This window comes from Pseudomonas sp. FP198 (assembly GCF_030687895.1).
In the GTDB taxonomy this organism is placed as follows: domain Bacteria; phylum Pseudomonadota; class Gammaproteobacteria; order Pseudomonadales; family Pseudomonadaceae; genus Aquipseudomonas.
The window spans coordinates 2,007,568-2,065,238 of record NZ_CP117452.1 but is presented as its reverse complement, the minus strand read 5'-3'; the positions used below and the strand labels follow the sequence as shown (position 1 = coordinate 2,065,238).

49 protein-coding genes (1 of these 49 running past the window's edge) are annotated in these 57,671 nt (G+C 61.0%); 23 read left to right on the top strand and 26 right to left on the bottom strand.

Going from position 1 to position 57,671, the window contains the following annotated elements; genetic code table 11:
• Positions 1-108: 108 nt before the first annotated feature.
• The 4 genes from PSH78_RS09600 to tal all read left to right on the top strand — a co-directional run bounded on the left by PSH78_RS09600 (position 109) and on the right by tal (position 3,037).
• A complete protein-coding gene (locus PSH78_RS09600; protein WP_305500039.1) occupies positions 109-279 on the top strand; it encodes a YhfG family protein in 171 nt (56 codons plus the stop codon).
• Positions 279-878 (top strand): putative adenosine monophosphate-protein transferase Fic, encoded by a 600-nt coding sequence (locus tag PSH78_RS09595; protein WP_305500038.1) that lies wholly within the window; start codon positions 279-281, stop codon positions 876-878. Before PSH78_RS09600 ends, PSH78_RS09595 begins: the two co-directional genes overlap by 1 nt.
• A gap of 67 nt (positions 879-945) precedes the next feature.
• Complete coding sequence (gene dusA, locus PSH78_RS09590; RefSeq protein WP_370871085.1) at positions 946-1,932, top strand: tRNA dihydrouridine(20/20a) synthase DusA; 987 nt, start codon at positions 946-948, stop codon at positions 1,930-1,932.
• Positions 1,933-2,110: 178 nt separating this feature from the next.
• A complete protein-coding gene (gene tal, locus PSH78_RS09585; protein WP_305500037.1) occupies positions 2,111-3,037 on the top strand; it encodes a transaldolase in 927 nt (308 codons plus the stop codon).
• Between the two features lie 200 nt (positions 3,038-3,237).
• Here the strand turns inward: tal and rssC are convergent, their stop codons facing one another.
• From rssC to PSH78_RS09570, 3 genes are all read right to left on the bottom strand, one after another.
• A complete protein-coding gene (gene rssC / locus PSH78_RS09580) occupies positions 3,238-3,720 on the bottom strand; it encodes an anti-sigma factor antagonist RssC (RefSeq protein WP_305500035.1) in 483 nt (160 codons plus the stop codon).
• Entirely contained in the window at positions 3,720-4,901 is a 1,182-nt protein-coding gene (gene rssB, locus PSH78_RS09575; RefSeq protein ID WP_305500033.1) for a two-component system response regulator RssB, read from the bottom strand. The genes rssC and rssB overlap by 1 nt, the downstream gene beginning before the upstream one ends.
• 346 nt (positions 4,902-5,247) lie before the next feature.
• Entirely contained in the window at positions 5,248-5,937 is a 690-nt protein-coding gene (locus tag PSH78_RS09570; RefSeq protein WP_305500032.1) for a VacJ family lipoprotein, read from the bottom strand.
• Between the two features lie 201 nt (positions 5,938-6,138).
• Here PSH78_RS09570 and PSH78_RS09565 point away from each other — a divergent pair, with 201 nt between their 5' ends.
• Complete coding sequence (locus PSH78_RS09565) at positions 6,139-6,759, top strand: HAD family phosphatase (protein ID WP_305500030.1); 621 nt, start codon at positions 6,139-6,141, stop codon at positions 6,757-6,759.
• Positions 6,760-6,868: 109 nt separating this feature from the next.
• Complete coding sequence (locus tag PSH78_RS09560; RefSeq protein ID WP_305500029.1) at positions 6,869-7,132, top strand: DUF4404 family protein; 264 nt, start codon at positions 6,869-6,871, stop codon at positions 7,130-7,132.
• Between the two features lie 215 nt (positions 7,133-7,347).
• Here the strand turns inward: PSH78_RS09560 and queF are convergent, their stop codons facing one another.
• A complete protein-coding gene (gene queF, locus PSH78_RS09555; protein ID WP_305500027.1) occupies positions 7,348-8,178 on the bottom strand; it encodes an NADPH-dependent 7-cyano-7-deazaguanine reductase QueF in 831 nt (276 codons plus the stop codon).
• Positions 8,179-8,346: 168 nt separating this feature from the next.
• Here queF and PSH78_RS09550 point away from each other — a divergent pair, with 168 nt between their 5' ends.
• Both PSH78_RS09550 and PSH78_RS09545 read left to right on the top strand, forming a co-directional pair.
• A complete protein-coding gene (locus PSH78_RS09550) occupies positions 8,347-9,027 on the top strand; it encodes a heavy metal response regulator transcription factor (RefSeq protein WP_305500025.1) in 681 nt (226 codons plus the stop codon).
• The gene (locus PSH78_RS09545) at positions 9,024-10,376 is read left to right on the top strand and encodes a heavy metal sensor histidine kinase (RefSeq protein ID WP_305500023.1); all 1,353 of its coding nucleotides are present in this window, start codon (positions 9,024-9,026) and stop codon (positions 10,374-10,376) included. The genes PSH78_RS09550 and PSH78_RS09545 overlap by 4 nt, the downstream gene beginning before the upstream one ends.
• Before the next feature lie 160 nt (positions 10,377-10,536).
• Here PSH78_RS09545 and PSH78_RS09540 read toward each other — a convergent pair whose 3' ends face one another.
• From PSH78_RS09540 to PSH78_RS09530, 3 genes are all read right to left on the bottom strand, one after another.
• On the bottom strand, positions 10,537-11,781 hold the full coding sequence (locus tag PSH78_RS09540) for a lipoprotein-releasing ABC transporter permease subunit (RefSeq protein ID WP_305500021.1): 1,245 nt from the start codon (positions 11,779-11,781) through the stop codon (positions 10,537-10,539).
• Between the two features lie 63 nt (positions 11,782-11,844).
• On the bottom strand, positions 11,845-12,528 hold the full coding sequence (lolD, locus tag PSH78_RS09535; RefSeq protein ID WP_162843734.1) for a lipoprotein-releasing ABC transporter ATP-binding protein LolD: 684 nt from the start codon (positions 12,526-12,528) through the stop codon (positions 11,845-11,847).
• Positions 12,529-12,535: 7 nt separating this feature from the next.
• Positions 12,536-13,786, bottom strand: a complete 1,251-nt coding sequence (locus tag PSH78_RS09530) for a lipoprotein-releasing ABC transporter permease subunit (RefSeq protein WP_305500020.1) — start codon at positions 13,784-13,786, stop codon at positions 12,536-12,538.
• Between the two features lie 94 nt (positions 13,787-13,880).
• On the opposite strand from PSH78_RS09530, the gene PSH78_RS09525 reads away from it, so the two are divergent.
• Both PSH78_RS09525 and PSH78_RS09520 read left to right on the top strand, forming a co-directional pair.
• Entirely contained in the window at positions 13,881-14,471 is a 591-nt protein-coding gene (locus PSH78_RS09525; protein ID WP_305500019.1) for a PilZ domain-containing protein, read from the top strand.
• Between the two features lie 2 nt (positions 14,472-14,473).
• Positions 14,474-15,196, top strand: a complete 723-nt coding sequence (locus PSH78_RS09520; protein WP_003199672.1) for a glycerophosphodiester phosphodiesterase family protein — start codon at positions 14,474-14,476, stop codon at positions 15,194-15,196.
• A gap of 42 nt (positions 15,197-15,238) precedes the next feature.
• Here PSH78_RS09520 and sthA read toward each other — a convergent pair whose 3' ends face one another.
• Positions 15,239-16,633 (bottom strand): Si-specific NAD(P)(+) transhydrogenase, encoded by a 1,395-nt coding sequence (gene sthA / locus PSH78_RS09515; protein WP_245142796.1) that lies wholly within the window; start codon positions 16,631-16,633, stop codon positions 15,239-15,241.
• A gap of 607 nt (positions 16,634-17,240) precedes the next feature.
• Positions 17,241-18,227, bottom strand: coding sequence for an FAD:protein FMN transferase (locus PSH78_RS09510; RefSeq protein ID WP_305500014.1), 987 nt, complete (start codon positions 18,225-18,227; stop codon positions 17,241-17,243).
• Positions 18,228-18,368: 141 nt separating this feature from the next.
• On the opposite strand from PSH78_RS09510, the gene PSH78_RS09505 reads away from it, so the two are divergent.
• Positions 18,369-19,670, top strand: a complete 1,302-nt coding sequence (locus PSH78_RS09505) for an MFS transporter (RefSeq protein WP_305500013.1) — start codon at positions 18,369-18,371, stop codon at positions 19,668-19,670.
• Between the two features lie 86 nt (positions 19,671-19,756).
• Here the strand turns inward: PSH78_RS09505 and PSH78_RS09500 are convergent, their stop codons facing one another.
• The gene (locus tag PSH78_RS09500) at positions 19,757-21,220 is read right to left on the bottom strand and encodes a glyceraldehyde-3-phosphate dehydrogenase (protein ID WP_305500011.1); all 1,464 of its coding nucleotides are present in this window, start codon (positions 21,218-21,220) and stop codon (positions 19,757-19,759) included.
• Positions 21,221-21,388: 168 nt separating this feature from the next.
• Between PSH78_RS09500 and mfd the strand changes: the two genes are divergently transcribed.
• The 3 genes from mfd to PSH78_RS09485 are packed head-to-tail and all read left to right on the top strand — an operon-like array spanning position 21,389 to position 28,120.
• Positions 21,389-24,838, top strand: coding sequence for a transcription-repair coupling factor (mfd, locus tag PSH78_RS09495; protein WP_305500009.1), 3,450 nt, complete (start codon positions 21,389-21,391; stop codon positions 24,836-24,838).
• 10 nt (positions 24,839-24,848) lie between these two features.
• Positions 24,849-25,415: a CsiV family protein gene (locus PSH78_RS09490; protein ID WP_305500007.1), complete on the top strand. Its 567-nt coding sequence runs from the start codon at positions 24,849-24,851 to the stop codon at positions 25,413-25,415.
• 11 nt (positions 25,416-25,426) lie between these two features.
• Positions 25,427-28,120: a DEAD/DEAH box helicase gene (locus tag PSH78_RS09485; protein ID WP_305500005.1), complete on the top strand. Its 2,694-nt coding sequence runs from the start codon at positions 25,427-25,429 to the stop codon at positions 28,118-28,120.
• 119 nt (positions 28,121-28,239) lie between these two features.
• On the opposite strand, the gene PSH78_RS09480 is transcribed toward PSH78_RS09485, so the two are convergent.
• The 3 genes from PSH78_RS09480 to PSH78_RS09470 all read right to left on the bottom strand — a co-directional run bounded on the left by PSH78_RS09480 (position 28,240) and on the right by PSH78_RS09470 (position 30,881).
• The gene (locus PSH78_RS09480) at positions 28,240-28,980 is read right to left on the bottom strand and encodes an S-methyl-5'-thioinosine phosphorylase (protein ID WP_305500003.1); all 741 of its coding nucleotides are present in this window, start codon (positions 28,978-28,980) and stop codon (positions 28,240-28,242) included.
• Between the two features lie 11 nt (positions 28,981-28,991).
• The gene (nagZ, locus tag PSH78_RS09475) at positions 28,992-30,002 is read right to left on the bottom strand and encodes a beta-N-acetylhexosaminidase (RefSeq protein WP_305500002.1); all 1,011 of its coding nucleotides are present in this window, start codon (positions 30,000-30,002) and stop codon (positions 28,992-28,994) included.
• Between the two features lie 171 nt (positions 30,003-30,173).
• Positions 30,174-30,881: a TetR/AcrR family transcriptional regulator gene (locus PSH78_RS09470; RefSeq protein WP_305500001.1), complete on the bottom strand. Its 708-nt coding sequence runs from the start codon at positions 30,879-30,881 to the stop codon at positions 30,174-30,176.
• Between the two features lie 241 nt (positions 30,882-31,122).
• On the opposite strand from PSH78_RS09470, the gene lexA reads away from it, so the two are divergent.
• Both lexA and sulA read left to right on the top strand, forming a co-directional pair.
• Positions 31,123-31,731 (top strand): transcriptional repressor LexA, encoded by a 609-nt coding sequence (lexA, locus tag PSH78_RS09465; protein ID WP_186609823.1) that lies wholly within the window; start codon positions 31,123-31,125, stop codon positions 31,729-31,731.
• Positions 31,732-31,741: 10 nt separating this feature from the next.
• Positions 31,742-32,215 carry an SOS-induced cell division inhibitor SulA gene (gene sulA, locus PSH78_RS09460; protein ID WP_003199648.1) on the top strand — a complete coding sequence of 158 codons (474 nt, stop codon included), beginning with the start codon at positions 31,742-31,744 and terminating at the stop codon, positions 32,213-32,215.
• Positions 32,216-32,286: 71 nt separating this feature from the next.
• Here sulA and PSH78_RS09455 read toward each other — a convergent pair whose 3' ends face one another.
• The 7 genes from PSH78_RS09455 to PSH78_RS09425 form a co-directional block, all read right to left on the bottom strand.
• A complete protein-coding gene (locus PSH78_RS09455) occupies positions 32,287-32,520 on the bottom strand; it encodes a hypothetical protein (protein ID WP_003183419.1) in 234 nt (77 codons plus the stop codon).
• A gap of 105 nt (positions 32,521-32,625) precedes the next feature.
• Positions 32,626-33,150, bottom strand: a complete 525-nt coding sequence (locus PSH78_RS09450; RefSeq protein ID WP_305499996.1) for a DUF6586 family protein — start codon at positions 33,148-33,150, stop codon at positions 32,626-32,628.
• Positions 33,151-33,358: 208 nt separating this feature from the next.
• Positions 33,359-35,971: a type I DNA topoisomerase gene (topA, locus tag PSH78_RS09445; protein ID WP_305499995.1), complete on the bottom strand. Its 2,613-nt coding sequence runs from the start codon at positions 35,969-35,971 to the stop codon at positions 33,359-33,361.
• Positions 35,972-36,086: 115 nt separating this feature from the next.
• Positions 36,087-36,323 carry a DUF1653 domain-containing protein gene (locus PSH78_RS09440; protein ID WP_072389007.1) on the bottom strand — a complete coding sequence of 79 codons (237 nt, stop codon included), beginning with the start codon at positions 36,321-36,323 and terminating at the stop codon, positions 36,087-36,089.
• Between the two features lie 109 nt (positions 36,324-36,432).
• Positions 36,433-37,608, bottom strand: coding sequence for an acetyl-CoA C-acyltransferase FadA (fadA, locus tag PSH78_RS09435; RefSeq protein WP_305499994.1), 1,176 nt, complete (start codon positions 37,606-37,608; stop codon positions 36,433-36,435).
• Positions 37,609-37,638: 30 nt separating this feature from the next.
• The gene (fadB, locus tag PSH78_RS09430) at positions 37,639-39,786 is read right to left on the bottom strand and encodes a fatty acid oxidation complex subunit alpha FadB (protein WP_305499992.1); all 2,148 of its coding nucleotides are present in this window, start codon (positions 39,784-39,786) and stop codon (positions 37,639-37,641) included.
• A 484-nt stretch (positions 39,787-40,270) separates the two neighbouring features.
• Positions 40,271-40,708, bottom strand: coding sequence for a hypothetical protein (locus PSH78_RS09425; protein WP_305499990.1), 438 nt, complete (start codon positions 40,706-40,708; stop codon positions 40,271-40,273).
• 102 nt (positions 40,709-40,810) lie between these two features.
• Here PSH78_RS09425 and PSH78_RS09420 point away from each other — a divergent pair, with 102 nt between their 5' ends.
• Entirely contained in the window at positions 40,811-41,251 is a 441-nt protein-coding gene (locus PSH78_RS09420; RefSeq protein WP_305499988.1) for a universal stress protein, read from the top strand.
• 168 nt (positions 41,252-41,419) lie between these two features.
• On the opposite strand, the gene PSH78_RS09415 is transcribed toward PSH78_RS09420, so the two are convergent.
• Positions 41,420-43,339 carry an ATP-binding cassette domain-containing protein gene (locus PSH78_RS09415; RefSeq protein WP_305499986.1) on the bottom strand — a complete coding sequence of 640 codons (1,920 nt, stop codon included), beginning with the start codon at positions 43,337-43,339 and terminating at the stop codon, positions 41,420-41,422.
• A 213-nt stretch (positions 43,340-43,552) separates the two neighbouring features.
• On the opposite strand from PSH78_RS09415, the gene PSH78_RS09410 reads away from it, so the two are divergent.
• On the top strand, positions 43,553-45,481 hold the full coding sequence (locus PSH78_RS09410; RefSeq protein WP_305499984.1) for a transglycosylase SLT domain-containing protein: 1,929 nt from the start codon (positions 43,553-43,555) through the stop codon (positions 45,479-45,481).
• Between the two features lie 127 nt (positions 45,482-45,608).
• Here PSH78_RS09410 and PSH78_RS09405 read toward each other — a convergent pair whose 3' ends face one another.
• Together PSH78_RS09405 and PSH78_RS09400 are read right to left on the bottom strand one after the other, a co-directional pair.
• Positions 45,609-46,637, bottom strand: a complete 1,029-nt coding sequence (locus PSH78_RS09405) for a Fic family protein (RefSeq protein ID WP_305499982.1) — start codon at positions 46,635-46,637, stop codon at positions 45,609-45,611.
• Positions 46,638-46,699: 62 nt separating this feature from the next.
• A complete protein-coding gene (locus PSH78_RS09400) occupies positions 46,700-48,478 on the bottom strand; it encodes an ABC transporter transmembrane domain-containing protein (protein ID WP_305499980.1) in 1,779 nt (592 codons plus the stop codon).
• 250 nt (positions 48,479-48,728) lie between these two features.
• Here PSH78_RS09400 and PSH78_RS09395 point away from each other — a divergent pair, with 250 nt between their 5' ends.
• Positions 48,729-48,908 carry a PA1571 family protein gene (locus PSH78_RS09395; RefSeq protein WP_123341965.1) on the top strand — a complete coding sequence of 60 codons (180 nt, stop codon included), beginning with the start codon at positions 48,729-48,731 and terminating at the stop codon, positions 48,906-48,908.
• 112 nt (positions 48,909-49,020) lie between these two features.
• On the opposite strand, the gene pdxB is transcribed toward PSH78_RS09395, so the two are convergent.
• Positions 49,021-50,163: a 4-phosphoerythronate dehydrogenase PdxB gene (gene pdxB, locus PSH78_RS09390; RefSeq protein ID WP_305499975.1), complete on the bottom strand. Its 1,143-nt coding sequence runs from the start codon at positions 50,161-50,163 to the stop codon at positions 49,021-49,023.
• Positions 50,164-50,461: 298 nt separating this feature from the next.
• On the opposite strand from pdxB, the gene PSH78_RS09385 reads away from it, so the two are divergent.
• Complete coding sequence (locus PSH78_RS09385; RefSeq protein WP_305499974.1) at positions 50,462-51,865, top strand: MATE family efflux transporter; 1,404 nt, start codon at positions 50,462-50,464, stop codon at positions 51,863-51,865.
• On the opposite strand, the gene tusA is transcribed toward PSH78_RS09385, so the two are convergent.
• Positions 51,862-52,113: a sulfurtransferase TusA gene (gene tusA, locus PSH78_RS09380; RefSeq protein ID WP_305499973.1), complete on the bottom strand. Its 252-nt coding sequence runs from the start codon at positions 52,111-52,113 to the stop codon at positions 51,862-51,864. The two genes, PSH78_RS09385 and tusA, sit on opposite strands and share 4 nt — an antisense overlap.
• Positions 52,114-52,300: 187 nt before the next feature.
• Complete coding sequence (gene rlmM / locus PSH78_RS09375) at positions 52,301-53,374, bottom strand: 23S rRNA (cytidine(2498)-2'-O)-methyltransferase RlmM (protein ID WP_305499972.1); 1,074 nt, start codon at positions 53,372-53,374, stop codon at positions 52,301-52,303.
• A gap of 172 nt (positions 53,375-53,546) precedes the next feature.
• On the opposite strand from rlmM, the gene acnA reads away from it, so the two are divergent.
• The 3 genes from acnA to PSH78_RS09360 form a co-directional block, all read left to right on the top strand.
• Positions 53,547-56,288, top strand: a complete 2,742-nt coding sequence (acnA, locus tag PSH78_RS09370; protein ID WP_305499970.1) for an aconitate hydratase AcnA — start codon at positions 53,547-53,549, stop codon at positions 56,286-56,288.
• A gap of 115 nt (positions 56,289-56,403) precedes the next feature.
• Positions 56,404-57,192: a CPBP family intramembrane glutamic endopeptidase gene (locus PSH78_RS09365; protein WP_305499968.1), complete on the top strand. Its 789-nt coding sequence runs from the start codon at positions 56,404-56,406 to the stop codon at positions 57,190-57,192.
• 76 nt (positions 57,193-57,268) lie between these two features.
• Positions 57,269-57,671, top strand: partial view of a methyl-accepting chemotaxis protein gene (locus PSH78_RS09360; RefSeq protein ID WP_305499967.1) — the beginning only. 1,163 nt of this gene lie beyond the right edge of the window; the window shows 403 of its 1,566 coding nt (coding positions 1-403); the start codon lies at positions 57,269-57,271; its stop codon lies off the right edge, out of view.

The window sequence follows — 57,671 nt, the reverse complement described above, 5'->3', positions numbered from 1 at the left end:
CGTTGGTCAATCCGTTTGCCGTTGGATGACTGATCCCGACCGCGGCATAGGCCTCGCCGAGGCGATGGGCTATAATTCGCCAACCAACGCGATTCGAGGTCCACCCCGATGGGCACTGTCAGCCTGGAAACAAAAAAGGCCTACGCGGCCAGGACGCGCCGGTCCAACTACGCGGCCAGCCTGCGCCTGGAAGGGTTCAAGGTGTCTGCGCAAGACAGCGAAGACAAGCTGCCTTCCCGTGAGGAAGTCCTGAAGACTTTCATCAAGACCCGAGCCTGATGCCTGACAAATACGGCGTCGGCGAAGACGCCTATTGTTACCCGGGCTCCACGGTCCTGCGCAATAAACTCGATATCCGCGATGAACAGACCCTGAGCGAAGCCGAACAACAGCTCTCGGCCATCGCTGCGAGCCATGTCGAATTCAACCCTCCGCCTTACAGCCTGCCTTATTTGCAGAATATTCATCGAGCGCTGTTCTCGGACCTGTTCGAATGGGCCGGAGAGCTGCGGACCGTTGGCATGGCCAAGCAAGCCACGCGTTTCTGCCAACCTGAATACATGGAAAAGGAAGCCAACAAGATATTCGGCAACCTGGCGGCGTCGAACTGGTTCGAGGGACTGAGCAGAACTGAACTGATCATCGCCGTGGCGGATGCCTATTCCGATATCAACATCAACCACCCATTCCGCGAAGGCAACGGCCGCGCCCAGCGCATCCTGTTCGAACACCTCATCATGAATGCCGGATTCGAGATCAGTTGGTGGGGGATCGATAAAGAGGAATGGATCGACGCCAATATCGCGGCTTATAACTGTGTGCTGGGCCCCATGGAGGCGGTTTTTGAGAAGTGCATTGGGGAAATGATTCAGACCTGAGCCGCGAACACTTGCACTTCATCCCTGATAAACTGCGCCCATCCGCCCTTCTGATTCAAATTCCCCAATGTCTTTACACGCCGCTCCGCTGTCTCGCCGCTTTTCCGTTGCCCCCATGATGGATTGGACTGACCCCCATTGCCGGTACTTCCTGCGCATCCTCTCCAAACATGCCCTGCTCTACACCGAGATGGTCACCACCGGCGCCCTGCTCAACGGTGATCACGAGCGTTTCCTGCGTCATCACGAAGCCGAGCACCCGCTGGCCCTGCAATTGGGCGGCAGTGTTCCCGCCGAATTGGCCGCCTGCGCGCGAATGGCCGAGGAACATGGCTACGATGAGGTCAACCTGAATGTAGGTTGTCCGAGCGACCGGGTGCAGAACAACATGATTGGCGCCTGCCTGATGGGCCATCCCGGGCTGGTGGCCGATTGTGTGAAGGCCATGCGTGATGCGGTGTCGATTCCAGTGACGGTGAAGCACCGGATTGGAATAAATGGTCGAGACAGTTACGAACAATTGTGCGATTTCGTCGGGACAGTGCGTGAGGCCGGGTGCGGCAGTTTTACCGTGCATGCGCGAATCGCGATTCTGGAGGGGTTGTCGCCCAAGGAGAACCGCGACATTCCACCGCTACGTTATGACGTGGTGGCGCAACTGAAAGCTGACTTCCCTGAGCTGGAAATCGTCCTCAACGGCGGGATCAAGACGCTGGAGGCGTGTCATGAACACCTGCGGACGTTCGACGGGGTGATGCTCGGACGCGAGGCATATCACAACCCTTATCTGCTGGCCGAAGTGGACCAGCAATTGTTCGGCAGCACTGCGCCGGTGATCAGCCGCGCCGAGGCCTTGGCGCAACTGCGGCCCTATATTGCCGCGCACTTGGCGGCTGGCGGCGCCATGCATCACATCACCCGGCATGTGCTGGGGCTGGGCACGGGGTTTCCGGGGGCGCGGCGGTTCCGGCAGTTGTTGTCGGTGGACATTCACAAGACCAAGGATCCGTTGGCGCTGCTGGATCAGGCCGGGCAGTTGCTTGAAGGGCGTTAACCATCACTTGCTTTGAACCTGCGCGCTGTTTCGGCATCGTATCTACCGATAGTTGTCCCGGCCTTTCAAACAGCCGTTTCCGGGTTGTTGCCGCTGGGGCCATCGATACCTCTTCACGCCCTTGAGTGGCTGCCGGCCCTCGGGTAATGTCAACGGACCCATAGGACAGAGCACGCTCATGACTTCCAAGCTGGAACAACTCAAGCAGTTCACTACCGTCGTGGCCGATACCGGCGACTTCGAAGCCATCGCCCGCATCAAACCGGTGGACGCCACCACCAACCCTTCCCTGCTGCTCAAGGCTTCGGCCATTCACGGTTATGCCGAGCTGCTGAACGCCTGCGTGGCGGACTGCAAGGGCGACGTGGGCCTGGCCAGCGACCGTTTTGGTGTAGCGGTCGGACAAGAAATCCTCAAGGTGATTCCGGGGCGCATCTCCACCGAAGTGGATGCACGCCTGTCGTTCGATACCGAGGCCATGTTGAAGCGCGCCCATCGCCTGGTCGACCTGTACGAAAAGGCCGGTGTGGGCCGGGACCGCGTGCTGATCAAGATCGCCTCCACCTGGGAAGGCATCCGCGCCGCCGAGCAACTGGAGCGCGAAGGCATCCAGTGCAACCTGACGCTGCTGTTCTCCTTCGCCCAGGCCGCCGCCTGTGCCGACGCCGGCGTGTTCCTGATCTCGCCATTCGTGGGCCGTATCTATGACTGGTACAAAAAGGCCAATGGCAATGACTACACCGGGGCCGACGATCCCGGCGTGCAGTCGGTGACGCGCATCTACAACTACTACAAGGCCAATGACTACAAGACCGTGGTCATGGGCGCCAGCTTCCGTAATCTCAATCAGATCGAGCAATTGGCCGGCTGCGACCGCCTGACCGTCAGCCCCGAACTGTTGGAAAAACTGGCCGCCGACGAGGGCAAGCTGGAACGCAAGCTGGCGCCTGGCCAGGCCGGGGAAGCGCGTCTGAGCCTCAATGAGGCGCAGTTCCGCTGGTTGTCCAACGAAGACGCCATGGCAACCGAGAAACTGGCTGAAGGCATTCGTCAGTTCGCTCGGGACCAGGAGAAGCTGGAAGCGTTGCTGCAAGCCAAGCTTTGAGCTGAATCGGCGGCATGCAAAAAGGGCGAACCTGAATGGGTTCGCCCTTTTTTATTCTGTTTGGCTCAAGAGATATGGCGGATCGACAAACGCCATCGCGAGCAAGCTCGCTCCCACAGTTTCTGACCGAGTCCAACCTTGATCCCTGTGGGAGCGAGCCTGCTCGCGAAGGCCTCAGCTCGATCTACAACACCCGGGAATCACGGCCGCTCCAACGCACTCACCAAGTCATGAAACGCTTCACGATTGGAGTCGTTCAGCCCCATGAGGATCTTGTGCGCTTCAAGCACCTTGATCCGCACGTCCTCTTCGGACTGGTCCTGATCAGGCAGATCATCCAGGCATTCCGGGCATGGCACCGGATCGCCGACGATGTTGAACACCTGATCAAAGCCCATCGACTGCAGCAAACGGGTAATGTCGTTGTGGGTGGTGACAACGGTCGGCAGCAGGCCGACCTTTTGCCGCGACAGGATCGACAACTTGGCCAGCAGGCCCAGGGTGGTGCTGTCGATGCTGCGGGTTTCGGTCAGGTCGATCACGATGGCGTTGAAGTTCAACGCGGTGAAGATCTTCTCGATTGTCGCATCCAGCGCTGAACACAGGGTCAGGCGCACTTCACCGACAAACTTCAGGACGAAGGTGCCGTCCTGCTCGGCGAACTGGATTCTACCGGTACTCATCAAAGATTCCTGCTCAACACTAACAGGGCGATATCATCCGGCATCTCCCCTAGCGTGGCTAATCCAAACACTTGCCGCAGGCCTTCCAGGCTGCCGCCCGCCGCACTTACCCGTTCAGGCAAGGCCGCTTCTTTCTCTTTGAGTGTAGGTTCCGACAAAAGGTCCAGAATGCCATCAGACATCAGCGTCAAGCTGAACGCCGGGGGCAGTTCCAGCACGTGATCTTCATAGGTGGCCTCGTTGAACAGGCCTACCGGCAAGCCACGCCCTTCCAGGTAACGAACACTGTCAGGTGTGTACAACACGGGCAACGGCAGGTGACCGCCGATGCTATACGTCAACAAACCAGTCTCCTCGTCGATGACTCCACCGACCATCGTGACGTGTTTGCCCAGCTTACAACTGATCAGGCCTCGGTTGATATGCCCAAGGACCTCCGAAGGCTTGAATTCGGGCAACGTACCATTGCGCTTGGATTCGAACAGCAGACGCGTGGTCATGAACTTCAGCAGTACGGTCACGAATGCCGACGAAGCACCGTGTCCGGAAACATCCGCCAGATAGAAAGCCACTCGACGCTCGTCGACCCGGAAATAATCGACAAAATCCCCCGACAGGTACAACGACGGGATGATCTGGTGGGCAAAACGGAAACCGTCGACGGTCCAGGGGCTGACCGGCAGCATGTTCATCTGCACCTGGCGCCCGGCGTTCTGGTCTTCCTGCAACAGGTTCAGGCTGGCTTCCAGCTCACGGTTGGCCGTTTCCAGCTTCTCGCGATAGCGCTGGTTCTCGACCAACAGGCGCGAGCGGTCCAGGGCTCGACGCACCGAATGCTCGAGCACGGCAAGGTCTTCGAGGGGCTTGATCAGGTAATCCGCCGCGCCCAGGCGCAATGCCTCGACCGCGTCGTTCATCACCCCCGCGCCCGACACCACGATCACCGGAGTCTCTGAAGACAGCTCGGTGACCTGGCGAATGAGTTCGAGTCCGCCCATCTGCGGCATGCGCAGGTCGCAGATGACCAGGTCGGGCTTGTCCTGCTCGAATACCTGAAGACCCTGCTGGCCGTTGCTGGCCTGCAGGACGCTGAAACCACTGTCTTCCAAGTAGGCGGCGAGGCTGGCTCGCACCACTTCGTCATCATCGATTATCAGCAGCGTGGCACTGGTTTTTGGCATGTGGGCAAACGGCGCCAGAATTAGGTTGGCGTAGGGGGCTGGGCAACTGGGCCTGGCACGCACTACTGGATTCGCTTTCTAGCCTCTCTGTCGTACAGGTTTCAGGCCTTTGCCCTATACGCATATACATCAGAGGTGCCCTTCTAAGGCGCAGACGGTACTCCCATCCGCGGGGCGTTTCAAGCTCATGCAGATAGCCCGCTCGAGCTCTTTATTTGTCAAAGCACAGAGAGTTATAAGAACCGAGCGAAGCGTAACTCAATGGAAGGTTCGTTCCGGCCCTGGACAGAAGCCAAAGCACGAAAGGCGGCCTTTCGGGCCGCCCTTCGCATTCAACCGGCCGAAATCAGAAATCGTCTTCGACCTGACCATCCTTGACCTTGAACTCACGGTTCTGCAGGAAGGCGTTGCGCAGGAACACATACTTGTCGCCACTGACCATTTTCTCGGCCGACAACAGGCTGGCGCGGGTGTCGACGATGTTCAGGCCCCAAATGGAATTACGCACCGAGACGTTGTCGATGTAGGGGTATGGGGTGGCGTAGCTGTCGACCAGCTTGGCCGGCGCATCACGCAGAGTGCTCGGCCCCAGCAGTGGCAGCATCAGGTAAGGGCCGCTGCCCAGCCCCCAATATCCCAGGGTCTGGCCGAAATCTTCGTCGTTGCGCTGCAGCCCCATCTGGGTCCCAACATCGAAGAAGCCCAGCAGGCCGAACGTCGTGTTGAAGATCAACCGGGCAGTATCGACCCCGGCGGCAGCCGGCTTGGCTTGCAGCACATCGTTGGCCAGGTTGCCGACGTCACCGATGTTGCGAAACATGTTGTGGATGCCGTCCTCGAGGAACTGTGGCGTCACGTACTGGTAACCCTGGGCCAGCGGCTTCAGCGCGTAGGTGTCGATGGTGTCGTTGAAGGTGAATATCGGACGGTTGATGCTTTCCCAAGGATCTTCTTCCGTGGCGGCGTGAGCGGCGAACGGCACCAGCAGAACGCTGGCAGATAGACACAGCTGAGCTAGACGATGGCTCCAGCGCATAGGGAAAAACTCCTTGGATTATTCAGGCAAGGGCGCCGAGCCCAGGCGGTAAGGTGGCTAGTATAAGGCGGAACGCGTGGATAGGCAGCACAGAAAAAGGAAGCTCTCCGTAGGAATTTTCCATATGGGTCGCCTTCATCCCACTGTAACCGGACTGTCATCGTGCCTCGTTAGGCTGCAGGTTATTTCAAGGACGTCCACATGCCCCGCGCCGAAGCCAAGCCCCTCCCCGCCCCCAGCCTGACGGCCGTCCTGTTTGGCCTCAGCGGATGCCTGGTTGATTTCGGCTCACGTGCTCGCCAGCCAGGGATTGTGCCGGCCGAGCACACGCAACTTACGCCCGGGGCTTTGGAAAGCCTGCAACGCCTGCGGCAGCTCGACATCCCCTGCGCCTGGCTTGACGAATTGCCGCCCGCCATCAGCCACGGGTTGGCGGCCTCACTGCCGGCATGGGTGAAATCTCCGCAACTTCCTGCAACAAATAATCCGTGGCCAGCGCCCCACGCCTGTTGGCAAGCCCTTATGGCGCTGGATGTCAGGCAACTGGATGGCTGCGTATTGGTCAGCGGCGAACCGAAGCTGTTGCAGTCGGGGCTAAACGCCGGTCTATGGACCATCGGGCTGGCATCCTGCGGCTCGCTGTGCGGCCTTACGCCCGCCGAATGGCAGGCCTTGAGCCAGCAGGAACGGGAAATCAAACGGGCCAAGGCCACGGTCCAATTGTTCGGCCTGGGCGTGCATTCGGTGATCGATCACCTGGGCGAACTCGATACCTGCCTGGCCGATATCAGCCTGCGTCGCCTCAAAGGCGAGAAGCCGTGACCAGGATCATGCAGGGCGCTTGAGTGTGGATTACTCTTAAGGCAAGCCATGGACTTTTGACGCTGCGTCGCGGTCCATGGCAGTGCCTATCAATAAAGGGAGTACGCCAATGCCTGCCCGCGAATTGCAAGAACAGCTCAACAAACTGCGCGAGCAATTGGAACAGAATCCACCTCTTTCCGAAGTCGAGCGCGACGACCTGCACGCGCTGATGCAACAGATAGAACTTGAGCTTGAGTTGGAAACCCAAACATCGGACGCCAACCTCGCTGACAATGTGAACCTGGCCGTCGAGCGCTTTGAGCTGGAGCATCCAACGATCGCCGGAACACTGCGCAATATTGTGAACACCTTGGGCAGCATGGGGATCTAAGCCCGCCAGACGCAAAAAAAGCCCTGCTATCACCAGCAGGGCTTTTTAATATCTGCGAATTGAAATGCAATCCACTGTGGGAGCGAGCCTGCTCGCGAAAGCGGTGTGAAAGTCAGCACATGTGTTGAATGTACGACCGCCTTCGCGAGCAGGCTCGCTCCCACAGAGTCCTCCCACAAGGGCTCTTTCCACAAGAACTCTTCAGCACGGAAGTTTTATTGCCGAACCAGACGCTGGTTCGGCAGTTGCACATCCTCGGTGCTGCGGTACGGATTGATATCCAACCCACCCCGGCGCACATACCGCGCATATACCGTCAATTTCTCCGGCTTGAGCAAGCGTTGCAGGTCGAGGAAGATCCGCTCGACGCATTGTTCATGGAAGTCCGAATGCTGGCGGAAGCTGACGATGTAAGCCAGCAGGCTGGCGTGGTCCAGCGCCGCGCCGCGATATTCCACCGCCACGCTGCCCCAGTCCGGTTGGCTGGTTACCGGGCAGTTGGACTTGAGCAGATGGCTGTGCAGGCTTTCCTCGACGATACGCGATGCATCGCAACGCAGCAGCTCCGGACGCGGGTGCTCGTAGGAGTCGACAGTGATGTCCAGGTCGTCAACGCAGACACCGGGTAATGCAACGATGCCTTCGCTCTCGACATCCTTGAGGCTGCGAATCCGCACGCCTACCGGCTTGCCCGCCGCGGCCGAAAGGTCCTGGCGCAGCGTGGCTTCCAGGCTCGCGCTGTCGTTGAACGCCGTCTGGTTCAAGGAGTTCAGGTACAGCTTGAAAGATTTGGATTCGATGATATTCGGCGAATCCGCCGGGATTGCGAATTCAGCGATGGCGACAACCGGCTTGCCGGACGGCAGCAGCCATGACAGCTCGAAACAGTTCCAGAAATCCACGCCCTTGTACGGCAGGGTCTCGGCCGTCAGGCCCAGTTCCGCCCATTTCGCGGTGCGCGGGATCGGAAACAGCAGTGACGGCGTGTACGTGGCGATGTATTCGCTGGATTTGCCCAGCGGCGAGTGTTCGGCTGCGGGATGCATGACGGAAACCTGACTGAAGAATCAGCGGATTCTACCAGCCTTTATGGGTTCCTTGAGCGCTTGCTCCGCCAACTGGCTTACAGTTGCATTACAACTTTGTCAGCTTGCCCCATGACACCATGCACCACGGTATAACGCCCACGTTCAAACACAGCCTTGAGCCCGACCATGAAACTGCTGATCGTCGAAGACCAACTGAAAACCGGCCAGTACCTGCGCCAAGGCCTGGGCGAAGCCGGGTTCAACGCCGATCTGGTGGCTGATGGCAGCACCGGCCAGCAACTGGCCGTGAGCGGCGAATACGCGCTGTTGATTCTTGACGTGATGCTACCCGGCCGCGATGGCTGGCAGATTCTGCAAGCGGTGCGCGGCGCCGGGCTGGACACGCCGGTGCTGTTTCTCACCGCGCGGGATGCGGTAGAGGATCGTGTGCATGGCCTGGAACTGGGTGCCGATGATTACCTGGTCAAGCCCTTCGCCTTTTCCGAACTGCTGGCCCGGGTGCGCAGCCTGCTGCGCCGAGGCAGTTCGGCGGCCCAGGAAACCAGCCTGCAACTGGCGGACCTGCGGCTGGACCTGATCCGGCGCCGGGTAGAGCGCGGCGGCAAACGCATCGACCTGACCGCCAAGGAATTTGCCCTGCTGGAGATGCTGCTGCGGCGCCAGGGCGAGGTTTTGCCAAAGTCGTTGATTGCCTCACAAGTCTGGGACATGAATTTCGACAGTGACACCAATGTCATCGAGGTGGCGATCCGGCGCCTGCGGATCAAGATCGACGACGAGTTTCCCGACAAGCTGATCCACACCGTGCGCGGCATGGGCTATGTCCTCGAAGAGCGCAACCTGTGAGCCGCCGATGGTCGCTGAGCAATCGGCTGGCGCTGCTTTTCGCCGCCTGCACCGCCATCGTGTCGTTGTTTGCCGGCGTGCTGTTCAGCCGCGGCAGCGAGGCGCACTTCATCGAACTGGACCAGCAGTTGCTCGAGGCCAAATTGACCGGCGTGCGCCGCGCCCTGCAAGATGGCCCCAATCTCCAGGCGCGCCTGGCGGACGAGTTGAGCCGCCAGCCGGACCTTGCCTTGCGCATCAAGGACCGCGATGGCGTGCGCTGGCATGACAGCTCGATCCGCCTGCCGGCCCAGGTGCCTGAACGGCCCGGCCTGTCGACCCTCAACGACACCGACAATGACTACCGCGTATTAAACGCGCCACTGGATCCCAATCGTGCGGATTCGCCCCAGCTGACACTGCTGCTGGACATCACCCACCACCAGCATTTCCTGCAACGCATGCAGCGCCTGATCTGGCTGACCGTCGGCCTCTCGGCGCTGGCGACCGCCCTGCTTGGCGCCTGGGCCGCCCGGCGCGGCTTGCGCCCCCTGCGCCGCATGGGCGCCATTGCCAGCAGCGTCTCGGCACGTTCGCTCAATGCTCGACTGCCGGAAGAACACATGCCCGCCGAACTGGCGGAACTGGCCCACAGCATCAACGACATGCTTGGACGCCTCGACGATGCCTTCCAGCGCCTCTCCGCCTTCTCCGCCGACATCGCCCATGAGCTGCGTACGCCGTTGTCGAATCTGCTGACCCATACCCAGGTCACGCTCACCCGCGAACGCTCGCTGGACGACTATCGCGAAGCCCTGCACAGCAATCTCGAAGAGCTGCAATGGATGGCACAACTGGTCAACGACATGCTTTACCTGGCCAAGGCCGACCATGGCTTGCTGGCCGTCCAGCGCGAACCGCTGGAGCTGGCGCTGGAAACGGACCTGCTGCTGGAGTTTTTCGCGCCGCTGGCCGAAGACGCCGAGGTAAGGCTGAGCCGCGAAGGGAACGCACATATCGAGGGCGACCGCAGCATGCTGCGCCGCGCGCTGTCCAATCTGCTGGACAACGCCCTGCGCTTCAGCCCCGGTGGTGGCGAGGTGCGGATACGGATTGCCGACGGGCCGCAGACTGTGCGCATCGAAGTGGAAAACAATGGCGGGGAAATTCCGGCGGCGCTGCTGCCGCGCCTGTTCGACCGTTTTTACCGCGCCGACCCGGCTCGCCAGGAAGGCAGCAGCGAACACGCCGGGCTGGGGCTGGCCATTACCCGCTCGATCATCCGCGCCCATGGCGGGGATATCCGCTGCGAATCGGCCGATGGCTGGACGCGGTTCGTGGTCGAGTTGCCCAAGGCCGGTCAGCCCTGACACAAAACCCTGTGGCGAGGGAGCTTGCTCCCGCTGGGCTGCGTAGCGGCCCCAAAATCTCGCTCATCTAAATGAGATGCGGGCGCTTCGATTTTTGGGAGCGCTACGCACTCCAGCGGGAGCAAGCTCCCTCGCCACAAAAGCCTTTCCGGCACATGCCTCAGGAATACCGCAACGCCTGCGCCGGTTCGATCTTCGCCGCGCGCCAGGCCGGGTATACAGTGGCGAGGAAGCTGAGGATGAACCCGGCGGAGCAGATCAGCACCACGTCGCCACGCTGCAGTTCCGACGGCAGGTTGCTGACGAAGTACACGTCGGAACTGAAGATGTGCTGGCCGCTGACTCTTTCCAGCCAACCCACCAGCGCGCTGACATTCAACGCCGCAATCACCCCCAGCACCCCGCCGATCAACGTGCCTACCACGCCGATCACCGTGCCCTGGACCATGAAGATTGCCATGATCTGTCGCGGCGTGGCGCCGATGGTGCGCAGGATCGCGATGTCCGCGCCCTTGTCGTTCACCACCATGATCAGGGTGGCAATGATGTTGAATGCCGCCACCGCAACGATCATCAACAGCAGCAGGCCAATCATGGTTTTTTCCATTTTCATCGCGCTGAACAGACTGCCCTGGGTGTGGGTCCAGTCGTCGGCCTTGTAGGCCGTGCCAAGCCCGCTGGCGATGTCAGCGGAGACTTTCGGCGCTGCGTACAAATCTTTCACCGCCAGACGCACGCTCTGTACCTGGTTCGGTTGCCAATGCTGCATCTGCGCGGCGTCGGCCAGGTGAATCAACGCCATGGAACCATCCAGCTCGGCGCCGACCTTGAACACCCCTACCACATTCAGCCGTTGCATCCGCGGGGTGATGCCCCCCGGCGCGGTGCTGACTTCCGGCACGATCAAGGTGACTTTGTCGCCGACATTCAAGCGAAAGCGCCGCGCGGTGATCTCACCGATCACCACGCCAAACTCGCCGGGCTTCAAGGCGTCGAGACGCCCCTGGACGATGTGCTGGGCGACAATCGACACCTTGCCTTCCTGGGCCGGATCGACGCCGCTGATCTGGATCGGCTGCATCGAGCCTTTATGGCTCAGCATCCCTTCCATCTCGGTGAACGGCACCGCAGCCGTCACTTGAGGATTTTTCAATGCCGCGGCGGCCACCGGTTGCCAATCGTCGATCGGGTTGACGCCGACGATAGTGGCGTGAGGAACCATGCCGAGGATGCGCGAGCTCATCTCGCGCTGGAAGCCGTTCATCACCGACAACACGACGATCATCGCCAACACGCCAAGGGCGAGGCCGATCATCGACGTCATGGAAATGAACGAGACAAAACGATTGCGGCGCTTGGCGCGGGTATAGCGCGTGCCGATGAAAATCGATAACGGTCTGAACATTCGCTGGGCACCGTATGAAAATAAAATACCCGGCGCCGTCATCAGCTACCGGGTTTCGGTCGGTCAGATGGGCGTCAGGCAACCTTCCTGCAAATGCAGGACGCGGTCCATCTGTCGAGCCAGGTTCATGTCGTGGGTCACCACCAGGAACGCCGTGCGCATCGAGGTGCTGAGTTCCAGCATCAAGTCCTGGATGCCCTGGGCGGTGTGGGAGTCGAGGTTGCCGGTCGGCTCGTCGAGCATCACCAGCCCAGGCTTGTTCACCAGGGCCCGGGCAATCGCCACGCGCTGGCGCTCGCCGCCGGACAGTTCAGCGGGCTTGTGCTCCAGACGATGGCCCAGTCCCACCCGCTCCAGCAACGCCGTAGCTCGCTGACGGGCTTCGGGAATTGCGGTGCGACCGATCAACAGCGGCATGCAGACGTTTTCCAGCGCGGTGAACTCGGGCAGCAGGTGGTGAAACTGGTAGACGAAGCCCAGGGAGCGGTTACGCAACAGGCCGCGGGCCTTTTCGTTCAGCGCCGAAAGCTCTTCGCCCGCCAGCCAGACGCTGCCAGCGGTCGGCGTATCGAGGCCACCGAGCAAATTCAACAAGGTACTTTTGCCCGAGCCGGACGTCCCGACGATCGCCACGCGCTCACCGGGATGCAGCTCCAGTTGCAGGCCCGACAACACCACCACCGACTCCGGGCCTTCCTCGTAGGACTTGCCCAGGTTGCGGCAGCTCAAGATTGCTTTTTCACTCATGCCCGACTCACTCATAACGTAACGCCTCCGCCGGCTGGGTGCGCGCGGCACGCCAGGCTGGATACAGGGTGGCGAGGAAACTCAGGATCAACGCGGCGCCGCAGACCATCAACACGTCATCGGCCTGCAACTGCGAGGGCAGGTAGTCGATGAAGTACACGTCGGCGTTGAGAAACTTGTGCCCGATCAGCCCTTCGAGGGCGGCAATCGCGGCGCTGACATTCAGTGCGGCGAACATCCCGACCAAGGCGCCTACAAACGTGCCGATGACGCCGATGACAGTGCCCTGGACCATGAAGATCCGCATGATCTGCCCCGGCGTGGCGCCGAGGGTGCGCAGGATGGCGATGTCGCCTTTCTTGTCGTTCACCACCATCACCAGCGTGGAAATGATGTTGAACGCCGCCACGGCGACGATCAGCAACAGGAGCAGGCCGATCATGGCTTTTTCCATGCGGATCGCCTGGTACAGGTTGCCGTGGGTGCGGGTCCAGTCGCGGGCGTAATAACGGTCTTCGCCGAGCTGCTGGGCGATGTTCCATGCAACGCGCGGCGCCTGGAACAGGTCGTCGAACTTCAACCGCAGGCCCTGGACCTGGTCCGGCTTCCAGCGATGCAGGCGCGCGAGGTCCTGAAGGTTGGTCACCCCCAGGTAACCGTCCAGCTCGCCGGCGCCGACATGGAAGATGCCGACCACGGTGAAGCGCTTCATGCGCGGGAACATGCCACCTGGAGTGACAGTGACTTCCGGCGCGACAAACGTCAGCTTGTCGCCGATGGCTACGCCGAGCTTGGTCGCCGCCTTGTCGCCGATCACGATACCGAAGCTGCCCGGCGCGAGGTCGTCGAGTTTGCCCTGCCGCATGAAGTTGTCGATGATCGACACCTGCCGCTCGAGCCCGGGATCGATGCCATTGAGCAAGACCTTGGAGACCTTGCCGTCGTTGGTCAGCAGCCCCTGCATCTGGGTGAAGGGCGCAACGGCCAGCACCTGCGGGTTCTGCTTGACCTTGGCGGCCAGGCTCGGCCAGTCGCTGATGGCTTCGCCGGTTTCGAGGGTCGCGTGGGGCACCATGCCGAGCACGCGGGTGCGCATTTCATGGTCGAAGCCATTCATGACCGACAGCACGACGATCATCACGACCACGCCGAGGGCAAGGCCGATGATGGACGTCAGGGAAATGAACGATACGAAATGATTGCGACGCTTTGCACGGGTATAACGCGTGCCGATGAATACGAAGAGAGGTCTGAACATGTCGGGGCTTGTTCGGAGGGAAAAGGAACGTCCTTGTGGCGGGGGTCACAAACCAGCTTTACACTCAGACCACCGCCGCTACCATGGGTTCGCCATGTCGACATTAGATGAAGAAGATCGTCGCGAATACTACCGTATCGAGGACACGATCGCACTGGAAATTCGGCCCCTGTCCATTCCTGAAGCAGCCAGCCAGGAAGTGTTGCAGGATGAGTCCCCACTGTTCAACCTGCTCAGCGAGCTGCACCTGAGCGAGTTCGAATCACAACACCTGTTGCGCCAGATCAGCGAGCGCGAGCGCAGCATCGCGGCCTACCTCAAGGCCATGAACAAACGCATCGACCTGCTCAGCCAGGTCATCGCCGTAACGGTGCTCGGCGAAATCGGCGATCCCCAGCCGGTGATCATTTCCGAAGGCGGCATCGATTTCCAATACCCCAGCGCCATTGCCGTCGGCGCCCACCTGTCGGTCAAGCTGGTGCTGATGCCCCAGGCCCTGGGGCTGTTGTTGCGCGCCCGCGTCACCCATTGCGACCCCAAGGGCAACGGTTATGACGTAGGCACCGAGTTTGAGCACCCGACCGACGCCCAGCGCCAATTGCTGGCCCGCTACATCCTGCAGAAGCAGGCGCAGGAACGGCGCCTGGCCCGGGAACTGAACGAATCTGGCATCGATAAGGAATAACCGTGACCCTCATTTATGGCCACCGCGGCGCCAAGGGCGAAGCACCGGAAAATACCCTCACCGGTTTCCAGGAATGCCTCAAGCACGGCGTACGCCGTTGCGAGCTGGACCTGCACCTGTCCATGGACGGCGAGTTGATGGTGATCCACGACCCGACCCTCAAGCGCACCACCGATCGCCGCGGCAAGGTGGTCGAACACACCGCCGCCGAGCTGGTGACCTATGACGCACGCAAGGGCGGCCCGGGCTGGATCAAGCCCTGTCCGATCCCGCGCCTGGAGGAATTGTTCGAGAAGTGCGATTTCGAGCATTGGCAGCTGGAGGTGAAAAGCGCCTCACGCACCCGTGCCGCCGCCACCGTGCTGGGGATCCGGGAAATGGCCCAGCGCTTCGGCCTGCTGGACAAGATCACCATCACTTCCAGCTCCAGGGAAGTGCTCAAGGCCGCGCTGGACCTGACGCCGGACATTTCCCGTGGACTGGTGGCCGAATACGCCTGGCTCGACCCGTTGAAGGTCGCCCAGAGCTATGGCTGCGAGATTCTGGCGCTGAACTGGACCCTGTGCACGCCGGAACGCCTGATCAAGGCGCAGCGCCAGGGGCTGCATGTGTCGGTATGGACCGTCAACGAACCCGCGCTCATGCGCAGGCTCGCCGACTTTGGCGCTGACAGCCTGATTACAGACTTTCCCGGTTTGGCCACCGCCACCCTTGAGAATTGCTGAAATCGGTCTCCCCGGCCGGCTCAGGCCACCGGCCGGAGCCGCTCAAAAAAGCCGGTTGAGCCCGTCGTAGGCTGCTACCCGATAGGCTTCGGCCATGGTCGGGTAGTTGAACGTGGTGTTGACGAAGTACTTCAACGTGTTCAGCTCGCCCGGCTGGTTCATGATCGCCTGGCCGATGTGGACGATTTCCGAGGCCTGGTAGCCGAAGCAGTGCACGCCCAGCACTTCCAGGGTCTCGCGGTGGAACAGGATTTTCAGCATGCCTTGCGGCTCGCCGGCGATCTGCGCCCGCGCCATGCTCTTGAAGAAGGCCTTGCCGACCTCGTAAGGCACCTTGGCCTGGGTCAGCTCCTGCTCGTTCTTGCCGATCGAGCTGATCTCCGGAATCGTGTAAATGCCGGTCGGCACGTCATTGACGAAACGCCAGCTGCCGTTGTCGACAATGCTGCCGGCGGCCGAACGACCCTGGTCGTGAGCGGCACTGGCCAGGCTCGGCCAGCCGATCACGTCGCCGGCGCCGTAGATGTTCGGCACGCAGGTGCGGTAGTTCTCGTCGACTTCGATCTGGCCGCGGCTGTTGACCTTCACGCCGATGTTTTCCAGGCCCAGGGTGTCGGTGTTGCCGGTGCGGCCGTTGCACCAGAGCAAGGCGTCGGCCTTGATCTTCTTACCGGACTTGAGGTGCAGGATCACGCCGTTGTCCACGCCTTCGACGCGTTCGTAATCCTCGTTGTGGCGCACGGTGATGTTGTTGTTGCTGAAGTGGTAGCTCAGAGCCTGGGAAATTTCCGAGTCCAGGAAGCTCAGCAACTGGCCACGGTTGTCCACCAGTTCCACCAGCACGCCCAGGCCGCTGAAGATCGAGGCGTATTCGCAACCGATCACGCCGGCACCGTAGACGATAAGTTTGCGCGGGGTATGCCCCAGGCTCAGGATCGTGTCGCTATCGTAGATACGTGCGTGGTTGAAATCGATGTCCGCCGGGCGATACGGACGCGAGCCAGTGGCGATGATGATGTGCTTGGCCACCAGTTTCTCGACTACGCCATTGCCGCAGACCACTTCGACCGTTTGCTCGTCGGCAAAGCTGCCGGTGCCGAAGAACACGTCCACACGGTTGCGGGCGTAGTAGCCGGTACGCGAGGCCACTTGCTTGGAAATCACCTTCTCGGCGCTCTTGAGCACGTCCGGGAAGGAGAACCAGCGCGGCTCGCCGATCGCCCGGAACATCGGGTTAGTGTTGAACTGCATGATCTGCCGGACCGAGTGACGCAAGGCCTTGGACGGGATGGTACCCAAGTGGGTGCAGTTGCCGCCAACCTGCCGACGGCTGTCGACCATCGCCACCTTGCGCCCTGCCTTGGCGGCGTTCATTGCCGCACCTTCCCCCGCCGGGCCGGAACCCAGTACCACCACGTCGTAGTTGTAGACAGCCATGCGTACTCCTCAGAACAGGCCGCGATGCCACAGTTGGCACCGACGGCTAAATCATGCCGGCCGGCGGCATGAAGGAACAATTTGGGACCGGTTCACGCGCCCGGCCACAGTCTATAGAAGCGTCAACGCCGCGCACATTACCCCTTGGTCGCGTCGTAGGCTAGGGGGCGTTCTCAATTAGTTTCCCCACCTCGTTGTGCCTTAAAGCGGGCCAGGCAAGGCGCAGGCCGCTGGGAATGGTATTCCCTTTCCAAGGCCTGCAACGCAGCATGGCCCGCTTTAAGGCGCAACCCGGAGGGCCGGGCCTGCTGTTGTGCAGGGCTGCGTTGCTCGAAGCTTATTTGGAATGACCAAACCGCGCTTCTCGCGCCTTGCCCTGCACAACAGCAGACCCGGCGCGGTGGGGAAACTAATTGAGAACGCCCCCTCTGCCTGCGCTATTTCGCCACAGGTGGGCTTTCATGACGCTGTCACCGCTCAATCAAGTTCGCCTGCATCATCGTGGCGAGGGAGCTTGCTCCCGCTGGGCTGCGCAGCGGCCCTTTTGTGAGCGCTTCGCACTCAAGCGGGAGCAAGCTCCCTCGCCACGGATTCATTGCTGGACGATCTATTGGGTTTTTCCGCCGACCATCCGTTCAAACCCATCGTTTGTGCGTACGACAAAACGCTCCCCATCGCGCAGCACAAAAAATACTCCGATGCCGTGCTCCTGAGCATAGTCCCAACCCTCTTCGGGACCGAGAATCAGCAACAGCGTCGATAGTCCATCGGCCAACATCGCCGAAGGATGAATTACCGTGACTGACGCCAGGTTGTGTAGGACCGGCGCCCCGGTGCGCGCATCAAAGGTGTGGGAGTAACGCTTGCCGCCCTGCTCGAAATATTTACGATAGTCGCCCGACGTCGAAACCCCGTAGCCGTTGACCTCGATGACACGCTCAGCCATTTGCCGATCGTTCCGAGGCTCTTCCAGGGCGATGCGCCAGGCCGATCCATCCGGCTTGTGCCCGACGGCCTTGAGTTCACCGGTCGCCTCGACCAGGTAGCTGTCGATGCCCAGCGCCTGGAGCCTCGCGGCGATGCGATCGACGGCATAACCGGCCGCGATGCTGTTGAAATCGACTTCCACCGCGGCGTCCTTGCATAACCGCTCGCCTTCGATCCGCAAGTAGCCATGGCCAACCTGTCGTCGCGCCAGGGCCAGGGCCTCGGCGCTGGGCACCGCCTCTCGCCGGGATTGCGGGCCGAAGCCCCACAGGTTCAGCAAAGGCTCCACCGTCAGATCGAACGCGCCATGGCTTTGCGAAGATAACTGCTCACCCACCCGGACAAGTTCAAGCACCGGTCCCGGCATGGCCAGGCAACTGCCGGCAGGCAGGGCATTGAAGCGCTCGATGTCCGAATCGCTGCGATAGGTGGAAAAAAGCCGATCCACTTCAGCGAGAATTTTTCCCACCTCGGTCTGCACCACGTTCGGACCGGGCGTGGCGGCATGCCTGACGTACTGGACGGAATAACGGCTGCCCATGGTCGGGCCATCGAAGCGTTCCAGGGTATCGCCCCGGCCGCAGCCGGACACAACGCCGGCCAGCATCACAAGCCCAATCCATCGTCCAGTTAACAAATCTTCATCTCCCCACAAAACCACGCCGGCCATTATGGGCTACAGCGCATGCAAAAAACCCCTGTGGGATTGCAGCGCTTTCATACAAGATTGCCAGAGTGAGTCCTACACATGCCTTCCAACACGAGCAACGGCAAGGCGATTTTTCGCGTTGTCAGCGGCAACTTCCTGGAGATGTTCGACTTCATGGTCTATGGCTTCTACGCCACAGCCATCGCCAAGACATTCTTCCCGACCGACAGTGCCTTCGCCTCGCTGATGCTGTCCCTGGCGACATTCGGCGCCGGGTTCCTGATGCGTCCGCTGGGCGCGATCTTCCTTGGCGCCTACATCGACCGTCACGGCCGGCGCAAAGGCCTGATCATCACGCTCGCGATGATGGCCGCCGGCACGGTGCTGATCGCCTGTGTACCGGGTTACGCCACGTTGGGCGTGGCGGCACCGCTGCTGGTATTGCTGGGCCGATTGCTGCAGGGCTTTTCCGCAGGCGTAGAACTCGGTGGGGTCTCGGTGTACCTGGCGGAAATCTCTACGCCGGGGCGCAAGGGCTTTTTTGTCAGTTGGCAGTCCGCCAGCCAACAGGCCGCCGTGGTCTTCGCCGGTCTGCTGGGGGTTGGCCTCAATCACTGGCTGAGCCCGCAGGAAATGGGCGAATGGGGCTGGCGGGTGCCGTTCCTGATCGGTTGCCTGATCGTGCCGGTCATTTTTGTAATTCGCCGCTCGCTGGAAGAAACGCCGGAATTCCAGGCGAGAAAACACCGCCCTACCCTGTCGGAAATCGTCCGCTCCATTGGCCAGAACTTCGGCATTGTCCTGGCCGGCATGGCACTGGTGGTGATGACCACGGTGTCGTTCTACCTGATCACGGCCTACACGCCGACATTTGGCAAGGCCGAGCTCAACCTGTCTGACCTGGATGCGCTGCTGGTCACGGTGTGTATCGGCTTGTCGAACTTCTTCTGGCTACCGGTCATGGGCGCGCTTTCCGACAAGATCGGGCGCAAACCCCTGCTGCTGGCTGCGACAATCCTGGCGATCCTGACCGCCTACCCGGCGCTATCCTGGCTGGTGGCGAACCCCAGCTTCAGCCATTTACTGATCGTCGAGCTGTGGTTGTCGTTCCTGTATGGATCGTACAACGGCGCCATGGTGGTCGCCCTGACGGAAATCATGCCGATTGAAGTACGTACTACCGGCTTTTCCCTGGCCTATAGCCTGGCGACGGCAACGTTTGGCGGGTTCACGCCGGCGGCCTGTACCTATCTGATCCATGTGCTGGATAACAAAGCCGCGCCGGGAATCTGGCTCAGTGGCGCGGCGGTGCTGGGGTTGATTGCGACGTTGGTACTGTTCAAGGGTAATCGCCATGAGCTGCGCACGGCGCAGGCCTCAGTCGTCGGCGGCGGCGCCTGAGAGAGGCACTCCCAAACGACATAAACCCAGACAAAAAAACGCCCCGACAAGTCGGGGCGTTTTTTTTACCAGCAGCTAATGCTTACTTAGCGCGGAAACGCAGGCGGATTCACATCAGCCATGTCTTCCATTACGCGAACTACCTGGCAGCTGTAGCCGAACTCGTTGTCATACCAGACGTACAGGACGACACGATTGTCCTGGACGATGGTCGCTTCGGCATCGACAACGCCAGCGTGGCGCGAACCGACGAAGTCAGTGGACACCACTTCCTGCGAGTTGACGAAGTCGATCTGCTTGTGCAGGTCGGAGTGCAGCGCCATGTAGCGCAGGTACTCGTTCATCTCTTCACGAGTGGCGGCTTTCTCAAGGTTCAGGTTGAGAATGGCCATCGACACGTTCGGCGTCGGCACCCGAATGGCGTTGCCGGTCAGTTTGCCAGCGAGCTCAGGCAAGGCCTTGGCAGCAGCAGTGGCGGCACCGGTTTCGGTGATGACCATGTTCAACGCGGCGCTACGGCCACGGCGATCGCCCTTGTGGAAGTTGTCGATCAGGTTCTGGTCGTTGGTGTACGAGTGAACGGTTTCGACGTGACCGTTGATGATGCCGAACTTGTCATTCACGGCTTTGAGCACCGGCACGATGGCGTTGGTGGTGCAGGAAGCGGCGGAGATGATCTTGTCGTCAGCGGTGATTTCGGTGTGGTTGATACCGTGAACGATGTTCTTCAGCTTGCCCTTGCCAGGTGCAGTCAGGACAACGCGGTCGATACCCGGGCAGGCCAGGTGCTGGCCCAGGCCGTCGGCGTCACGCCATACACCGGTGTTATCCACCAGCAGGGCGTCCTTGATGCCGTACTGGGTGTAATCCACCTCGGTCGGGTTCTTCGCGTAGATCACCTGGATCAGGTTACCGTTGGCGGTGATGGTGTTGTTTTCTTCGTCGATGGTGATGGTGCCGTTGAAGGAACCATGCACCGAATCGCGGCGCAGCAGGCTGGCACGCTTGGTCAGGTCGTTCTCGGCGCCCTTGCGCACGACGATGGCGCGCAGGCGCAGGCCGTCGCCACCACCGGTTTTCTCGATCAGGATACGCGCCAGCAGACGGCCGATACGACCGAAGCCGTACAGGACCACGTCGGTACCTTTACGAGCCGAAGCGTTCTGCTGACCAACCACGTCAGCCATTTCTTCGCGCACGAACTGTTCGGCGCTACGGCCATTGGCTTCGTTACGGAATTTGAACGCCAGCTTGCCCAGGTCCACCGAGGCCGCGCCGAGCTTGAGCTCGCTCATCGCCTTGAGCAGGGGGAATGTTTCGTGGACGGAGAGTTCGCTGTCGTCGGAAGAACGGTGGCGAGCAAAGCGGTGGGCCTTGAGGATCGCGATGACAGACTGGTTGATCAGGCTGCGGCCATAGATCGAGCTCACCACGTTGTTATTGCGGTAGAGCTGACCGATGAGAGGGATCATCGCTTCTGCGAGTGCTTCACGATCAATCCATTCACCAAGACACTGGTCGGGCTTCTGAGTCACGGTAACCTTCCACATGTAGGGGCTGAAAAAAGGGGCTACATTATGCCGCCGAGTCATCGGCGGAGCAATGCGCGCCCGTCGCGCCGTGGTTTTGCGTTCCTGCAGCATAGTCCGCGACTGACAGAAGCCCCCTTCCCCCGCTACAATTGTCGACTTTGTCGCAACGCTGGAGCTCAACCTTCCGTGCCCGTTCTGCGTCTTCCGCTTCTCCCTGCCGCGGCAGGTAAACAGCACTGGGGCAACCTGCCCGGTGCCGCCCTGAGCCTGGCTATCGCCGAGGCTGCCAGCGCTGCAAAGCGCTTTACCCTGCTATTGACCGCCGACAGCCAAAGCGCTGAACGGCTGGAACAGGAGTTGGCTTTCTTCGCCCCGGATTTGCCAGTGCTGCATTTCCCGGACTGGGAAACCCTGCCCTACGACCTTTTTTCGCCGCACCAGGACATCATTTCCCAGCGCATCGCCAGCCTTTACCGGCTGCCGGAGCTCAGTCATGGCGTTTTGGTAGTGCCGATTACCACAGCCCTACATCGCCTGGCGCCGACCCAATTCCTGCTGGGCAGCAGCCTGGTGCTGGACATCGGCCAGAAGCTCGACGTCGAGCAAATGCGCACCCGGCTTGAGGCCAGCGGCTATCGCTACGTCGATACCGTGTACGAACACGGCGAGTTCACGGTCCGCGGCGCGTTGATCGACCTGTTCCCGATGGGCAGCAAATTGCCCTATCGCATCGACCTGTTCGATGACGAGATCGAGACCTTGCGCACCTTTGATCCGGAAAACCAGCGCTCCATCGACAAAGTGCAGTCGATCCGCCTGTTGCCGGCCAAGGAATTCCCCCTGCAGAAAGACGCGGTGACGCGTTTCAAGGCGCGGTTTCGCGAACGCTTCGACGTGGACTTCCGACGCTGCCCGATCTTCCAGGACCTGAGCAGCGGCATCACCCCGGCCGGTATCGAGTATTACCTGCCGCTGTTCTTCGAAGAAACCTCCACCCTGTTCGATTACCTGCCCCAGGACACCCAGGTGTTTTCCCTGCCCGGCATCGAGCAAGCGGCGGAAAACTTCTGGAATGACGTGCGCAACCGCTACGAAGAGCGGCGTGTCGACCCGTCCCGTCCTCTATTGCCACCCGCCGAGTTGTTCCTGCCGGTTGAAGACTGCTTCGCCCGCCTCAAGAGCTGGCCGCGCGTGGTGGCGAGCCAACAGGACGTGGAAACCGGCGTCGGTCGCGAACGCTTCCCCGCCAGACCGCTGCCGGACCTGGCAATCGAAGCCAAGGCCACGCAACCGTTGGCGGCCCTGGCCGGTTTCCTCGACCAATTCCCTGGCCGCGTGCTGTTCACCGCCGAGTCCGCCGGCCGTCGCGAAGTATTGCTGGAGCTACTCGAACGCCTGAAGCTGCGACCGAAGACTGTCGACAGCTGGCCGGATTTCGTCGCTGGCAAGGAGCGCCTGGCAATCACCATCGCGCCGCTCAATGACGGGCTGGTCCTGGATGATCCCGCCCTGGCACTGGTCGCCGAGAGCCCGTTGTTCGGCCAGCGGGTGATGCAGCGTCGCCGTCGCGAGAAGCGCGCCGACGCTGCCAACGACGCGGTCATCAAGAACCTCACCGAGCTGCGCGAGGGCGCGCCGGTGGTGCACATCGACCACGGCGTGGGCCGCTACCTGGGCCTGGCGACACTGGAGATCGAAAACCAGGCCGCCGAATTCCTCACTCTGGAATACGCCGAGGGCGCCAAACTCTACGTGCCGGTGGCGAACCTGCACCTGATCGCCCGCTACACCGGCAGCGACGATGCGCTGGCGCCGCTGCATCGCCTGGGCTCGGAAACCTGGCAGAAAGCCAAGCGCAAGGCCGCCGAACAGGTGCGCGACGTGGCCGCCGAATTGCTTGACATCTACGCCCGTCGCGCCGCGCGCGAAGGCTACGCGTTCGCCGATCCGAAAGCCGATTACGAAACCTTCAGCGCTGGCTTCCCGTTCGAGGAAACCGTCGACCAGCAGACCACCATCGAAGCCGTGCGCGCCGACATGCTCGCCCCCAAGCCGATGGACCGGCTGGTGTGCGGCGACGTCGGCTTCGGCAAGACCGAAGTGGCGATGCGCGCCGCGTTCATCGCCGTGCATGGCGGCAAGCAGGTGGCGATCCTGGTGCCGACCACCCTCCTCGCCCAGCAGCACTACAACAGTTTCCGCGACCGCTTCGCCGACTGGCCAGTGACCGTGGAAGTGATGAGCCGCTTCAAGTCGACCAAGGAAGTGAATGCCGCCGTGGCCGACCTGGCCGAAGGCAAGATCGACATCGTCATCGGCACGCACAAATTGCTCCAGGACGACGTGAAATTCAAAAGCCTCGGGCTGGTGATCATCGACGAAGAACACCGTTTCGGCGTGCGCCAGAAAGAACAGCTCAAGGCCCTGCGCAGCGAAGTCGACATCCTGACCCTGACGGCCACGCCAATCCCGCGCACGCTGAACATGGCGGTGTCGGGCATGCGTGACCTGTCGATCATCGCCACGCCGCCGGCCCGCCGCCTGTCGGTGCGTACGTTCGTGATGGAGCAAAACAAGAGCACGGTCAAGGAAGCGCTGCTGCGGGAGTTGCTGCGTGGCGGCCAGGTCTACTACCTGCACAACGACGTGAAGACCATCGAGAAATGTGCCGCCGACCTCGCCGAGCTGGTGCCGGAAGCCCGTATCGGCATCGGCCACGGACAGATGCGCGAGCGCGAACTCGAACAGGTGATGAGCGACTTCTATCACAAGCGTTTCAACGTGCTGATCGCCTCGACTATCATCGAGACCGGCATCGACGTGCCGAGCGCCAACACCATCATCATCGAGCGCGCCGACAAGTTCGGCCTGGCCCAGTTGCACCAGTTGCGCGGCCGGGTCGGCCGTAGCCACCACCAGGCCTATGCCTACCTGCTGACGCCGCCGCGCCAGCAGATCACCCCAGACGCGGAAAAGCGCCTGGAGGCCATCGCCAACACCCAGGACCTCGGCGCCGGCTTCGTGCTGGCCACCAATGACCTGGAAATCCGCGGTGCCGGCGAATTGCTCGGCGACGGCCAGAGCGGCCAGATCCAGGCCGTCGGCTTCACGCTGTACATGGAAATGCTCGAACGCGCGGTCAAGTCGATTCGCAAGGGCGAGCAACCGAACCTCGACCAGCCCCTGGGGGGCGGGCCGGAGATCAACCTGCGGGTGCCGGCGCTGATCCCGGAAGACTATCTGCCGGACGTCCATGCGCGGCTGATCCTCTACAAACGCATCGCCTCGGCCACCGACGAGGAAGGTCTCAAGGACTTGCAGGTGGAGATGATCGACCGCTTCGGGCTGTTGCCGGAGCCGACCAAGAACCTGGTGCGCACCACGCTGCTCAAGCTCAAGGCCGAGCAACTGGGCATCAAAAAAGTCGACGGCGGGCCCAACGGCGGCCGCATCGAATTCGAAGCCCAGACGCCGGTCGATCCGCTGGTGCTGATCAAGCTGATCCAGGGCCAGCCCAAACGCTACAAGTTCGAAGGCGCCACGATGTTCAAGTTCATGGTGCCCATGGAACGCCCGGAAGAGCGTTTTAATACCGTGGAGGCGCTGTTCGAGCGCCTCACTCCGACCACTGCTTGAAGGACGCCCAATGCGCCTGTTTCGCTCCTTGACGTTGTTGCTGACCCTGGTCGCCCCCCTGGCCTTCGCCGACGACCTGTATCAGGTGGAAATGATCCTGGTTCGCCAGAATGCCGAGCCGGCGATTCTCAGTCGCGCCGCGCCGGAAGACTGGGACGCCGGCGCACAACGCCTGCCCACGGACAGCCAGCGCACGCCAGCATTGGGCAATATCGTCGAAAAACTCAACGCCAGCGGCCAATACAGCGTGCTGATGCACAAGGCCTGGCAACAGAACCTGGGCGAACAGGGCAGCAAGGTCGCCGTCAGCGCCGGCGCCGAACAGTTTGGCCAGTTTCCCATCGAGGGCACCCTGGAACTGAAACTGGGCCGCTTTACCGACGTCGACGCCGACTTCTGGGTCAACCAGATCGACGCCAATGGCCTGGTCACCGCCAGCGAACGCCTCAAGCAACAGAGCCACACCAAGAACGGCCAGTTGAATTTCCTCGATAACGGTCACCTCGGCCTGCTGATCAAGATCACCTCGCTGACCGCGCCCGCGCCACGGCAGGCGCCCGAAGCGATTCCGGACTGACCGGCGCGCCTATGCCCTCGCCCCTGAGCAAACCCCTGGCACCCTCCTGGGTCAATCGATTCAAGGAACAAAGCCTGGAGCGCGGACGCCGATACGCGCTGGAAAATCGCGTCAGGATCGTCGAGACCGGAGACAGCACCATCATCGCCAGCTGCGAAGGCTCTGGCGGCAGCGTCTATCGTCAGACCATTCGCCTCAAGGAGTCAGCCAAGGGCACGCTGATCCTGCTCGAAGCGGCCTGCTCCTGCCCGGTGCGCATCAACTGCAAACATTGCGCGGCGGTCTTGTTGCAGGTCCAGGAAACCCTGGCCTACCCAGCCGCCGAGAAAGACGCGCATCTGCTGGAAAAACTCCAGACCGTGCTCGACAACCGCAGCCCCAAGGCCCCGCCGCAGGTGCTCGTGGACAACGTGCAACCGCTGCCGCGCCTGTGGCTGGCGAGTATCGAGTTCAGCGCTTTCGAGCCGCGCAACGGCAAGATGCAGCGCTACATCCAGCACCGCGCGGCCCTGTCCTTCAGCTACCTGGACGAATACGTCAGTGGCCAGCGCAACACCGACGTAATGATTCGCCAGGAAACCCAGACGCTGCGCATAAAACGCCAGACCGATGTGGAACAGTCCTACCGCGAACAACTGCGAATCCTCGGCTTCAAGGTCGCCACCCGGCAAAGCAAGGCGCTGCCGGAAAGCGCCGGCGAGCTTTACGAGATGGTCAACGACAGCGCCTGGCTGACCTTTACCCTCAATGACCTGCCAAAACTGCGCAACCAAGGCTGGGAGTTGCAGATCGACGAAGACTTCGGCTTCGACCTGACGGCCGTGGACGAGTGGTACGCCACCGTCGAGGAAACTCCGGAGCGAGACTGGTTTGATCTGGAACTGGGGATCATCGTCAACGGCGAGCGCTTGAGCCTGCTGCCGATCCTGCTGAACCTGATGCGCTCGCACATCGAGCTGTTCAACCCGGAACGCCTGGCCCGGCGCCGCGATGACGAACTCATCCTGGTCAACCTGCCGCACCGTCCCAATTCGGAATTCGGCCCGCAGCAAGTGGCCCTGCCCTATGGACGCCTGAAGCCGGTGCTGGCGACCCTCGGCGAGTTTTACCTGCAAGAACCCGGCACCATCAAACTGCGCCTGAACAGCGCGGACGCCCTGCGCCTGAACCCGCTGCAAGACATGCCGCTGCGCTGGGAAGGGGGCGAACACATCCGGGGCCTGGCCCAGCGGCTGCGCGACATCAAGGACTACACCGCGGCGGCACCGGAAGGCTTGAACGCAACGCTGCGGCCCTATCAGCTCGAAGGCCTGAGCTGGATGCAATCGCTACGACAACTGGAGGTTGGCGGCATTCTCGCGGATGACATGGGCCTGGGCAAAACCCTACAGACCCTGGCGCACATCCTTAGCGAAAGAAACGCCGGCCGCCTCGACAGGCCGTGCATGGTGGTGATGCCGACGAGCCTGATTCCCAACTGGCTCGATGAAGCCAGCCACTTCACCCCGCAGCTCAAGGTATTGGCCCTGTACGGCGCCGGACGCAAGAAACATTTCGAGCGGTTGGCCGATTACGACCTGATCCTGACCACCTATGCATTGCTGCCCAAGGATGTCGAGCGCCTTAAAGCGCAACCGCTGCACGTATTGATCCTGGATGAAGCCCAGTACATCAAGAACCCCACCAGCAAGGCCGCCCAGGCCGCCCGTGAACTCGATGCCCGGCAGCGGTTGTGCCTGTCCGGGACACCGCTGGAAAACCACCTGGGTGAATTGTGGTCGCTGTTTCATTTCCTGTTGCCGGGCTGGCTCGGCGACATCAAGGAATTCAACCGCGACTACCGCGTGCCGATCGAAAAACGCGGGAGCGCCGCACGATTGCAGCACCTTAACGGTCGGATAAAACCGTTTCTGCTGCGCAGGACCAAGGAACAGGTGGCAACCGAATTACCGCCCAAGACCGAGATCATCCATTGGGTCGAACTCAGCGACGCCCAACGGGATGTCTATGAAACCATGCGCCTGGCGATGGACAAGAAGGTGCGTGACGAGATCACCCGCAAAGGCGTGGCGCGCAGCCAGATCATCATCCTCGAGGCGCTGCTCAAGCTGCGCCAGGTGTGCTGCGACCTGCGCCTGATCAGCGACGCCGCCCTGCCAGCCCGAGGCAGTGCGTCGGGCAAGCTCGACAGCCTGATGGAGATGCTCGAGGAGTTGTTTGAAGAAGGTCGGCGGGTGCTGCTGTTTTCCCAGTTCACGTCCATGCTGGCGCTGATCGAAGACGAACTGAAAAAGCGCGGTGTGGAATACGCCATCCTGACCGGCCAGACCCGGGACCGACGCACTCCGGTGAAGGAATTCCAGAGCGGCAAGCGGCAGATTTTCCTGATCAGCCTGAAGGCCGGCGGCGTGGGTCTGAACCTGACGGAAGCGGACACGGTGATTCACTACGACCCGTGGTGGAACCCGGCCACCGAAAACCAGGCAACCGACCGCGCTTATCGCATCGGCCAGGAGAAGCCGGTATTCGTCTACAAGCTGATAGCCCGGGGAACAGTGGAAGAAAAGATCCAACTGCTGCAGAAGGAAAAGTCCGATCTCGCGGCCGGCGTGCTGGATGGGCGCGTGGCCGGGGACTGGAAACTGCAGAACGAAGACATCGAGGCCTTGTTCGCACCGCTGCCGGATAAGCTGGAGAAGCGCTGAGGTTCGTTTATGCCTGTGGGAGCAGCCCGCTCGCGATGGCTACTGCACAGCCACCCTCGTAACAACGGTTAGCCGCTTCGCGAGCAGGCTCGCTCCCACCCTGCGTCAAGATGACCGGTTCAGCCTGCCGCTAGCACCCGCGCCAAGGTCGACTTCACCTTCCCCATCCCGTCATGCAGCGCCTGCTCGATCTCGGCCATGGTGATCACCGCCGTGGATTTGCCTGCCGCCGGGTTAACCACCAGAGCCAGGCACGCGTAGTCCAGCTCCAGCTCGCGAGCCAATGCTGCTTCCGGCATGCCCGTCATGCCGACGATGTCGCAACCATCACGCTCCAGGCGGGCGATTTCAGCCACCGTTTCCAGGCGCGGCCCCTGCGTGCAGGCATAGACGCCGTGGCTGCTGTAGCCGCAGCCCTCGGCGGCCAGGGCGGCAATCAACTTCTGGCGCAGCGTCTCCGTGTAGGGATAGCTGAAATCGATATGGGTAACCGCTTCCAGGTCATCGGCAAAATACGTGTGCTGGCGGCCACTGGTGTAATCGATCAACTGATGGGGCACGCAGAAATGTCCGGTGCCCATCGCCGCGTGGATCCCGCCCACGGCGTTGACCGCCAGGATGGCCTCGGCACCCGCCTGCTTCAGAGCCCAGAGATTGGCGCGATAGTTGACCTGGTGCGGCGGAAAACGATGAGGATGGCCATGACGGGCCAGGAACAGCACCTCACGCCCGGCATATTCGCCAATCTGCACGTCGGCCGATGGCGCGCCATAGGGCGTTTCCACCGCCAGGGACTGGCGAATGGTCAGGCCTTCCAGCTGGGTCAGGCCAGTGCCGCCGATAATTGCGTAAACGGTCATGACAAACGTCCTTAATCGATCAGTTGGGCAGCTTTTAATGCGCCGATCGCTGTCAGCCAGCGTGGATCCTGGCGATACTCGATACTTGCGAAGGCTTGGCCACGCATGCGGGCGATCCGCGCCGACGGCTTGATCTTCAAGCGCTGGGCGGCGCTCAAAGCCAACTCTGCGGCAGCGCGGTCGTTGCACACCAATCCCATGTCGCAACCGGCGGTCAATGCAGCCTCGATACGACTCGCGGCATCACCCACCACATGGGCACCGGCCATTGACAGGTCATCACTGAAAATCACCCCGTCGAACTGCAACTCGCCCCGCAGGATGTCCTGCAGCCAACGTCGGGAAAACCCGGCCGGGCTGGCATCGACTTGCGGATAGATCACATGGGCAGGCATCACGGCGCCAAGCTGCTTGCTCAGCCTGGCAAACGGCAGCAGATCGTTGGCGCGGATCTGTTCCAGGCTGCGCTCATCATTGGGGATGGCCACATGGGAATCCGCCTCGGCCCAGCCGTGCCCAGGAAAATGCTTGCCCGTGGCGGCCATGCCCGCGGTGTTCATGCCCCGAATGAAGGCACCGGCCAGCAATGCGGCGCGTTCGGGATCGCCCTCGAATGAACGACTGCCAACCACGGCACTGCGCTGATAATCGAGATCCAGCACCGGGGCGAAACTCAGATCGAGGCCGACCGCCAGCACCTCGGTGGCCATGATCCAGCCGCATTGTTCGGCCAGGTATTCGGCATTCGGGTTATCGGCAATGGCCCGCATCGCCGGCAGACGCACGAACCCTTGGCGCAGGCGCTGGACACGCCCCCCTTCCTGATCGACCGCCAGCAACAGGTCGGGACGAATGGCGCGGATCGCCGCACTCAGCTCGCGCACCTGGCGCGGATGCTCGATGTTGCGAGCGAAGATGATCAAGCCGCCCACTTCGGGCTGACGCAACAGATGGCGATCCTCGGCCGTCAGCCAGGTACCGGCGACGTCCACCATCAACGAGCCTTGCAGGCCAGCAGTCATAGCAATTCCTTAATAACGATGGATGCGCACGGCGACGCTTGCACGATGACGCCGCCAGGCTCCAGGCCTGGCAGGTCGCGCATCGGCGATGAAATTTGATACGAACTCAAAGGCAGAATCAGCATGGGCGGCTAGCTTAGCGGATGTAAGCAGCCGCGCCCACCCGTGGCCTTACGCCTTGGCGAGCGCCGGGACGGATTTGCTGCGAGGACGCAACTGCGCTGTCGCCATTGCCTCATCTGTGACGCCGCTTTCGGCACGCATGCCGGCGGCCAGGAATGGCACCATCAGACGCATGACCTGTTCGATGGATGTATTCACGCCGAAATCGGTTTCGGCGATGGCCCGCAGCGCCTTGATCCCGGACATGCTGAACGCAGCGGCGCCAAGCATGAAATGCACGCGCCAGAACAGTTCGATCGGTGGTATGCGTGGCGCCGCTTCATTGACCAGCAGCATGTAGCGACGGAACACTTTGCCGTACATGTCTTCCAGGTAGCGCCGCAGGTGACCCTGGCTTTGACTGAAGGCCAGGCCCAAAAGGCGCATGAAGATGGAAAGATCATTGCCACTGCGTGGCTGGACCACGAGGGCCTGCTCGACCAGGATCTCGAGCAGCTCTTCCAGGGTGGGCTTGACGTCAGGCTTGGCCTGACGACGTTCCAGTTCACGGTCGAGGCTGATACAGAACGGCCCGAGGAAACGTGAGAACACCGCCTGGATCAGCGCCTTCTTGGAACCGAAGTGATAGTTCACCGCAGCCAGGTTCACCCCGGCCTTGCTGGTGATCAGACGCAAAGAGGTTTCGGCAAAACCTTTTTCCGCGAACAACTGCTCGGCAGCATCGAGAATGCGTTCAACGGTTTCCGACTGGGCCATGGCTACTCCGCCTGACAAACACTTGTTTGAAACATACGTTTCAGCCCTGGGCTTGTCAAGCCTGCCGGGACGTTTTGCGAACGCTCGGTCAGCTATTTAACCACACCTTCATCCGGGCTGTAGCCCTGCCCTTCATAGCGGCCGAAACGACCGTCGAGCGGCGCACGAAAAAAGGGGCATTGCCAAGCGGCTCGCACTGTATATAATCCCAGTCACTGTATAAAAAGACAGAGCGATCGATATGCTAAAGCTGACGCCACGCCAAGCAGAGATTCTGGCCTTCATCAAACGTTGCCTCGAAGACAATGGCTACCCGCCAACCCGCGCGGAAATCGCTCAGGAATTGGGTTTCAAGTCGCCCAACGCGGCGGAAGAACACCTCAAGGCACTAGCTCGCAAGGGCGCGATCGAGATGACGCCCGGTGCCTCGAGAGGCATTCGCATCCCCGGTTTCGAAGCCAAGGCTGACGAAACCACGTTGCCGATCATCGGCCGCGTAGCCGCTGGCGCTCCGATCCTAGCCCAGCAGCACGTTGAAGAATCCTGCAACATCAACCCCTCGTTCTTTCACCCAAGGGCTGATTACCTTCTTCGCGTGCACGGTATGAGCATGAAGGATATCGGCATTTTCGACGGCGACCTTCTGGCTGTTCACACCACCCGCGAGGCTCGCAACGGGCAGATCGTGGTGGCGCGCATCGGCGACGAAGTCACCGTCAAGCGGTTCAAGCGCGATGGCAGCAAGGTCTGGCTGATAGCCGAAAATCCCGAGTTCGCCCCCATCGAAGTGGACCTGAAAGATCAGGACCTGGTCATCGAAGGCTTGAGTGTCGGCGTCATTCGCCGCTAAAGGAGGCTTTATGCAATTCCCTCACACACCACAGCACACGCAACTTCCGCTGTTCGAGGCATTCATGGCCCAACCGCTGGTTCCAGTCCTGAAAGAGGTCATCGAATCGCCTTGGGGCGTCGAGCCCGAGGCCTTCAGCGAATTGTCGTTGCGTGGTGCGGCCGGGAATTGCCTGAACCTGCTGGCACCTATTCTGCGGGAGTTGAGCCAGGACCAGGACGCTCGCTGGCTGACGCTGATCGCGCCACCCGCCAGCGTTACCCAGGCCTGGTTGCGGGATGCCGGTCTCAATCGCGAGCGGATCCTGCTATTGCAACCGCGCGGCACACAGAGCGCCCAGCAATTGACGTGCGAAGCGTTGCGCCTGGGTCGCAGTCATACGGTGGTCAGCTGGCTCAATCCCCTGACCGCGACAGCTCGCCAACAGTTGATCAGCGCCGCACGCACCGGGGACGCACAAAGCCTGAATATTCGATTGGGCTAAGACAAACGCAGGGCTTCTCCAGGGCAGAGAAGCCAGAACAGCTACCAGATCTCAAAAGTTACCGAACGGGATCAATGAAGAACCCGTGGCCCCTCTTCCTTGTTGAATTCGCCTTCAACCAGGCGGCCGGCCATTTGGACACCCACGCTCAGCATCGCCTTGGCGACCTCAACGTGTTGACCTTGCAGGAATACCTTGGCGTCCTCAGAGAAGTTCAGGGTAACCAGAGACCCCTCGTCTTCGGCCCGGCGCAGCTCGATGCGGCCATCAGGAAGCTCGACAATTTCTAGAAAGGACGTAGGCATAAAAGTCTGTTCTCCACGAAAGGCGGGGATTATATAGTCATCGGCCAGGCTTCGCTCGGGATCTTGACCAAGCGTCGTTAGCGAACGTTACGGGACGGACTGAACTCAGCACTCGTTCAACCCTTCGCGAAAGCGAATGGCCAGGTTCTTGAGATTCTGCCGCCAGCTCTCCAACTCTTCCCGATTCAGCTCTTGCTCTGGCTCTTCTTCGTCAAGATTGACCGCCACGATCAGCGGCTGGGTCACGTCGCCCTTGGGCTTGCGCGGAGCCCGTGGTGGCTGGAACAGCGCCTGGTGGGCGGCCAGCAATCTGGCCAGCCAGGTTTCGGGGTTCTGCGCCAGCTCGACCATTTCGGCCAGCTCCGGAATTGCGATGGTTTCCAGCACCTCACGAGTCAACACCAGCTCGGCCCGTGACGCATTCGCCTGGGGCAAGCGATAAAAACCGGCGATTTCGTGGCACAGGCCCAACAACGCACCGTACAGATGAAACAACGCTGATTCGCGTCCCGCCTGGATCAGCGCGGGGGAATTCATTGCACGCCCATCCTCCGCCCGCGCAAGCGCTTCAAGCGAAAGGCCGGCGAAATAAATTTTCTGATTGGTGCGGGTATAGAGTTCGTGGGCCATGGCGGCATCTCCCCAACGAAATAAAAGCGTCACGCAGGTGCGACAGTGTCGTGGATCAACCGAGGCCACTGCAAGCCAAAAACAGCAAGGCCGCATGGAAACCTATAGGTTGTCATGCGGCCTTTTTTTGCCTGAAGTGTAGGACGACGACCACGTCGGCGAGCGAGGGCAAGCTCCCTCGCCATCAAAGGCCCTCAGGCCATCCCGATCAGCGCTTGTCTTCGACGGTCCACTTGCCGCCGTCGTAAAACGCCTTCCAGCCGGTAGGCTTGCCGTCAACCTCGGTCTGCACGTATTGCTCCTTGGTCTTGCGGCTGTAGCGAATCACCGCCGGGCGGCCGTCCGGATCTTTCTGCGGTGCGTCGCAAAGGAAGTGATACTTCGGATCGATTTCGTCCTTGTGCGGGACGATCTCCATGACCAACGGCGCACGGGTTTCACGATTTTTCGGGAACTGGCTCGCCGCCAGGAACAGGCCAGAAGCCCCGTCGCGCAAGATGTAGGTGTCATTGACCTTCTCGCACTTGAGCTCGGGCATCTTCACCGGGTCCATTTTTGGCGGTGCCGCATCGCCGCTCTTGAGCAGCTTGCGGGTGTTCTTGCAGGTCGGGTTCGTACAACCGAAGAACTTGCCGAAACGCCCGGTCTTGAGCTGCATCTCGCTGCCGCACTTGTCGCATTCCAGGCTCGGACCTTCATAGCCCTTGATGCGGTAGCTCCCCTCTTCGATCTCGTAACCGGCGCAATCCGGGTTGTTACCGCAGATGTGCAGCTTGCGCTTTTCATCCAGCAGATAGGCGTCCATTGCCGTGCTGCAGATCGGGCAGCGATGCTTGCCGCGCAGCACCAGGGATTCCGATTCACCTTCGTCGTCCGCAGCGATTTCATCACCGGGCACCAGGTTGACCGTTGCCTTGCAGCGTTCCTTTGGCGGCAGGCTGTAGCCCGAGCATCCGAGGAAAACGCCGGTCGAAGCCGTGCGGATCTGCATCGGTCGGCCGCAGGTCAGGCATGGAATATCAGTCATCACCGGCTGGTTGGCGCGCATGCCACTGTCAGGGCTTTCTGCCACTTCGAGCTTCTTCTTGAAGTCGCCGTAGAACTCGTCGAGCACGTTTTTCCAGTCCCGCTCACCCTGGGCCACGTCATCGAGGTTCTCTTCCATGCCGGCGGTGAAGCCGTAGTCCATCAGGTTCGAGAAGCTCTCGGACAGGCGCTCGGTCACGATGTCGCCCATCTTTTCCGAATAGAAACGACGGTTGTGCAGCGCCACGTAGCCGCGATCCTGGATCGTCGAAATGATAGCCGCATAAGTCGAAGGGCGACCGATGCCACGCTTTTCCATTTCCTTGACCAGACTGGCTTCCGAATACCGCGCCGGCGGCTTGGTGAAGTGCTGGGTCGGATCCAGCTTGAGCAGTTTCATCACGTCGCCCTGGGCCATGTCAGGCAGGACATCGTCATCCCCCGGCTTGGTGATCTGCGGCATGACACGGGTGTAGCCGTCGAATTTCAGGATACGGCCCTTGGCACGCAGCTCGAAGTCGCCAGCACCGACGCTGACGGTGGTCGACAGGTATTGGGCCGGCAGCATCTGGCAAGCCAGGAACTGGCGCCAGATCAGCTCGTAGAGACGCTCGGCATCGCGCTCCATGCCAGACAGCTTGCTCGGCGTGGTATTGGCGTCGGATGGACGAATTGCTTCGTGAGCCTCCTGGGCGCCTTCCTTGCTGCTGTAGACGTTTGGCGTTTCCGGCAGGTATTTCTTGCCGAACTCGCTTTCTATATAAGTGCGCGCCATCGCCACGGCATCGACCGAGAGGTTGGTCGAGTCGGTACGCATGTAGGTGATGTAGCCTGCTTCGTACAGACGCTGGGCCATCATCATGGTTTTTTTCACGCCGAAGCCCAGGCGGTTACTCGCGGCCTGCTGCAGCGTGGACGTGATGAACGGCGCCGAAGGCTTGCTGCTGGTGGGCTTGTCTTCACGCTTGACGATGCTGTAGTTCGAAGCCTTGAGCTTCTCCAGCGCGGCCATGGCCTGCGCTTCATTGAGCGGCTTGAAGGCCTCGCCTTTCTCGCGGGCCACTTCGAAGCGCACGGTGGCGCCCTTGGCGGTACCCAGATCAGCGTGGACTTCCCAGTATTCTTCAGGGATGAACGCGCGGATTTCCCGCTCGCGCTCCACTACCAGTTTCACCGCGACCGATTGTACACGTCCGGCGGACAGGCCGCGGGCGATCTTGGCCCATAGCAATGGCGAGACCATGTAGCCCACCACGCGGTCAAGGAAACGTCGCGCCTGTTGGGCGTTGACCCGATCGATATCCAGCTCGCCCGGCTGGGAGAAGGCTTCCTGGATGGCCTTCTTGGTGATTTCGTTGAACACCACACGCTTGTAGCGGCTGTCATCACCACCGATGGCTTCGCGCAGGTGCCAGGCAATGGCTTCCCCTTCGCGGTCCAAGTCCGTCGCGAGATAGATGGTGTCGGCATCCTTGGCGAGCCGGCGCAGCTCTTCGATGACCTTTTCCTTGCCCGGGAGGATCTCGTACTTGGCTTTCCAGCCGTGTTCCGGATCAACCCCCATGCGCGAGACCAGCTGCTTGCGCGCCTTTTCCTTCGGCGACAACGCTGGCGCTTCGCCCGCGGCAGCCTTGCCGCGCTTGGCAGCAGGCTCTTTGCTGGCGCTAGCCGAACCGCTGGTGGGCAGGTCTCGGATATGGCCGATACTCGACTTCACCACGTATTGGTTACCCAGATACTTGTTGATGGTCTTGGCCTTAGCCGGGGATTCCACAATGACCAGCGATTTGCCCATGGATCAGAAAATTCCTGAATTCTAAAAAGTGAAAGGCGGTTGGCGCCTGACGCGGCACCGCTATATATAGTGGCTGCAAGGTGAGGTCAAGGGCAGGCTCGCCCTCATGTCGGCCTCAAGGCCTGGAAAAAATGCTCTCCTCGGCCTGCACCAAAGCAAAGCGTGGCACCTGTTCGCCGTCAACCTCGACGGACTCCTGGAACATGCTCAACGGACGCACCCAGAAACCGTAATCGCCATACAGGGCTTGATAGAAGACCACTTCTTCCTCGGTCTCGGAGTGCCGCGCGATACTGAATACGCGGTACTGCGGACCTTTGTAATGTTGGTAGAGCCCAGGTTGTATCGGCATGCTTTGGCCCTCGCTGAATCTTTCCAAAATAAAAACAAAATTTTTCTTGTTGAAAACCCAGAAAAACAAAAACCGGGGCACTTGGCCCCGGCTTCCATCGACGTGACGCTTAGATGCGCTCGAAGACGGTGGCGATGCCTTGGCCGAGGCCAATGCACATGGTGGACACCCCAAAAGTGCCGCCGTTCTGCTTCATGACGTTGAGCAGCGTGCCGGAGATACGCGCACCGGAGCAGCCAAACGGATGACCCAGGGCGATGGCGCCGCCGTGCAGGTTAACCTTCTCGTTCATCTTGTCGAGTATTTTCAGATCTTTCAGCACTGGCAGGGCCTGTGCGGCGAAAGCTTCGTTGAGCTCGAAGAAGTCGATGTCGGAGATGCTCAGGCCCGCGCGCTTCAAGGCTTTCTGCGTGGCCGGTACTGGACCATAGCCCATGATTGCGGGATCCACACCGGCGACGGCCATCGAACGAATCACCGCCATCGGCTGGATGCCCAGGTCCTGGGCACGCTGGGCCGACATCACGATCATGCACGAGGCACCATCGGTGATCTGCGACGAAGTACCAGCTGTCACGGTGCCGCCCTTTGGATTGAAGGCCGGCTTCAACGTCGCCAGGCTTTCCAGGGTGGTTTCCGGACGAATGGTCTCGTCGTAGTCGAACAGCTTCAGGAAGCCGTTCTCGTCGTAACCCTGCATCGGGATGATTTCATCCTTGAACTTGCCTTCCACCGTCGCCTTGTGGGCGAGCTGGTGGGAGCGCACGCCAAAGGCGTCCTGCTGTTCGCGGGTGATGCCGTGCATCTTGCCGAGCATTTCCGCGGTCAGGCCCATCATGCCCGAAGCTTTTGCCGCGTACAGCGACATGTGCGGATTCGGATCGACGCCGTGCATCATGCTCACGTGGCCCATGTGCTCGACACCGCCGACGACGAATACATCACCGTTGCCGGTCATGATCGCCTGGGCGGCGGTGTGCAGCGCGCTCATGGACGAACCGCACAGGCGGCTGACGGTCTGGCCGGCCGCGGTGTGAGGGATCTGGGTCATCAGCGAAGCCATGCGGGCGATGTTCCAGCCCTGCTCCAGGGTCTGGTTCACACAGCCCCAGATCACGTCCTCGACCTCGTTGGGGTCGACCTTGGCGTTGCGCTCCAGCAGCTTGCTGATCAGGTGCGCCGACATGTCCTCGGCACGGGTGTTTCGGTGCATGCCGCCCTTGGAGCGGCCCATCGGCGTACGACCGAAGTCGACAATCACGACGTCTCTAGGATTCAAGCTCATAAATGTTCTCTCGCTCTAGTCGTTGGGCGCTTAACCGAAGAAACGCTGGCCGTTCTTGGCCATTTCACGCAGCTTCGCGGTCGGGTGGTACAGCGCGCCCAGATCAGCGTACTGGTCAGCCAGGGCAACGAACTCGGCGACACCGATCGAATCGATGTAGCGCAGCGCACCGCCACGGAATGGAGGGAAACCGATACCGTAGACCAGACCCATGTCGGCTTCGGCGGCGGTTTCGACAATGCCGTCTTCCAGGCAACGCACGGTTTCCAGGCACAGCGGGATCATCATCCAGTTGATGATGTCCTCGTCGGTGACTTCGCGCTGCTCGTAGACGATCGGCTTGAGCACTTCCAGCACCGACGAATCGGCGACTTTCTTCTGCTTGCCGCGCTTGTCGGTTTCGTAGGCGTAGAAGCCCTTGCCGTTCTTCTGGCCCAGACGCTTGGCTTCATAGAGCACGTCGACAGCCGAACGGCGATCATCCTTCATACGATCCGGGAAGCCTTCGGCCATGACATCGCGACCATGGTGGCCAGTGTCGATGCCAACCACGTCCATCAGGTACGCCGGGCCCATCGGCCAGCCGAATTTCTCCATGATCTTGTCGATGCGCACGAAGTCCACGCCGGCGCTGACCAGCTTGGCGAAACCGCCAAAGTATGGGAACAGCACGCGGTTGACCAGAAAGCCCGGGCAGTCGTTGACCACGATCGGGTTCTTGCCCATTTTTTTCGCGTAGGCCACCGTGGTGGCGATCGCGTGCTCACTGGACTTCTCGCCACGGATGACTTCCACCAGCGGCATCATGTGCACCGGGTTGAAGAAGTGCATGCCGACGAAGTTTTCCGGACGCTTGAGGGCCTTGGCCAGCAGCGAGATGGAAATGGTCGAGGTGTTCGAGGCAAGGATCGTGTCCTCCTTGACCTTGTCTTCGACTTCAGCCAGTACCGCCTGCTTGACCTTCGGGTTCTCGACAACGGCTTCGACCACCAGGTCGACATGGCCGAAATCGCCATAGGACAGCGTCGGGCGAATGCCGTTGAGCACTTCGGCCATCTTCGCGGCGGTCATGCGACCTTTGTCGACACGGCCGACCAGCAGCTTGGCAGCTTCGGCCAGGCCTTGTTCGATGCCTTGTTCGTTGATGTCTTTCATCAGGATCGGCGTGCCCTTGGACGCCGACTGGTAGGCGATACCACCGCCCATGATGCCAGCACCCAGCACAGCCGCCTGCTTCACGTCGCGAGCGATTTCGTCGTAGGCCTTGGCCTTTTTCTTCAGCTCCTGATCGTTGAGGAACAGGCCGATCAGGCTTTGCGCAGCCGAGGTCTTGGCCAGTTTGACGAAACCGGCGGCCTCGACTTCCAGGGCCTTGTCGCGACCGAAGTTCGCGGCTTTCTGGATGGTCTTGATGGCTTCGACCGGCGCCGGGTAGTTCGGGCCAGCCTGGCCGGCGACGAAACCCTTCGCGGTTTCGAAGGCCATCATTTGTTCAATGGCGTTGAGCTTGAGCTTTTCCAGCTTCGGCTGGCGCTTGGCCTTGTAGTCGAACTCACCACTGATGGCGCGCTTGATCGTCTCAAGGGCCGCTTCCTGGAGCTTGCCAGGTTCGACCACGGCATCCACGGCGCCGACTTTCAGCGCGTCTTCGGCACGGTTTTCCTTGCCCGCGGCAATCCACTCGATGGCGTTATCGGCACCGATCAGGCGCGGCAAGCGCACGGTACCGCCGAAGCCCGGGTAGATGCCCAGCTTGACTTCCGGCAGGCCGATCTTGGCGGAGGTGGACATGACACGGTAATCGGCCGCCAGGCACATTTCCAGGCCGCCACCCAGGGCGATGCCGTTGATGGCCGCAACCGTTGGCACACCAAGGTCTTCGAAATCGCTGAAGATACGGTTCGCTTCGAGGTTGCCTGCGATCAGTTCGGCATCGGGCAGCTTGAAGTTGTCGACGAATTCGGTGATGTCGGCGCCGACGATGAACACGTCCTTGCCGCTGCTGACGATCACACCCTTGATCGAAGCATCTGCCTTGATAGTGTCCACGGCCTGACGCAGTTCGTTCAGGGTTAGACGGTTGAACTTGTTGACGGACTCACCCTTGAGATCGAACTTCAGTTCGACAATGCCACTTTCAAGAGCCTTAACCGTGATGGCTTTACCTTCGTAAATCATCAACTGATCTCCACGATATGGAAGCTGAACAGTACACGTTGAACGCTGACCGCTGGTTCGGCATGGACATTACCGTCGATGCTACGCCAATCCGCCAGGCACACCCGCCAACGCGATCGTCGGGTTCTGTAGGAACGTTCTGAAAATACAAACGCTCAATTCATACGCCCGTTTGATTTGGGTACGTCACCTTCACGGAATTTCCGTCAATTGTCAATCGCCCTAAACAAGCGCTTGAACGCGACTTTATGGTCATTTCCGTACCGTTCGGATCCGCAACACGACGCCGCATGGGCAGCCATTCATAGAATCAATAATTAGAAAAGTCGCCCTAATTCCGAGCGCGCCGTATTCAACCGGCTAAGCTGGTGACAATAGGTTTGAGCCGAATGAAGAAAGGACGTTCGAATGAACGCCCCGAGGAGATGGTTTACCGGCCTGCCTGGCCAACCCGCCCGATGAATCTGTCGGGCTTTTTTACGCCTCAAGCCAATGCGTTGAGCACTGCGGATATATCCTGCAAAACACTCGCTTCCCCCTTTTCGCCCCAGTACAAGGTAATCATCTGCTTGTCGGCTTCGATTTTGTACACGTTGGCGGGCAGCTTGTGGAAATGCGCCAGCAGCGACTCGTCCAGGCAGGGCTCGCGCCACTGATTGACCCACACGCCAGGGGCGCTCTGCCAGTAGCTCCAAAGGGCCGGCTGCTTGCCACGTCGGGGCCGGTGGTACTGAGCGCAAGGGTTGGGCGGCGGCTGACTGAGCCAGTGCGGCCACTCCTGGGAAGCCAGTTGCATGGCCAGGCCGAGGCGTCGCGCCTCCATGCGCAGGGCCATGCGGCCGCTCTGAACACGCGATGGCCGCAACCATGCCAAGGGGCTCAATACCACCAACAGGATTGACACCACTATCCAGACCGTCATATCTGTACTCCCGAATTCTGATGAGCCCGTTGACCCGCATCACCGTCAATGCGCTTGAAACCAGCCATACTTACCGTATCGCCATTCTCTGGAGTGCTTTTCATGTACTACGAACACGTCCTGGTCGCCGTCGACCTTACTGAAGAATGCGATCCTGTCGTCAAGCGAGCCCTCGCTCTCTGCGAAGGCCGGGACAACAAACTGTCGCTGGTGCATATCGTCGAGCCGATGGCCATGGCCTTCGGCGGTGACGTCCCAATGGACCTTTCCCAGTTGCAGCAGCAACAATTTGACCAGGCCAAGGAACGCCTTGATCGACTGATCGTGAAATACCCGGCATTAAAAAAGGAAAACAGCCACCTGACCTACGGCCAGCCGCGCCAGGAAATTCATCACCTGGCCAAGGAGCAGGGCTGCGACCTGATCGTTGTCGGCAGCCATGGCCGCCACGGCCTCGCGCTGCTGCTGGGCTCCACGGCCAACGACGTATTGCATGGCGCGCCATGCGACGTGCTGGCGGTGCATCTGGTCAAGCGCTCGTAAACGGCAAACCGGTGGGAGCGAGCCTGCTCGCGAAAGCGCCATGACAGCCGACGCTCAAGTCGCCTGATACACCGCTTTCGCGAGCAGGCTCGCTCCCACAAGGGCAAGCGTTTCGAACAAAAATCCCGGTACTCATCGCTGAGTGCCGGGATTTTTTACGTCAACGGATCAGGCGTCCAGTTCAGCCCAGCGCTCGACCAGCGCATCCAGCTCGGCCTGCAACTGCTCCAGGTGGGCAATCACCTTGGCGGTTTCGGCCGCTGGTCGCTGGTAGAAACCGGCGTCAGCCATCTCGGCCTCCACCGCCGCAATCTGCTGCTCCTTCGCCTCGATATCGCCAGGCAATGCCTCCAGCTCACGCTGCAGTTTGTAGCTGAGCTTCTTTTTCGCAGGGGCAGGCGCGGCAGTGGCGGCAACCGGAGCCGGCTCAGCCTTGACGACTGCCGAATTCAGGTCGGCCTTGCCGGATTTGCTCTCGGTCACGCCCAGGAGACGTGGCGAGCCACCCTGGCGCAGCCAGTCCTGGTAACCACCTACGTACTCGCGAACCAGCCCTTCGCCTTCGAAAACCAGGGTGCTGGTGACCACGTTGTCGAGGAAGGCCCGGTCGTGGCTGACCATCAGCACGGTGCCGTTAAAGGTCAGCAACACCTCTTCCAGCAGTTCGAGGGTTTCCACGTCCAGGTCGTTGGTCGGTTCGTCGAGCACCAGCAGGTTCGCCGGCTTGCTGAACAGCTTGGCCAGCAACAGACGGGCGCGCTCGCCACCCGACAACGCCTTCACCGGGGTACGGGCGCGCTGCGGGCTGAACAGGAAATCGCCGAGGTAACTCAACACGTGGCGGCTCTGGCCGTCGATATCGATGAAGTCGCGACCCTCGGCCACGTTGTCGATCACGGTTTTTTCCAGATCCAACTGGTGGCGCAACTGGTCGAAATAGGCGACATCGATTTTTGTCCCCTCTTCCACCTTGCCGCTGGTCGGCACCAGGCCGCCAAGCATCAGCTTGAGCAAGGTCGTCTTGCCGGTACCGTTGGCGCCCAGCAGGCCGATCCGATCGCCGCGCTGCAGGACCATGGAGAAGTCCTTGACCAGGAACGGGCCACCCGGGTGGGCGAAGCTGACGTTCTCCAGCACCATGACCTGCTTGCCGGACTTGTCGGCGGTTTCCAGCTGGATGTTCGCCTTGCCGGTGCGCTCGCGTCGCTCGCTACGCTCAACGCGCAAGGCCTTGAGGGCGCGTACGCGACCTTCGTTACGGGTACGCCGGGCCTTGATGCCCTGGCGGATCCAGACTTCTTCCTGGGCCAGGCGCTTGTCGAACAGCGCATTGGCGGTTTCTTCCGCCGCCAGCACTGCTTCCTTGTGCACCAGGAAACTGGCGTAGTCGCCGTTCCAGTCGATCAGGCCGCCGCGATCCAGTTCGAGGATGCGGGTCGCCAGGTTCTGCAGGAAAGAACGGTCGTGAGTGATGAACAGCACCGCGCCCTGGAAATCCTTGAGGGCTTCTTCAAGCCAGGCGATGGCGCCGATGTCGAGGTGGTTGGTCGGCTCGTCGAGCAGCAGCAGGTCGGGTTCGGACACCAGGGCCTGGGCCAGCAGGACGCGGCGACGCCAGCCACCGGACAGCTCGGCCAGGGTCTTGTCGGCCGGCAGTTGCAAGCGGCTCAGCGTGCTGTCGACCAACTGCTGCAGACGCCAGCCGTCACGGGCTTCGAGGTCGTGCTGGACATGCATCAGCTTGTCCAGGTCGGCATCGGTAACGATGTTCTGGCTCAGGTGATGATATTCGGCCAACAGCGCGCCGACACCGTCCAGGCCTTCGGCAACCACGTCGAATACCGTCCGCTCGTCGGCTACCGGCAGTTCCTGGGGCAATTCGCCGATCTTCAGGCCTGGCGCGCGCCAGACCGAGCCGTCGTCGGGCTTCTGGTCGCCCTTGACCAGCTTCATCATGCTGGACTTGCCAGTGCCGTTGCGGCCGATGATGCACACCCGCTCGCCACGGGCGATCTGCCAGGACACCTTGTCCAACAACGGCATCGCGCCGAAAGCAAGGGACACATCGCTGAATTTGAGCAGGGTCATGAGCTTCTCCAAAAACCGGGCGCGCATTCTACCTGAGAAGAGGCTTCAAAGGTCCGCCAATTTCTCCTCCGAAGCACTCTGCACAACAATTGTTGCGAACTTGCGCGAACGGCCCTGCAAAGCTTTCGCCGGTTGCTGGCAAAAGGCTAAGCTACAGGCAGTTACCCCGGGCTCCCCCCCGGGCTTGTCTTGTTTTTTCTGCCCGGACGTATCATGCGCAGTCGCCTTTTCAGTGTCTTATCTTGTTTGTTTGTGTGTGCCACTGCCGTTCAGACCGCCCAGGCGGTGGATATTTCCACCCAGCGCCAGTATTACGATGAGGCCAAGCGCGCCCTGGCCAAAGGTGATTCCGGCCCCTATTTGCGCTACAGCCAGGCCCTGCGCGATTATCCGCTGGAGCCCTACCTGGCCTACGATGAGTTGACCGCTCGCCTGAAAAGCGCGAGCAATGCCGAGATCGAGAAATTCCTCGCCGAACATGGCGACCTGCCCCAGGCCAACTGGATGAAGCTGCGCTGGTTGCGCTGGCTGGCCGAGCGTGGCGACTGGGCGACCTTCGTCAAGTATTACGACCCCAAGCTCAACTTCACCGAGCTCGATTGCCTCAACGCTCAATATCAACTGGGCCATGGCCTCAAGGCCGAAGGCTACGCCAACGCCGAAAAACTCTGGCTTACCGGCAAATCCCAGCCGGCGGCCTGCGATGCGCTGTTCGGCATGTGGGCGGCCCAAGGCCAACTGACTGAGCAGAAACGCTGGGAGCGCGCCAAACTGGCCGCCCAGGCGCGTAACTATCCGCTGGCCAACAGCCTGGTGAGCGGCCTGACCACCCTGGCGCCTCGCGGCAGTCTGTTGATCGACGTGGCGCAGAAGCCCGAACTGCTCAACCAGCCTTCGCGCTTCGCGCCCGCCGATGAACCGATGTCCGATGTCGTGAGCCTCGGCTTGCGACGCCTGGCACGCCAGGACCCGGAAAAAGCGATGGCGTTGCTGGACGGGTATGCCAGCACCATGCATTTCTCTCGAGACGAGAAAGTGGCAATCGCCCGGGAAATCGGTCTGACCCTGGCCAAACGCTTCGACAGCCGCGCCCTCGACGTGATGACCAAATACGACCCGGAGCTGCGCGATGACACTGTCTCGGAATGGCGTCTGCGCCTGCTGTTGCGCCTGGCCCGCTGGGAAGATGCCTATCAGTTGACCCGCCGCCTGCCCGAGTCGCTCGCCACCACCAACCGCTGGCGTTACTGGCAGGCCCGCAGCCTGGAGCTGGCGCAGCCACAGAATCCTCAAGCGGTGACGCTCTACAAGCAGCTGGCACGGGAACGTGACTTCTACGGCTTCCTGGCGGCCGACCGCTCCCAGTCACCCTATTCACTCAACAACAAGCCGCTGGTGATGAGCCAGGCGCTGATCAACAAAGTACGCAACACCCCTGGAGTGCGCCGCGCGCTGGAGTTTCATGCACGCGGACAGATCGTCGACGGACGCCGCGAGTGGTATCACGTCAGCCGCCATTTCAACCGGGACGAAATGGTTGCCCAGGCGAAACTGGCCTATGACCTGAAATGGTACTTCCCGGCCATCCGCACCATCAGCCAGGCCAAATACTGGGACGACCTGGATATCCGCTTCCCGATGGCCCACCGCGACACCCTGGTGCGCGAAGCCAAAATCCGCGGCCTGCATCCAAGCTGGGCGTTCGCCATCACCCGCCAGGAAAGCGCATTCATGGACGACGCCCGCTCCAGCGTCGGTGCCAGCGGCCTGATGCAGTTGATGCCAGGCACCGCCAAGGAAACCGCCCGCAAGTTCAACATTCCCCTGGCATCGCCCCAGCAAGTGTTCAACCCGGACAAGAACATCCAGCTTGGCGCGGCTTACCTGAGCCAGGTGCACAGCCAGTTCAACGGCAACCGGGTCCTCGCCTCCGCCGCGTACAACGCCGGCCCCGGCCGAGTCCGCCAATGGCTGCGTGGCGCGGACCACCTGAGCTTCGACGTCTGGGTCGAAAGCATCCCTTTCGACGAAACCCGCCAATACGTACAGAACGTGCTGTCATACTCGGTGATCTACGGCCAGAAACTCAACTCGCCACAACCGTTGGTGGACTGGCATGAGCGGTATTTTGACGATCAGTAACGACCAAAAATCCTGAAAGAACCTGTGGGAGCGAGTCTGCTCGCGAAAGCGGTGTGACAGTCAACATCAATGTTGGGGGTCTATCGCCTTCGCGAGCAGGCTCGCTCCCACATCGTTTTGCAGGGGTTCAACCAGACCGCATCAGCTTTTGCTTACCCAATGGAGCAAGTCGATACCGTTGCGCCGGGCTCCTGGGTGATCCGGGATCGGTCATTTCGATCAAACCGCAAGCCAACGCCGGCCTGAGGTAGTTGCTGCGAAATGTAGCCTTATGCGCCAGCCCCAACTGCCCCATCAGCTCACTGACCTTGAAGGCCCCACCCCCGCGCAACGCCTGAAGCAACCTGGCTACTTGGTCGGTTACTTGGTCGGTTACTTGGTCGGTTGAAGGTTCGCTATGAATTGCTTCTCCAAGCGCGACATTGAGTGAGCTCAGCATGAACTCAACAAAAGGGGTCGCCTCGGCCAGCCGGTCCGAAGTCGATAGCGCAGCGTAGTAAGCATCCTGCTGATCGCGAATGACCGCTTCGACCGGCAGATAAGCCAACACAGGTCGCCACCGGCTGAGAATCAATGTTTGCCACAAACGCCCCATGCGTCCGTTTCCATCTGCAAAAGGATGAATGAATTCGAATTCGTAATGAAATACGCAGCTGATGATCAATGGATGCCAATCACACGACCCGGCCCATGCCAGCAAATCGTCTATCAAATGTGTCACGCGGCTGGGCGGCGGTGCCATATGGACCAGTTGATCACCGCGATAAATGCCCACGCCCGCACGGCGAAACTGTCCCGCCTCGTCAATCAGCCCGTGCATTAATAATTCATGAGCAGTGAGCAGGTCGGTTCGGCTGTCGGGCTGCCAATTCGACATCGCTTCGTAGGCAGCAAAAGCATTACGCACTTCCTGGATTTCACGAGGCAGACCCAACACCCGTTGCCCAGCCAGAACCGCAGTGACCTGCTCGACAGTCAGGGTATTGTTTTCGATCGCGAGGGACGCTTGAATCGTGCGGATCCGGTTTCCCCGGCGCAGCTGCGGCGTCTGCTGGCTCTCGCCGACAGCTGAAAGCTGGCCGATCTGCTCGCTGATATCTGCGATCAATCCCAGCATTCCAGTCGTCAGGGTCAACGGTGGCGCGTAACGACTCATACCTTATCCAAGCCAGACACACAGTTCGACATAATGCCCCAACACTTCGGTGCGAGCAGCACTCATCGAACATCCTCTTCCTGCTGACTGAACTGCAACGCCGCCAACCGCGCATACAGCGCATTACTCGCCACCAACTCCTGATGAGTGCCCACGGCGACCACCCTGCCCTGGTCCATCACCGCGATCCGGTCGGCATTTTTCACCGTCGCCAGGCGGTGGGCGATGACCAGGGTGGTGCGGTTTTTCATCAGGCTGGGCAGGGCTTGCTGGATGAGGTGTTCGCTTTGCGCATCGAGCGCGCTGGTGGCTTCGTCCAACAGCAGGATCGGCGCGTCGATCAGCAATGCCCGGGCGATGGCCAGGCGTTGGCGCTGGCCACCGGACAAACCCAGGCCGCCATCACCCAGATGGGTCTGGTAGCCATCCGGCATTTTCTCGATGAAGTCATGGGCGTGAGCGATCCGCGCCGCTTCGCGCACCTGTTCGTCGGTGGCTTGCGGATTGCCGTAGCGAATATTTTCTTCCACCGTACCGAAGAACAGTGCCGGGCTCTGCGAGACCAGGGCGAAGTGACGACGCAGGTCCAGCGGATCGAGCAAGGTCAGCGGCACGCCGTCAAGGAATATCTGCCCCTGCACTGGATCGTAGAACCGCAGCAGCAGGTCGTACACGGTGGATTTACCCGCCCCGGACGGACCGACCAGCGCGACGGTTTCGCCAGCGTTGACGCTCAGGTCCAAACCATCGACCGCATAGCTTTCCGGCCGCGACGGGTAGGAAAACCGTACACCTTCAAGGCGCAGGTCGCCCCTGACCCGCTGCGGCAACGTGACAAGGCCCGTCGCCGGCGGCTGGATGATGTTCTGCGAACGCAGCAACTCGGCAATTCGTTCAGCGGCGCCAGCCGCCCGCTGCAGCTCGCCGATCACTTCGCTGAGCGTACCGAAAGCGCTGCCGACAATCAGGCTGTAAAACACGAATGCCGCCAGCTCACCGCCGGAAATGCGCCCGGCGATCACGTCCATGCCACCGACCCAGAGCATTACGCCCACCGCACCCAGTACCAGAACGATCACCAGGGTAATCAACCAGGCGCGCTGGGCGATACGCTTGCGGGCAGTGTCGAAGGCCTGCTCCACGGTAGCAGCGAAACGGTGCTCGTCCTGGACCTGGTGGTTATAGGCCTGCACCGTCTTGATCTGGCCGAGGGTTTCGGAAACGTAACTGCCGACATCGGCGATACGGTCCTGGCTCTCGCGGGACAGGCTGCGCACTCGCCGGCCAAAGACCAGGATCGGCGCCAGCACCAGCGGCAGCGCAATCACCACGATGCTGGTGAGCTTGGGATTGGTGACGAACAGCAGCACGATGCCTCCGACCACCATCAGCGCGTTGCGCAGAAACAGTGATAACGACGAACCGATCACCGATTGCAGCAGCGTGGTGTCGGCGGTCAGGCGTGACTGGATTTCCGAACTGCGGTTGTTTTCGTAGAATCCGGGATGCAGATACACCAGGTGGTTGAAAACCTGTCGGCGGATATCGGCCACCACCCGCTCGCCAATCCACGACACCAGGTAGAAACGGGCAAACGTACCGACCGCCAACCCCGCCACCAGGACCATGAACAACCCGATCGACTGATTGAGCAGATGCGGCGAGCGCGTCATGAAACCCTGGTCCACCAGCAACCGGATACCCTGCCCCATGGACAAGGTAATGCCGGCGGTGACGATCAGGGCCAGCAAAGCGCCAACGACCTGTTTGCGGTAAGGAGCGATGAAGCCACTGGCCAGGCGTATGGCACGGCGTTGTCGGGAAGAAAGCATCGAGGGCATCCGATAATGCAACGGGAAAAGGAGTTGGTCAGGAGCACCGAAACGCAGCGGAACCAATTTGAATCAGGATGAGTCAGGTTAGATATGACCGCCAAGATCAGGCTCTAGATGTTATCGGTCTAAAGTCTGGCTGGAAATGCATCGGCGTTTCTGGTTGAGTGGAGCTGTCGCCGTGAACCTTCAAGGAGTGTCATGGCTCGGTCACCTGGCGACATTACTATAGGCACGCAACCTGATGAGGAGACAGGCCATGTCCTTGCAACACAGCAGCGAAGACAAGATTCAAGTGATCCGCACGCAACCGGACCAGTCCCTGGGCTGCTCGTTCATCGATGCCCAAGGGCGCGAAGTACCGATCACCGAAGACATGATCCAGAAAGCCTGCAGCGAACTGGAAAAACGACTGGTCAAACCTGCCGAACAAAAGTGATACAGCCCCGTCTTCAACTGAACCCGACCTTGATGTCGGGTTTTTTATGCTTTTGATTCGCCGGCTTGCGGGGTGAAGGAGCTTGCTCCCTCGCCACAAAAGCGCTCTACGCTCAAGCAATGGTGGCGCCCAGGGCTGCCACGATATTTTCCAACGTCGGCGATTGCCCTTCGATCCGCACCTTCAAGCTGTCGATTTCCCGGCGTGGCGGATAATGCTTGCGCAAGGCATCAAAAGCGCTACGTTGCTCGCTGTCGGTGCCGATCAGGCTGCGGCGAAAGTCCGCATCGTCACGGCGCGGGTCGTACACGCTCCGGCACAAGGCCGCCAGGGCCCAGGCCGGGTCGGTGGCGGCATCCAGCGTGAGACCGGCGAGCCACGGCCGTGGCAACAGCTCGGCCAGGCTGATTTCCACCGGCCGCTGCAGGAATCCGCACAAGGCTTCATAAATCTGCGCCGTGCCACGCTGGCGACCGTCAAGGCTGTAGCCGGCGATGTGCGGCGTGGCGATCACACAGAGGTCGGCCAGATCGACGTCGACTGTCGGCTCCTGCTCCCAGACATCCAGCACCGCTTGCAGATCTTCACGCTCCAGCAGCACTTCGCGCAGCGCCGCGTTGTCGATGACCGGGCCGCGCGCGGCGTTGATCAACCAGGTCCCCGGCTTGAGGCTGTTCAATCGTTGCTCATCGAAAAGGTGCCAGGTCGGCTGCTCGCCGTCGCGGGTCAACGGTGTGTGCAGGCTGATCACATCGCACTGCTCGATAATCTGCTCCAGGCTCAGGTAATCGCCGCCTTCGGCAGCCTGACGCGGCGGATCACAGACTTTCACGACCCAGCCCAGGTCTTTGAGTACCTTGATCAATCGCCCGCCTACCTGCCCCGCGCCGACGACGCCAAAGGTGCGCTGCGCAAGATCCGCGCCTTCGATTTCCGCCAGGGTCATGAGACTGCCCAGCACATAGTCCACCACACCACGGGCGTTACAGCCCGGGGCACTGGCCCAGCGAATGCCGGCTTCGGCGAAATATTCCAGGTCCAGGTGATCGGTGCCGATGGTGCAGGTGCCGACAAAACGCACCTTGCTGCCTTCCAGCAGCGCCCGATTGACCTGGCTGACCGAACGCACCAGCAGCACGTCAGCCTGCTCGACCAGCGCCCGGTCGATGCCCCGCCCCGGCACCCGGCGGATTTCACCAAAACCTTGGAAAAACGCATCGAGCAGGGGAATGTTTTCGTCGGCAACGATCAGCATGGCAAAGCTCCTTTGGCGGGGTGGGCAGTGTAGGCGTTCCACTGGGCCTGTGCATTACCTGGAGCGACTGATGTTGTGGCGAGGGGATTTATCCCCGCTGGGTGCGAAGCGCCCTCCTCGATTTTTCGCGCCTGCTACGCAGTCGAGCGGGGATAAATCCCCTCACCACAAGACTCACTAGCCAGCCAGTCTCCCCGAAGAATTGATTACAAATCCCCAACACAGGTTTTTTACTGACCGATGCGTCAAGGCGTAGAATTCGCCGCCTTGCGCTTAATATTTTTCGGATGCTTGCCCTGTGAATCCTGTGATCGACACCCCCACCATTGTCTCCCGCCCGGCCCGGGTGCGCCTGGAGCTCAAGACGTTGCTGGCCCTCGCGTTGCCAATCATGGTGGCGCAATTGGCAACCACCGCCATGGGCTTTGTCGACGCGGTGATGGCCGGCCGGGTCGGGCCGCGGGATCTCGCGGCGGTGGCGCTGGGCAATTCGATCTGGGTTCCGGTATTCCTGTTGATGACCGGCACGCTGTTGGCTACCACGCCGAAGGTGGCCCAGCGTTTCGGTGCCGGTACGTTTGAACAGATCGGTCCATTGGTGCGTCAGGCATTATGGCTGGCCCTCGCGGTGGGGCTGATCGCAACATTGGCGCTGCTCAGCGCCGAGCCGATCCTGCATGTCATGAAAGTCGATCCCGAACTGATCGGCCCTTGCATGGAATACTTGCGCGGCATCGGCAGCGGCCTCCCGGCGGTGGCAATCTATTACGTGCTGCGCTGCTTCAGCGACGGCTTGGGGCGTACGCGACCGGCGATGGTGCTGGGGCTATGCGGGCTGGCCCTGAACGTTCCGCTCAACTATATCTTCATCTATGGACACCTGGGCGTTCCCGCCATGGGCGGTGTCGGCTGCGGCTGGGCCACGGCCATCGTGATGTGGTTCATGGCGGCGGGCATGGCCGCCTGGACACGCTGGGGCCCGATCTATCAATCGAGTCAGCTGTTCAGCCGTTTCGACTGGCCGCAATGGTCGGTCATCAAGCGCCTGCTGGGCATCGGCCTGCCGATCGGCATCGCGGTGTTCGCCGAATCGAGCATCTTCGCGGTCATCGCCCTGCTGATCGGCAGCCTCGGCGCCACAGTGGTGGCCGGACACCAGATCGCCCTGAATTTCAGCTCGCTGGTGTTCATGATTCCCTATTCCCTGGGCATGGCCGTGACCGTACGGGTCGGCCAGGCGCTGGGGCGTAGCCAGCCTCGGGAAGCGCGCTTTGCGGCGGGTGTCGGCATGGCCACGGCCCTGGCGTACGCCTGCCTGTCGGCGAGCCTGATGTTCGCGTTGCGCGGGCCTATCGCGGCGATCTATACCGCCGACCCCGTGGTGATCGAAGTGGCCTCGATGCTGATCGTCTACGCGGCGCTGTTTCAGTTTTCCGATGCCATCCAGGTCACGGCGGCGGGCGCGTTGCGCGGTTACCAGGACACCCAGGTGACGATGATCCTGACGCTCTTCGCTTACTGGGGCATCGGCTTGCCGGTGGGTTACGCCCTGGGCCTGACCGACTGGCTCGGCACCGCCAGCGGCCCAAGCGGATTGTGGCAGGGTTTGATCGTGGGATTGAGCTGCGCGGCGTTGATGCTGACGATCCGACTGACGCGCAGTGCCCGCGGGCAGATTCGCATCAGTCGCTCGACGGCTTAAGCGAGCTTCTTGCGGATCCAGTAGCGGTAGGTGCCGTCCACTTCATCCTGGCTGACCAGTTCGTGATCGAGAAACACGCAAAACTTGGGGATATCACGGCGAGTCGACGGGTCGGTGGCAATGACTTTCAGCAATCCGCCGGGGGCCAGGTCACGGATATGCTGGTGCAGCATCATAACCGGCTCCGGGCAGTTGAGGCCGGTGGCGTCCAGCGTGCCGTCGACCGGCGTTTCGTTCATTTCACTCATGTTCTACTCCTGAAACTGGCCGCTATTGTCGCGCAATGTCGGCGCTCGGTCACCCCTGGCTTAACGCCGCACCCTGTGGGAGCGAGCTTGCTCGCGATGACGGTGGGTCAGTTTGCATCAATGCTGAATGTGACGACGCCATCGCGAGCAAGCTCGCTCCCACAGGGGACTTTGGTACCTTAAGGAATTAGCGAGACTTCGGCCTCTTGCTATCCAGCCGCCGCAGATGGCACGTCACTTCCTCACGGTCGTGATACAGCTGCTTGCAGCCGATCTCGACCTTGATACCCCGGGCCTTGAAACCCTCGGCGATGCGTTCGAGCAGACGCTTCACCTCGGCGTAACGCTGCTTCATCGGCAGTTTCAAGTTGACCACCGCCTCGCGACAATGCCCCTCGCCAATCCACTCTTCCAGCATTGCGGCATTGCGCGCGGGTTTTTCGACGATGTCACAGACCATCCAATCCACCGGCTGCTTGGGCTTGAACGTGAAGCCGTCCGCCATCAAGTGCTGCACCAGGCCGGTGTCCATCAGGCTTTCAGCCATCGGACCGTTGTCGATGGCCGTCACCAACATGCCCCGGTTGACCAGTTGCCAGGTCCAGCCACCCGGCGCAGCGCCGAGGTCCACGCCGGTCATGTCGCTGTGCAGCCGCTCATCCCATTGGTCACGGGGAATGAAATGGTGCCAGGCCTCTTCGAGCTTGAGGGTCGAGCGGCTCGGCGCTTCGCGAGGGAATTTAAGGCGTGGAATACCCATCGGCCACATCGCCGAGTTATTGGCCTCCGCCAAACCTAGGAACACTTCGCGGCCACTCTTGAACGTCAGCAGCAGGCGCGGCTTGTGCGCATCGTCCACCAGCTTGCCGGCGCCACTCAAGGCCTTGCGCAACGGACCTTCGAATTTCTTGCAGAAGTTCGACAGCTCTTTGCCGTCGTTGGTATCGACCACTTCCAGCCACAGGCTGCCGCACGTCGGGAAAGCCGCCAGATGGGCGAGGATGACGCTGATGCGGTCGGTCTCCGGCAACTCGATGAACGAGCCACGCGCCCACTGGCGCGGGAAAATCAGCTCGGCAAAGCGCTGTCCACGCATCAGCCGCTCGGCGCCGTCTTCTTCAGTGCAGACGAATTCGGCGCAGGCGCTGGCCGGCTTGGCCTTGGCGTAGCCGGCCACGTTCAGCCGCGCGGCATGTTCGGCGATCTCGGAACAGACCTCGCCTTCGAAGCCCGGTCGGCAGTGCATAAAAAGCGTGTTCATTGAAACTCCGTAGCAAAGCCTGTCACGAAAACCGCCGCATGATAGCGGAGTTCGGAACCGCGAACCTGTCCATAGAGTCCAGTGATTAGTCATACGCTCAAAACAGGGCTAGGTTAAAGGCTCTGTCCGTTCCGTCAGTCCGTAGCCGTGCGGACTCAAAGGAGTGATTTCAATGCCGTCCCTCGATAGCCTGAAAACCCTTAAAACATTGCAAGTCGACGCCAGGACTTATCACTATTTCAGCCTGCCGGACGCCGCGCGAAGCCTCGGTGACCTGGATAAACTGCCGATGTCCCTCAAGGTGCTGCTGGAAAACCTGCTGCGCTGGGAAGATGAAAAAACCGTCACCGGCGCCGACCTCAAGGCCCTGGCCGGTTGGCTCAAGGAGCGCCGCTCCGACCGCGAAATCCAGTATCGCCCGGCACGGGTGCTGATGCAGGACTTTACCGGCGTGCCCGCCGTGGTCGACCTGGCCGCCATGCGCGCCGCCGTGGAAAAGGCCGGAGGCGATCCCCAGCGAATCAACCCGTTGTCACCGGTCGACCTGGTGATCGACCACTCGGTGATGGTGGACAAGTTCGCCAGCCGCCAGGCCTTCGAGCAGAACGTCGACATCGAAATGCAACGCAACGGCGAACGTTATGCCTTCCTGCGCTGGGGCCAGAGTGCCTTCGACAACTTCAGCGTGGTGCCACCGGGCACCGGCATCTGCCACCAGGTGAACCTGGAATACCTCGGTCGCACCGTCTGGACCAAAGAGGAAGACGGCCGCACCTACGCCTTCCCCGACACACTGGTGGGTACCGACTCTCACACCACCATGATCAATGGCCTCGGCGTGCTCGGCTGGGGCGTCGGCGGGATCGAAGCGGAAGCGGCGATGCTCGGCCAACCGGTATCGATGCTGATACCCGAGGTTGTCGGCTTCAAGCTCACCGGCAAGCTGCGCGAAGGCATCACCGCGACCGACCTGGTGCTGACCGTCACGCAGATGCTGCGCAAGAAGGGTGTGGTGGGCAAATTCGTCGAGTTCTATGGTGACGGTCTCGCCGACCTGCCCCTGGCCGACCGCGCCACCATCGCCAACATGGCTCCGGAATACGGCGCCACGTGCGGTTTCTTCCCGGTGGACGATGTAACGCTGGATTACTTGCGCCTGTCCGGGCGCCCCGCGGAAACCGTGAAACTGGTGGAAGCCTATTGCAAGGCCCAGGGTCTGTGGCGCCTGCCTGGCCAGGAACCGGTGTTCACCGACACGCTGGAACTGGACATGGGCAGCGTCGAGGCCAGTCTCGCTGGCCCCAAGCGTCCCCAGGACCGGGTCTCGCTGCCGAATGTCGGTCAGGCCTTCAGTGATTTCCTCGGCCTGCAGATCAAACCCACCAGCAAGGACGAGGGCCGCCTGGAAAGCGAAGGCGGCGGGGGCGTTGCGGTAGGCAATGCCGATCAGGTAGGGGAAGCCGAGTACGAATTCGATGGCCAGACCCATCGCCTGAAAAACGGCGCGGTGGTGATTGCCGCCATCACCTCTTGCACCAACACCTCCAACCCCAGCGTGATGATGGCCGCCGGGCTGGTGGCAAAAAAAGCCGTGGAAAAAGGCCTGACACGCAAGCCCTGGGTCAAAAGCTCCCTGGCGCCTGGCTCCAAGGTCGTGACCGACTACTACAATGCCGCGGGCTTGACCGAGTACCTCGACAAACTCGGCTTCGACCTGGTGGGCTACGGCTGCACGACCTGTATCGGCAACTCCGGCCCTCTGCCCGACCCCATCGAAAAAGCTATCCAGAAAGCCGACCTGACCGTGGCTTCGGTGCTGTCGGGTAACCGCAACTTCGAGGGCCGGGTGCATCCGCTGGTGAAAACCAACTGGTTGGCCTCGCCGCCATTGGTGGTCGCCTACGCCTTGGCCGGCACCGTGCGCATCGATATCAGCAGCGAACCGCTGGGCAACGACCGGGACGGCAATCCGGTCTACCTGCGCGACATCTGGCCGAGCAGCAAGGAAGTAGCCGCCGCCGTGGCCCAGGTCGACACCAGCATGTTCCACAAGGAATACGCCGCCGTGTTCGCCGGGGATGAACAATGGCAAGCGATTGAAGTGCCGCAGGCGGCTACTTATGTCTGGCAGGACGACTCGACCTACATCCAGCATCCACCATTCTTCGACGATATCGGCGGGCCGCCACCGGTGGTCAGGAATGTCGAGGGCGCGCGCGTCCTTGCGCTGCTCGGAGACTCGGTGACCACCGACCATATCTCGCCAGCCGGCAATATCAAGACAGACAGTCCAGCCGGCCGTTACTTGCGCGAACAAGGCGTGGAACCGCGGGACTTCAACTCCTATGGCTCGCGACGGGGCAATCACCAGGTGATGATGCGCGGCACCTTCGCCAACATCCGTATCCGCAACGAGATGCTCGGCGGCGAAGAAGGCGGCAATACGATCTATATCCCCAACGGCGAAAGAATGTCGATCTACGATGCAGCCATGTTGTATCAGGCCACCGGCACGCCCCTGGTAGTCATTGCCGGACAGGAATATGGCACTGGTTCGAGCCGGGACTGGGCGGCCAAGGGTACCAACCTGCTGGGCGTAAAAGCCGTGATTGCCGAAAGCTTCGAGCGCATCCACCGCTCCAACCTGGTGGGCATGGGCGTGCTGCCGCTGCAATTCAAGCTCGACCAGAATCGCAAGAGCCTGAACCTCACCGGCAGGGAGACCGTGGACATCCTCGGTCTGACGGATGCCGAGCTGACGCCGCGCATGAACCTGCCCGTGGTCATCACCCGCGAGGACGGCAGCCAGGAGCGGATTGAAGTGTTGTGCCGGATCGACACCTTGAACGAAGTGGAATATTTCAAGGCTGGCGGGATCCTGCATTTTGTCCTGCGGCAATTAATTGCAGGATAAAAAAAGAAGCGTCCTACGAAAACACCGCCTCTTGAGGGCGGTGTTTTCGTTTGGGTCTGCCTATAATCCCGCCGGCCCCGACAGCCTCGAATGTTTCCGCATCAAAGGACCTAACATGCTCGCCCTACCCTGGCCGTACCTGGCCCTTCTCTCGATCGGTTATGGCCTGGCCCTTGCGTACGGCCATCTGGCCTGGACGGCCATTATCTCGGTCGCGCTGCTGCTGTTTGCCGGGTACGCGGTTCGACAGCGGCAGACGCCGGTCGGGCAGTTTCTCGGGCATTGCCTGTTCATCGTCCTGGCGGTCGCGCTGGCATTGCACTGGATGCCGGGGTTCTTCAACGGCCGGGCGATCGCGGCGCAACGCTTCAGCGATGACGCCGTGCGGTTTGCGATGTATCTGAACCAGGACAAACCCCTGATCGGTTTCTGGCTGTTGCTGGCGTGCCCCTGGATCGTTGGCCGCCGCTCGTTTCGTGGCGCTGTCTACGGCACGGCGCTGGGGCTTGCGCTAAGCGCGATAATGGCCTTGGGCGGGGCCATGTTGCTGGGCATGATCCATTGGGCACCGAAATGGCCGGACCAGGCCTGGATCTGGTTGCTCAACAATCTTTTGTTGGTGACCTTGGTGGAGGAAGCACTGTTTCGTGGCTACATCCAGGGCGGCCTGAGCCGACGCTTCGAACATCTGCGGCATGGCGACAACCTCGCATTGCTGCTGGCCTCGCTGCTGTTCGGCCTGGTGCATGCCGGGGCTGGTTGGCAGTGGGTGTTGCTGTCGGGGCTGGCCGGGATCGGTTATGGCCTCGCCTATCGGTTTGGCGGCCTGGGCGCGGCGATTGCCACGCATTTCGGCCTCAACCTGCTGCATTTCGCCCTGTTTACCTACCCGATGCTGGCGTGACGCCGCCGGGCAGAATTTTTTCAACAAAAAGCTGACGGTGCCGACAACCTTTCAAAGCCTTGCGGACTACACCACCATGCGTAACAACCAACCTATTACACAACGCGAAAGGACCTTCCCGGCCCAGCAGAGATTGATTTCCACCACCAATACCAAGGGTGTGATCACCTACTGCAACGACGCGTTCGTTGAAATCAGTGGGTTCTCGAAGGAAGAGCTGATCCATGCGCCGCACAACCTGGTACGCCATCCCGACGTTCCGTCGGCCGTGTTCGCCCACATGTGGGACACGCTGAAACAAGGCTTGCCATGGATGGGCATCGTCAAGAACCGCTGCCAGAACGGTGACCATTACTGGGTCAATGCCTACGTCACGCCGGTATTCGAAGGCAATCAGGTGGTCGGCTATGAATCGGTACGGGTCAAACCCAGCGCCGAGCAGATCTCCCGCGCCGAGGCGCTCTATCAACGCATCAACC

What these genes read in the sequence shown, in the direction of transcription:
- rssC (WP_305500035.1), bottom strand. Translation starts at nt 3,720, where the DNA reads ATGAGTACCGGTAGAATCCAGTTCGCCGAGCAGGACGGCACCTTCGTC.
- PSH78_RS09570 (WP_305500032.1), bottom strand. Translation starts at nt 5,937, where the DNA reads ATGCGCTGGAGCCATCGTCTAGCTCAGCTGTGTCTATCTGCCAGCGTT.
- pdxB (WP_305499975.1), bottom strand. Translation starts at nt 50,163, where the DNA reads ATGCTGATCGTTGCCGACGAAAACATTCCCCTGCTCGATGCGTTTTTC.
- acnA (WP_305499970.1), top strand. Translation starts at nt 53,547, where the DNA reads ATGCCGTCCCTCGATAGCCTGAAAACCCTTAAAACATTGCAAGTCGAC.
- PSH78_RS09565 (WP_305500030.1), top strand. Translation starts at nt 6,139, where the DNA reads ATGCCCCGCGCCGAAGCCAAGCCCCTCCCCGCCCCCAGCCTGACGGCC.
- PSH78_RS09560 (WP_305500029.1), top strand. Translation starts at nt 6,869, where the DNA reads ATGCCTGCCCGCGAATTGCAAGAACAGCTCAACAAACTGCGCGAGCAA.
- lexA (WP_186609823.1), top strand. Translation starts at nt 31,123, where the DNA reads ATGCTAAAGCTGACGCCACGCCAAGCAGAGATTCTGGCCTTCATCAAA.
- rssB (WP_305500033.1), bottom strand. Translation starts at nt 4,901, where the DNA reads ATGCCAAAAACCAGTGCCACGCTGCTGATAATCGATGATGACGAAGTG.
- PSH78_RS09525 (WP_305500019.1), top strand. Translation starts at nt 13,881, where the DNA reads ATGTCGACATTAGATGAAGAAGATCGTCGCGAATACTACCGTATCGAG.
- PSH78_RS09600 (WP_305500039.1), top strand. Translation starts at nt 109, where the DNA reads ATGGGCACTGTCAGCCTGGAAACAAAAAAGGCCTACGCGGCCAGGACG.
- PSH78_RS09540 (WP_305500021.1), bottom strand. Translation starts at nt 11,781, where the DNA reads ATGTTCAGACCGTTATCGATTTTCATCGGCACGCGCTATACCCGCGCC.
- PSH78_RS09420 (WP_305499988.1), top strand. Translation starts at nt 40,811, where the DNA reads ATGTACTACGAACACGTCCTGGTCGCCGTCGACCTTACTGAAGAATGC.
- PSH78_RS09415 (WP_305499986.1), bottom strand. Translation starts at nt 43,339, where the DNA reads ATGACCCTGCTCAAATTCAGCGATGTGTCCCTTGCTTTCGGCGCGATG.
- queF (WP_305500027.1), bottom strand. Translation starts at nt 8,178, where the DNA reads ATGCATCCCGCAGCCGAACACTCGCCGCTGGGCAAATCCAGCGAATAC.
- PSH78_RS09505 (WP_305500013.1), top strand. Translation starts at nt 18,369, where the DNA reads ATGCCTTCCAACACGAGCAACGGCAAGGCGATTTTTCGCGTTGTCAGC.
- PSH78_RS09595 (WP_305500038.1), top strand. Translation starts at nt 279, where the DNA reads ATGCCTGACAAATACGGCGTCGGCGAAGACGCCTATTGTTACCCGGGC.
- sthA (WP_245142796.1), bottom strand. Translation starts at nt 16,633, where the DNA reads ATGGCTGTCTACAACTACGACGTGGTGGTACTGGGTTCCGGCCCGGCG.
- topA (WP_305499995.1), bottom strand. Translation starts at nt 35,971, where the DNA reads ATGGGCAAATCGCTGGTCATTGTGGAATCCCCGGCTAAGGCCAAGACC.
- tusA (WP_305499973.1), bottom strand. Translation starts at nt 52,113, where the DNA reads ATGAGTGAAATGAACGAAACGCCGGTCGACGGCACGCTGGACGCCACC.
- PSH78_RS09410 (WP_305499984.1), top strand. Translation starts at nt 43,553, where the DNA reads ATGCGCAGTCGCCTTTTCAGTGTCTTATCTTGTTTGTTTGTGTGTGCC.
- dusA (WP_370871085.1), top strand. Translation starts at nt 946, where the DNA reads ATGTCTTTACACGCCGCTCCGCTGTCTCGCCGCTTTTCCGTTGCCCCC.
- PSH78_RS09480 (WP_305500003.1), bottom strand. Translation starts at nt 28,980, where the DNA reads ATGACCGTTTACGCAATTATCGGCGGCACTGGCCTGACCCAGCTGGAA.
- rlmM (WP_305499972.1), bottom strand. Translation starts at nt 53,374, where the DNA reads ATGAACACGCTTTTTATGCACTGCCGACCGGGCTTCGAAGGCGAGGTC.
- nagZ (WP_305500002.1), bottom strand. Translation starts at nt 30,002, where the DNA reads ATGACTGCTGGCCTGCAAGGCTCGTTGATGGTGGACGTCGCCGGTACC.
- fadB (WP_305499992.1), bottom strand. Translation starts at nt 39,786, where the DNA reads ATGATTTACGAAGGTAAAGCCATCACGGTTAAGGCTCTTGAAAGTGGC.
- PSH78_RS09490 (WP_305500007.1), top strand. Translation starts at nt 24,849, where the DNA reads ATGCGCCTGTTTCGCTCCTTGACGTTGTTGCTGACCCTGGTCGCCCCC.
- PSH78_RS09395 (WP_123341965.1), top strand. Translation starts at nt 48,729, where the DNA reads ATGTCCTTGCAACACAGCAGCGAAGACAAGATTCAAGTGATCCGCACG.
- tal (WP_305500037.1), top strand. Translation starts at nt 2,111, where the DNA reads ATGACTTCCAAGCTGGAACAACTCAAGCAGTTCACTACCGTCGTGGCC.
- PSH78_RS09455 (WP_003183419.1), bottom strand. Translation starts at nt 32,520, where the DNA reads ATGCCTACGTCCTTTCTAGAAATTGTCGAGCTTCCTGATGGCCGCATC.
- PSH78_RS09550 (WP_305500025.1), top strand. Translation starts at nt 8,347, where the DNA reads ATGAAACTGCTGATCGTCGAAGACCAACTGAAAACCGGCCAGTACCTG.
- PSH78_RS09405 (WP_305499982.1), bottom strand. Translation starts at nt 46,637, where the DNA reads ATGAGTCGTTACGCGCCACCGTTGACCCTGACGACTGGAATGCTGGGA.
- PSH78_RS09365 (WP_305499968.1), top strand. Translation starts at nt 56,404, where the DNA reads ATGCTCGCCCTACCCTGGCCGTACCTGGCCCTTCTCTCGATCGGTTAT.
- PSH78_RS09530 (WP_305500020.1), bottom strand. Translation starts at nt 13,786, where the DNA reads ATGTTCAGACCTCTCTTCGTATTCATCGGCACGCGTTATACCCGTGCA.
- PSH78_RS09400 (WP_305499980.1), bottom strand. Translation starts at nt 48,478, where the DNA reads ATGCCCTCGATGCTTTCTTCCCGACAACGCCGTGCCATACGCCTGGCC.
- PSH78_RS09500 (WP_305500011.1), bottom strand. Translation starts at nt 21,220, where the DNA reads ATGTGGAAGGTTACCGTGACTCAGAAGCCCGACCAGTGTCTTGGTGAA.
- PSH78_RS09450 (WP_305499996.1), bottom strand. Translation starts at nt 33,150, where the DNA reads ATGGCCCACGAACTCTATACCCGCACCAATCAGAAAATTTATTTCGCC.
- PSH78_RS09510 (WP_305500014.1), bottom strand. Translation starts at nt 18,227, where the DNA reads ATGCTGGCCGGCGTTGTGTCCGGCTGCGGCCGGGGCGATACCCTGGAA.
- PSH78_RS09485 (WP_305500005.1), top strand. Translation starts at nt 25,427, where the DNA reads ATGCCCTCGCCCCTGAGCAAACCCCTGGCACCCTCCTGGGTCAATCGA.
- sulA (WP_003199648.1), top strand. Translation starts at nt 31,742, where the DNA reads ATGCAATTCCCTCACACACCACAGCACACGCAACTTCCGCTGTTCGAG.
- PSH78_RS09440 (WP_072389007.1), bottom strand. Translation starts at nt 36,323, where the DNA reads ATGCCGATACAACCTGGGCTCTACCAACATTACAAAGGTCCGCAGTAC.
- PSH78_RS09425 (WP_305499990.1), bottom strand. Translation starts at nt 40,708, where the DNA reads ATGACGGTCTGGATAGTGGTGTCAATCCTGTTGGTGGTATTGAGCCCC.
- lolD (WP_162843734.1), bottom strand. Translation starts at nt 12,528, where the DNA reads ATGAGTGAAAAAGCAATCTTGAGCTGCCGCAACCTGGGCAAGTCCTAC.
- PSH78_RS09470 (WP_305500001.1), bottom strand. Translation starts at nt 30,881, where the DNA reads ATGGCCCAGTCGGAAACCGTTGAACGCATTCTCGATGCTGCCGAGCAG.
- fadA (WP_305499994.1), bottom strand. Translation starts at nt 37,608, where the DNA reads ATGAGCTTGAATCCTAGAGACGTCGTGATTGTCGACTTCGGTCGTACG.